Origin of the sequence: Sediminimonas qiaohouensis DSM 21189, from assembly GCF_000423645.1 — a bacterium.
Taxonomy (GTDB): Bacteria; Pseudomonadota; Alphaproteobacteria; order Rhodobacterales; family Rhodobacteraceae; genus Sediminimonas; species Sediminimonas qiaohouensis.
In genome coordinates this window covers 1-52,818 of sequence record NZ_AUIJ01000017.1, presented here as the reverse complement: position 1 = coordinate 52,818, position 52,818 = coordinate 1, and the positions used below count along the sequence as shown (strand labels likewise).

Genomic DNA, 52,818 nt, shown 5'->3' with positions numbered 1-52,818 from the left:
GATCCCGGTCATGACCTCGCGCTCCGGCAGATAGCCATGGCGCACGAGGCGGGACCGGCCATCTTCGGTCTTGTCATCGGCATGGGAGGCAAGCAGAGCGGCCAGTTCCGCTTCCACCGCCTGCTCGATCAGGCGACGCGCGCCGGAGCGCAGGATATCCGTCAGCGGATCGGGCGAAAATCCCGATGGATCAGGCAATGGCGTGATGGTAGACTTCGTCATGTGGCATATCCCTTTCTCTTCGGAGAATTGACGGCGCGTGAACACCGCCATGATATGCCGCCCCTCAGGGGCCATCACCAACTTTCAGCTATATCTCTTGGTATCATGATCACGGGTGCTGAGTCCGATATGCATAGGACGCGTGGCCACCACTAGCGCCGTGACTGCGCAAGAGGTGGCGAACACAGCAAAGAAAACCTCTAACTCGTAGGGCACGGCCTACCTCAATCAAATCACACGTTGCACGGAAGGAACACGCGCAAGAAATCAATAGCGCCAGGGCGATAACCCCAATGCGGCGAAAATTTTCAACCGATAATAGATGTGAAAAGTATTAACAAATGGTAAAGATGTAAAGCCTTGGTTGTGTTGTCGAAATCTTCAATGCGGCTGAACAAAAGGGCCCCGGAAGACCTTGGGAGCCAATCTGACTGAGGTCATGCCGACATATGGGTAGTTAATGCCAGGACAAGGTCACGGGACGTTGGAAAGCTGCGCGCCAGTGGTTCCAGTGATCGAAGCCCTCTGGACAATCAAATCTGATAATAGTCCCGATACCACTCCACGAACCGCCGCACGCCTTCGCGGAACGGGGTTTGCGGGCGGTAGCCGGTCAAGGATTGCAACAATTGCGCATCGGCCCAGGTGGCGGGCACGTCGCCGGTCTGCATTGGCATGTAGTTGCGGATCGCCTTTTGGCCCAGCTCATCCTCGATCGCCTCGACGAAATCCAGCAGGCGCACCTTGTCGGAGTTGCCGATATTGACCACGCGGAACGGGGCGACGGGGCTGAGGCTGTCGCCCGGTGCGATATCTTCGACGCTGTCGGGGCGCACGGGCACAGCATCGAACAGTAGCCGGATGCCGCGTACCAGGTCATCGACATAGGTGAAGTCGCGCCACATCTCGCCGTTGTTGTAGATGTCGATTGGGGTGCGCTCGATAATGCCCTTGGTGAACTTGAACAGCGCCATGTCGGGCCGCCCCCAGGGGCCATAGACGGTGAAGAAACGGAACATCGTGGTGGGCAGATCATAGAGATGGGCATAGGAATGGCCCATGGCCTCGGTCGCCTTTTTCGTGGCGGCATAGATGGTCAGTGGCGTGTCAGCCTTTTCTACCTCGGTGAAGGGCATGTCCGTGTTCGCGCCATAGACCGACGAGGTCGAGGCCATCAGCAGGTGCCGCACCGCGTGGGCGCGCGCGCATTCCATGACGTTGAACGTGCCCACGACATTGGCATCGATATAGGCGCGGGGGTTCTCCAGGCTGTAGCGCACGCCCGCTTGCGCCGCGAGGTGGACGATCACGTCGGGCGCGAAGGCGTCGGTGGCGGCGCGGAGGGTGTCCATGTCCTCGAGCATCGCCTCGGTCGCCGTGAACCGCTGGTTCTGGCGCAACATCGCATGACGGCGCTGTTTCAGGCGCACGTCGTAGTAATCAGTCATCCCATCATATCCATGGACGGTGAACCCCTCGGCCAGCAGAAGCCGCGCAAGGTGAAACCCGATGAACCCGGCCGTGCCGGTGATGAGGACGCGTGTCGTTTTGGGATCAATCACCTTCGAGGCCTCATCGGTTTTGTCTGGATCATTCACATACAATGGGCCGAAGCCATAAGAGGTTGCTACATCTGGCACAAGTCATGGGCAGGCCCGTCCGGAGTTACAACGACAGGGCCGGCGGCCATTCGGTCTGGGTATCGGAAATCCACGCCAGTGTGGGACAGCGTCGACGTCAAGTCAGGGGTCACCCCTAAAGTCTTCTTGTTCCATAGGGACACCATATGTCGCCCAGTCTCAAAGCAGGGAAAAATCGCCAGATCCTGTCCAATCGAAGGGGAGTAGCTCATCTGCCCCCCTGTCCCGCACTTTGCCTGCGCCCGCTGACACGCCTTGAGGATGCACCGATGGCGTGTCATCGTGAGCCAACCTGCCTTACGCATCGCGCCATTAGCACTTCATGTCGCAGGCAGGGTCGCGCCGCGCGTGGCGAAACCCACCAACCAGGAGAATTCGCTTTATGAAAACTCCCATCATTCACACCGCCGCAACCCTCGCAGTATTCCTTTCTCTCTTCGTGGTGTTCGGAGGCACCCAAGCCGCGGCGCATCCGGCTGGCGCCTGCCAGCCGGTCCTTAAGGTCCCAAACGAAGGACAGGCCGTCACCCCCGAGTTCGATATCAAGGTGTTTGGAAACCTCGTGCCCGACAATTGCCAGATCGACCGCATGACGCTTCATGTTTTCGACAAGGACCGGGGCACGAACGTGTTTTCGCGCGACATCGACTGCTGCGACGTCATCACCAACTACAAACCGCTGATCGACATGACGGTGCCGGCCGGAGAGCTCCAGCCTGATACCAATTACCAAGTCGTGGTGCGATTCTACGACAAGCATATCGGGTTCTCGCCGGGCTCCGATCCCGCCATTGTCAACGTAAAGACCACCGTCCCGCAATACCGCACCAAGCGCCAAGCCCAACAGTTCGATCCGATGGCCTTCGCGCTCGACAAGAAGGGTCGCTTTGGCCATGGCCGCGGCAAGACCGAGAAGAAGGCCCGTGATGTCGCTCTGGGGTTCTGTGACGCACCGGGGTGCACGATCGTGTCAGAGCCGGTGCGCGCCCGTTGTCACGCGCTTGCGCAACGCACTCAAGGCGGCTTTTGGTGGGGGGTCGGCGCCGCAGACACCCAAGCCAAGGCACAACAGCGGGCCGAACGGTTCTGTGAGCAAAACCAGTCCGGTCAGTGCCGGATCGACTATACCTACTGCCAGTAAACTGACACGCCTAGGTGATGCGCCTTCCGGCGACGCCGGCGGGGGGCAGAAGGACATCACCCGACAATATGGCGTCGGCATCCGGCGGCAGAGAAGCGCCGCACCCTGTCGGACGGGGTGCGTCGCGCGGCCGGCATGGCCGAACCATGCCGCCGCAAAGAGCCGCGCCGCGCTCATACTATAGCCGACCGAAGGCCTTCCTCGTGGCGGGCCACTCGGGGAAGCCCGCTCCGAGAGCCATCTCGGTCACGAATCAAACAGATATGCTATGGTGCCTTTATCAGCATGGGAGGATCAAAATGGCCCTGAGCGAGAGACAAATTGCGGAACACTATGCGGCCGAAAACATACTCGAAAAAATCGACTCGGCTCTTCGGGAGCTGGGCCATGACCCGGAAAACATTTCGGCGGAAACCCTGAAGCCTGTGGATGAATTCCATAGTGCCGGGGTTGAAGCAACGAAGGCACTTCTGGGGCAACTCGAAGTGACACCCGAAATGCAGGTTCTGGATATCGGCTGCGGCATCGGCGGTCCGGCTCGTAGCATCGCTTCACGCCACAACTGCCGGGTGCAAGGGATTGATCTGACACCAGAGTATGTGCAGACGGCCCGACATTTGAGTGCACGAGTGGGGCTTGATGACCTCACCGATTTTGAGGAAGGAAGTGCGACAGAGATACCGCTAGAGGCGGACACGGCCGACATGGCCTGGATGTTGCATGTGGGTATGAACATCCCGGACAAGCAGGCCCTCTTCGCCGAGGCTGCCAGGGTCTTGCGCCCGGGCGGACATTTCGTTGTCTTTGACGTGATGGAGGGCCCTGTAGCGAAGCCGCCAGAGTTCCCGGTTCCTTGGGCCAGCTCCCCTGAAATGTCGCACGTGATGCATGCTGACGGGTATCGAAATGCAGCCTCGGAAGCAGGCTTCACACAGCTATCCGAAAAAGACCTGAGCGCCTTCACTCTGGACGATTTCGAGGACAAGCTTGCGGCGATGGAGACCGAAGGAAGGCCACCTTTGGGGCTGCACATCCTGATGGGCGAAAGAGCGCCGGACAAGATGGGCAACTACGTCGCCGCCCTACGCGAGCAACGCATTGCCCCCGTCGAGATGATCTTCAGGGCTGCCGCCTGACGCATATCCCAGGGCTTCTGCCTCCCTTGGACAAAAAAGGCCGGCAAAATGCGAAAAGTGAAGCCGCTAAACCAGGATAACTGGGGGCGACGCGCTCAAGGGGCGCGGCTCTTTCAACCGTAGCAATCCCCGGTGTGTTCGTGGTGACGGCGATGCCGGTTGCCCTGTGGTTCATCGGGATGATGGACGCGAGTGTCGACGCAGTCACCGACGCGAAAAGCCTCGGGGCGACCCCTGTGCACTCAGCATGCCAGTGTCTCGACAATGATCCGCTATTCAATGAGCCGACGTGAGGGTGCGAACCAGATTGCCCAACTGTACCACAAGAAGTAGTTGGATTAAGTCGGGAACATCGTCGTTCCAACACGTTCCAACCACGTTCCAACATGTCAGGCACGAAGGTGCCAAGTCCTTGAAACAGTGGTGAGCCGTGCAGGATTCGAACCTGCGACCCACTGATTAAAAGTCAGTTGCTCTACCAACTGAGCTAACGGCCCACTGGAAGCGGTGTCTAGAAAGCCCGGCGAGTATGGTCAACCCCAAAATCCATGTTTGTTTCGCTTAGGCTGGATTCATGTGATGACGAGGTTTATATCGCCGCCATGAGCGACGCGATACGCATAGGGCTGCCATTCATGAAGATGCATGGGCTGGGCAACGATTTCGTTGTCGTGGATGCGCGTGCGCGGTCGGTGGAGTTGCCTGTGACGCTGGTCCGGGCGATTGCGGATCGGCGCAGGGGCGTCGGCTTTGATCAGTTGGCGGTGATCACAGTCGGGCAGGCTGATGCTCATCTTGTATTTTACAATTCTGACGGATCGGAGTCCGCGGCCTGCGGGAACGCGACGCGTTGTATTGCGCGGTACCTGATGGACGAGACAGGCAAGACGGACCTGACGCTTACCACCAGGCGCGGCACCCTGCGCGCGCGCGACGCGGGCGCAGGGCTTACATCGGTCAACATGGGGCAGCCTCAGCTTGATTGGTGCGATATCCCCCTCGCGCATGAGGTTGATACTCTGGCACTGCCGATCGATGGCGCGCCGGTGGCTACCGGCATGGGTAATCCGCATTGCACGTTTTTTGTCGAGGATGCCGATGAAATCGACCTGGCCGGGCGCGGAGCGGCGATCGAGACGCACGCGCTGTTTCCCGAGCGCACCAATGTTCAGTTTGCATCCCTTATGGGGCCGGATCACGTGCGCCTGCGCGTGTGGGAGCGGGGCGCGGGCATAACGCTGGCGTCCGGGTCATCATCTTGCGCCGTGGCCGTTGCCGCAGTACGGCGGGGCTTGACGGGCCGCGAGGTTCGGATCGATCTGGACGGCGGCACCCTGGATGTTGCATGGCGTGATGATGGGGTGTGGATGACCGGCCCGACAATGCATGTGGCCGATGGTCAACTTACCCCCGAGTTCATGAAGGCTGTGACATGACGCTTGCGCCGCCGAAATTCTCCACCTTGGGGTGTCGCTTGAATGCCTACGAGACGCAGGCGATGCAGGATCTTGCCGCGAAGGCCGGGGTCGGCGATGCGGTCGTGATCAATACATGCGCCGTCACCGCGCAAGCCGTGCGCAAGGCCCGGCAGGAAATTCGCCGTCTGCGCCGCGAGAACCCCGATGCGCGCCTCATCGTCACCGGCTGTGCTGCTCAAACAGAGCCCGAGACATTTGCCGCGATGGACGAGGTCGATCATGTCATCGGCAACGCGGAAAAGATGCAAGCCGATACGTGGGCGCGCCTGGCGCCGGATTTCACCGGCGAAACAGAGCGCGTTCAGGTCGATGATATCATGAGCGTGCGCGAGACTGCGGGCCACTTGATCGACGGGTTCGGCACGCGTAGCCGCGCCTACGTGCAGGTGCAGAACGGGTGCGATCATCGCTGCACATTTTGCATCATCCCCTATGGCAGGGGAAATTCACGCAGCGTGCCCGCCGGGGTCGTGGTCGATCAGATCAAGCGCCTTACAGGGCGCGGATACAACGAGGTCGTTCTGACCGGCGTTGACCTGACCAGCTGGGGCGCCGACCTGCCGGGTCAGCCGCGGTTGGGTGATTTGGTGATGCGGATTCTGAAATTGGTGCCTGACCTACCGCGCCTGCGCATCAGCAGTATCGATTCCATCGAGGCGGACGAGAGCCTCATGCAGGCCATCGCAAGCGAACAGCGCCTGATGCCGCATCTGCACCTGTCGTTGCAGCACGGCGATGACCTGATCCTCAAGCGGATGAAGCGCCGCCACCTGCGCGACGATGCCATTCGTTTTTGCGAAGAGGCACGTCGCTTGCGGCCAGACATGACGTTCGGGGCTGATATCATCGCCGGTTTTCCCACTGAGACAGAAGCGATGTTCGACAACTCGCTAAGGCTGGTCGAGGAGTGCGGCTTGACCTGGCTGCACGTTTTTCCGTTCTCGCCCCGGCAGGGGACGCCGGCGGCGCGCATGCCCCAGGTGGATGGCGCGAGGGTCAAGGACCGCGCCGCGAGGTTGCGCGCGGAAGGCGCGCGGCAGGTGGCGCAGCATCTGACCGCGCAGGTGGGGCGGCGGCATCGGGTCCTGATGGAAAACCCGCATATGGGGCGGACCGAGCAATTTACAGAGGTTGACGTTGCCGCGGCGCAGGACGAAGGCGCTATTGTCGAGGTGATGATCGGCGGGCGGACCCAGGACCGCCTGACGGCCTGACCCAGATACCGGAGCGGATACATGCACCCGAACCCGAAATTTCGCAAAACATCGCGCGCGCAAAACATCGATTTCGTAGCGAGTATGGGCTTTGGAACCCTGGCCTTGGCCGATGGGCAGGGTGCCCCGCTACTGAGCCATATCCCCTTCGTACTGGATGGCGACGAGGTGCTTTTCCACTTGGTGCGTTCAAATCCGATGGTGCGGCTTCTGTCCGAGCCCCGCGTTGCGCGGCTGGCCGTCAATGGGCCACACGGGTACATTTCGCCCGATTGGTACGGCATTTCCGAACAGGTGCCGACGTGGAACTACATCGCCGTCCACCTGACCGGCGCCTGCGAATTGCTACCGCAAGAGCGGCTGCGCGAGATCCTCGAGGCCACCTCTGATCGGTTCGAAGCGCCGCTGGCGCCCAAGCCTGTCTGGAAGATGGACAAGATGCCCGATGATGTGGCGACGCGAATGATGCGGCAGATCGTTCCGTGCCAACTGAGGATCGAGGCGGTCGATGGCACTTGGAAGCTGAGCCAGAACAAGCCAAACGAGGTGCGGCTGGCCGCCGCCGGAGGGGTGGCGGGGTCCGCTGATGGCTCTGAGCTGACCGCGCTGGCGCGTTGGATGCGGTCGCCGCCGGAAGAGACCTGACAAAGCCCACTTGCACGCGGCGATCTGGGCAGTAGTCTGGCGGCGACTGCAGAAAGGACCGCGCATGAAACTCGTATACTCTCCCGCCTCGCCTTATGTCCGCAAGGTACTGGTCTGCCTGCATGAGACGGGGCAGATCGACGATATCGAGATGGCGCAGGTCAAGACCTCGCCGGTGGCGACGGCAGACGATGTGGCTGCGGCCAACCCGCTGGGAAAGATCCCCGCGCTGGTCCGGCCAAACGGGCCCGCGATCTATGACAGCCGGGTCATTACCCGGTTTCTGGATGCCCGCGCCGAGGCGGGCCTGTACCCCGAGGCGCACATCTGGGAGACGCTGACGCTGGAGGCGACGGCGGATGGCATCATGGATGCGGCCGTGGGCATGATCTACGAGGTGCGCCTGCGCCCCGAGGACAAGGTTTTCGATGGCTGGCTGGATGCGCAGTGGGCGAAGGTGAGCCGTGCGCTGGATGCGCTGGAAGGCCGCTGGATGAGTCACCTGTCGGGGCGGCTTGATATGGGGCAGATCGCGGTCGCCTGTGCCCTGGGGTACCTGGATTTCCGGCACGGTGCCCGAGATTGGCGGAAGGGGCGCGATGCGCTGGCTGATTGGTATGACGAATTTTCTGAACGCCCGGCGATGGTGGCGACGCAGCCGCGGGATTGATGGGGCCACCTGATGCGAGGGCCGCGCGGAGAGGTAACGAGGAGCCGCGCAGCACCCGCCGGTCACGCCGGAGGCGTGCCGAGGATAAGCGGCGCACCTCTGGTGCGACGGGGGCGGTCTGACGCTGCGCGGCGGGCTTCGCCCTTGATGCCGCGCATTGGAGCCAAGTCTTAACGGCGGAAACAGGCGCGTTCAGAACTTGTAGGACAGGCCGAAGTTCAGCGCGTTGGTGATCAGCGTGGTCTTCATCGAGCCGCCACCGTTCAGATCGACATCGTTGTCGGAATAGGTGAACTGGTACTCGCCGAACACCGCCCATTTGTCGTTCAGGTCGTACTTCGCCCCCGCCGTCAGCCGCGCGGCCGGGCCGGTCAGTTGATAGCCATAGGTGCGCGATCCGCCGGTTGTCGTGGCATCCACATGGGGTACGGCAACCCCGAGGCCCGCGCCGGCATAGGGGGTGAAGCCGCCCCACCGATCGGGCCAGCGTTTCATGACGTTGACCGTGATCAGGTTGTGACCGTCGGTAAATTCCAGGCTGGAGAACCCAAGCGCATTCATGTCCGCGTCCGAGGCATAGGCCTTGGCGTGGGTGAACTCGACCCCCCAGCCGATGTTGCTGGGCCGCCACCACATCGCGCGCGCGCCGTAATAGGGCGGCGCGGCAAAAGATTTGCCGTTCCATTTGACGTGGCGGGAAAACGAGCCGCCAGCGGGATAGGTGCCGGACAAGTTGCTGTGCGGCAATGTCTGCACGCCTGAATAGAGGCTGAGCTCCATCTCGGCGGCGGCTGGTCCGGCGAGCGCGGCGGTCAGGGTGGCCGCGGCGATCCGGAACTTGAACGATTTCATGGCATATTCCCGACATGTCCCAAGGTTTCGCCGTCACCTTAGCCGTGCTGATATCGCGACTCAAGCGCGACAGATGGGCATCTTCGGCGGATGATACCCGTCTGCGTGGCATTGACCGCTGGACCTGAGCGGAATCCCCCGCTAAATAGCAGCCAGATAGGTCGTGTTCGCACGGACATCAAATGCACGGGCCATCACCGGCCGAAGAATGGAGAAACCCTCGTGTCCCACGCAGAAGATCACGAAGGCACCCGCAGAGATTTCCTCTACTACGCCACGGCTGGCGCAGGTGCCGTAACCGCAGGTGCCGCTGTCTGGCCACTTGTGAATCAGATGAACCCATCCGCAGACGTTCAGGCGCTGTCGTCCATCCGTGTCGATGTGGGCGGCGTTGAGCCCGGCACGCAATTGACCGTGAAATGGCTGGGCAAGCCTGTGTTCATTCGGCGCCGTACCGATGCCGAGATCGAAGCGGCGCGCGAGGTCGAGATGTCGGAACTGGTCGACACGAACGCGCAGAACCGTAACGACATGTCGCTGAAGGCCACCGATCAGAACCGTACGCTTGACGAGGCGGGCGAATGGTTGGTGATGATCGGGGTGTGCACGCATCTGGGCTGCGTTCCGATCGGGAACGGCTCGGGCGATTTCGGCGGCTGGTTCTGCCCCTGCCACGGCTCGCACTACGACACTGCTGGGCGTATCCGCAAAGGCCCCGCGCCAGAGAACCTCTGGATTCCCGTGGCTGAATTCGTCGACGAGTCGACGATCAAACTGGGCTGAGGAGACGCATCATGGCTGGAATTCCACACGATCACTATGAGCCGAAGACCCGGGGCGAGAAATGGCTGCATAGCCGTCTGCCCATTGTCGGACTTCTTTACGACACGATCATGATCCCCACGCCCAAGAACCTGAACTGGATGTGGATCTGGGGTATTGTCCTGACGTTCTGTCTTGTGCTGCAGATCGTGACCGGCATCGTTTTGGCGATGCATTACACGCCGCATGTCGACATGGCCTTCGCCAGCATCGAGCATATCATGCGCAACGTGAATGGCGGGCACATGCTGCGGTATTTGCACATGAATGGCGCGTCGCTGTTCTTCCTTGCGGTGTATCTGCATATTTTCCGCGGTCTTTACTACGGGTCGTACAAGGCCCCGCGTGAGATCACGTGGATCATCGGCATGCTGATTTACCTGCTGATGATGGGCACGGCCTTCATGGGGTACGTGCTGCCTTGGGGGCAGATGTCGTTCTGGGGCGCCACGGTGATTACGGGGCTGTTCGGCGCGATCCCGTTCATCGGCGAGCCGATCCAGACGTGGCTTTTGGGCGGGCCGGCGGTTGGCAATGCCACGCTGAACCGCTTCTTCAGCCTGCACTACCTGCTGCCCTTCGTAATCGCGGCGCTGGTGGCGATCCACATCTGGGCCTTCCACACCACGGGCAACAACAACCCCACGGGCGTTGATGTGCGTCGCGGCTCCAAGGCGGAGGCGGAAAAGGACACGGTTCCGTTCTGGCCCTACTTCGTCATCAAGGACCTGTTCGCGCTGGCCGTGATCCTTGTGGTATTCTTTGCGATCGTCGGGTTCATGCCGAACTACCTGGGCCACCCCGACAATTACATCGAGGCGAACCCGCTGGTCACGCCGTCGCACATCGTGCCCGAATGGTATTTCCTGCCCTTCTACGCGATCCTGCGGGCGTTCACCTCGGACGTGTGGGTGGTGATGTTCGCAAGCTGGATCACCGGCGGCATCGTTGACGCCAAGTTCTTTGGCGTGCTGGCCATGTTCGGTGCGATCGCGGTTATGTTCGTGGCGCCGTGGCTGGATACTTCCAGCGTTCGTTCGGGGCGTTACCGGCCGATGTTCAAGTGGTGGTTCGCGCTTCTGTGCCTCGATTTCGTGGTGCTGATGTGGGCCGGGGCGATGCCGGCCGAGCCGCCCTACTCGACGATCTCGCTGATTGGGTCGGCGTATTGGTTCGCCTACTTCCTTGTCATTCTGCCGCTTCTGGGTGTCATCGAGAAGCCAAGCGCAGAGCCGGCGACGATCGAGGAAGATTTCGACTCCCATTACGGCAAAGCTTCTGGCACGCCTGCCGAATAAGAAAGGAAACGGGACAATGCTCAAGAAACTAAGCCTTGCCGCAGTTGCCGCCCTGACCCTTTCGGGTGGGGCAGCCGTGGCCGCAGGGGGCGAGGGCCATATCGAGGATGTGGCGTTTTCCTTCGAAGGGCCGTTCGGCACGTTCGATCAGAACCAGCTTCAGCGCGGCCTGAAGGTCTATACCCAGGTCTGCGCTTCGTGCCACGGCATGAAATACGTGCCCATTCGCACTATTGGCGACGAGGGCGGGCCGCACCTGCCGGAAGATCAGGTGCGCGCCTATGCCGAGAACTTCGAGGTGTTCGATCCGGAGCTGGACGATTACCGCGCGGCCAAGCCGACGGATCACTTCCCCGAAGTGACCGCTGCCGGGGCGCCGGACCTGTCGTTGATGGCGAAGAAGCGGGCCGGGTTCCACGGGCCGTACGGCACCGGGCTGAGCCAGCTATTCAACGGTATGGGCGGGCCGGAATACATCACCGCGATCCTGACCAGCTATACCGGCGAGGACAAGATGGAGGCGGGCACGATGTTCTATGAGAACACAGCCTTCCCCGGTGGTTGGATTTCCATGGCGCCGCCGCTCTATGGCGAGGATGTGGAGTTTGATGACGGGGCGCCCAACGACATCCACAGCGAAGCCGAGGATGTCGCCGCGTTCCTGATGTGGGCGGCCGAGCCCAAGATGATGGCGCGCCAGCATGCCGGGTTCGTCGGGGTGCTGTTCCTAACGGTTCTTTCGGTGCTACTGTACCTGACGAACAAACGGTTGTGGGCGCCGATCAAGGGCAAGAAAACGGCCTGATCGGGCGCGCACCGCGCCGCAATTGTAGCCCCGTCCGTTCATTCGGGCGGGGTTTCTCATGGTCGGCGATCAGGTGCCCAGGTAGCGGCGCAAGGCCTCGGGAGGGGTGGCGAGCAGGGTTTTGGTGTCGCACGGGGCGCTGGCGCGGCCATCCGCGACAAGGATCGTCTCAGGGGCGATCCGCTGCGCGTCCAGGGGATCGTGGCTGACCATCAGCAGGGTTGCGCCGGTCTCGGTCATGAGGGCCTGAACCAGATCCAGCATCTCGGCCTTGAGGGCGGGGCCGAGGGCGGCGAAAGGCTCGTCCAGAAGGACCAGCGGCTTGCGCTGCACGAGGACACGGGCCAGGGCGACGCGGACCTGTTGGCCGCCCGAAAGCTGCGCCGGCTTGCGGCCCCCAAGGCCGGTGAGGCCGACGCGATCAAGGGCGCGGGCGACCTCTTGATGATCCTCGGCCGAGAGGCGCAGATCGGGGCGAATGCCCAGTCCGACGTTGCGCTTCGCTGTGAAATGCGGGAACAAGTTGTTGTCTTGGAACAATATTCCGCACTTGCGCTGCGCAGGCGGCAGGTTCGTGATGTCCTGCCCATCCCATAGAACGCGGCCCGAAACCGGCGGGAAAAATCCCGCGATGACATTCAACAGCGTGGACTTGCCCGCGCCGCTGGGCCCGATCAGGGCCACGCGTGCGCCGTCCGCGACCGACAAATCGGCGCTAAGGTGAAAATCGCCTTGCCGGATCTCGATGGCTTCAAGCGTCAGAATCGGCGCGCCCCCCTTGATCGAGCAGCCAGAATACAGACAGCGACAGCACCAGCAAGAGCAGCCCCGCGCCGGCGGCGTCGGCCATCCGGTAGGCGCCCATCAGGCGCAGGATCTGAAGGGGGAGCGTCGCGATTTCGGGGTCGGCGAATAGGGCGATCACCCCCAGGTCGCCTATCGACAGGGCGGCGGCCAGACCGGCGGCAAAGCCAAGCTGCCGGCGCAGGCGCGGCAGGACGACAAGGCGCAGCCGGTCGCGCGGCGACATCCCGAGGCTATCGCAGAGGTTCCCGAACTCGGAATTAATATCAATAAGTTGCGGCGTCATTACTCGCAGGGCAAAGGGCAGGGCCATGACCGCGTTGACCAGCGCCGTGACCGGCAGGGCAAGCAGCATCGGGTTGGTCCACGGGTTGATCAGCACGAATAGCCCGACGCCGATAACCAGCGGAGAGGCGGCGATGCCAAGAAGGCCGACCGCCTCGATCATGGGGCGCTTCAGGGCGGCCAGCGCCATCGGCAGTGCGAGCGCCAGCGTCAGCGCCATGGACGCGCCCGCCACAGCCAGCGATATGCCCGCCGCGCGCCAGACGGCGCCGGGCAAATCCAGCAGCGCAGCGCCGCCGCGCATCACGATGGCGGCCATCGGCGTCAGCAGGAACAGCGCCACCAGTAGTAGCACGCCCGCATCCAAAAGGCGCAGCGCGGGGGTTTCGGCATCGAACCGGCGCAAGCTACGGTCCAGCCCGGCGCCAAAGCCGCCGGATTGCGCCACCCGCAGCGCGAGGATCGCCGCGACGGTGACGATTGAGAGCTGTATGCAGGCCAGCACGGCGGCGCGGCCCAGGTCAAAGTCAAAGCGGAACGCCTGGTAAATGGCCAGCTCGACCGTGGTAGCACTTGGCCCGCCACCTAGCGTCAGCGCCACGGCAAAGCTGCTGAGGCAAATGGCGAAGATCACCATCAGCGCGCCGGGGATCACCGCGCGCAGCATCGGCCATTCAAGGTGGCGCATGACCTGGCCCGCGTTCATGCCAAGGCTGGCGGTCAGGCGGAACCGCTCGGCCGGGATGGATTGCCAGCCTTGCAAGATGATGCGCGTGGCCAGAGGCAGGTTGAAGAACACATGCGCCAGCACGACGCCGTGCAACCCGTAGATCTGCATGGTTGGTAGGCCGGCGGCGTACAGCACGGTATTGAGCGCACCAGAGCGCCCGAACACCGCCAGCAGGCCCAGCACCGCAACGATCACCGGCAGGATAAAGGGCGCGCCAAGCGCCGTGATCAGAATGCGCCGCCCAGCAAAGCGCCGCCGCGCCAGCGCGCGGGCGGCGGGGATCGCCAGTGCGACGCTGATCAGGGCCGAAAGGGTGGCCTGCGTCAGGGTAAAGCGCAGCGCTGCCCAATCGGCGGGGCCGGGCCAACCGCCCCCGCCCGCGCGCCACAGCACGGCGGCGACCGGACCAAGGATCACCGCGGCGACGAACGCCGCCGCGATCAGGCCAGGGCCGCCGCCGCCCGCGCGGTTTATCGCGACAGCGCGCGCAGCCACTCTTCAAGCGCGCGGTCGCGCACCTCATCGGCCTCGTCCGCAGGGACTAGCAGGGATTTCTCGGGCTTGATCAGGGTGCCAAACGCATCGGGCAAGCCGCCCTGCGGCATCACGGCGGGATACATCCAGTTGGTCGTGGGCACGATCGACTGGAACTCCTCGCCGGTTACGAACGAGAGGAACTTGTCCGCCAATTCGGGCTGATCCGTACCGGCGAGTTTGCCGGCAACCTCGATCTGCATGTAGTGGCCTTCGTCGAAGGGCACGGCGGCCTTGCTGTCGTCGTCTTCGGCGATGATGTGATAGGCGGGCGAGGTGGTGTAGGACAGGGCCATGTCGGCCTCGCCCTCAAGGAACAGGCCATACGCCTCGGACCAGCCCTTGGTGACGGTTACGATGTTGTCCGAGAGGCCAGCCCAGATGTCTTTGGCCTCGTCGCCATAGGCGGTTTTCACCCACATCAGCAGGCCAAGCCCCGGCGTGGACGAGCGGGGATCCTGGATCACGATGGTGGTGTCGCTGGCGGCCAGATCGCGAAAGTTGGTGGGCGCATCAAAGCCGGCCTCCGCGACAAAAGCGAAATAGCCCCAGTCGAACGGTACGAAAAGCGGATCATCCCATGCAATCGGCAGGTCATACTCGGCGCTGACGGAATGGGGCGCGAACAGCCCGGTCTCAGAGGCGGCCGCCGTCAGCCCGGTATCGAGGCCCAGCACGATATCGGCGTCGGTGTTCGCTCCTTCGAGGCGCAGCCGCGCCAGAAGCGACGCGCCATCGCCGGTGCCGACGAATTTCAGATCGCATTCGCAGGTTTTCTCGAATGCCTCTTCGACGGCGGGGCCTGGGCCCCAATCGCTTACGAAGCTGTCATAGGTGTAGATGGTCAGCGTGGGTGTTTCGGCCACCGCGGTGGTGGCGGCAAACAATCCCGTGGCAAGTGCAAGATACTTCATGGCATCCTCCTGTCTGCGACGGGCGGAGCAAGTCAGGAGGCGTATCCAAACCTTCCCTCCGCCGGTCTTAACCGGTTCAGGTTCAACGGGTTCGCAGCGGTCGCATCTCAGCCCTGCGCATGGCGGGGCACCCCGAGGTGACCCAGAACCTAAGCCGCCCAAGGGGGCGCATCAAGGCAAAACCGCTTGAGCGGGCCCCGCGCGGCGGCTAATGGGGTGGGCAAAGGAGAGCGCCCATGAGCATCAACACGTTCGGCCATCTTTTCCGCGTGACCACCTGGGGCGAAAGCCACGGGCCGGCCCTGGGGGCGACGGTGGATGGCTGCCCGCCCGGTGTGCCGATCACCGAGGACGCGATACAGCACTGGCTGGACCGGCGCAAACCGGGGCAAAGCAAATACACCACGCAGCGGCGCGAGGCGGACGCGGTGCGCATTCTGTCGGGGGTGTTCGAGGGGCAGACAACCGGCACGCCGGTTCAATTGATGATCGAGAACACCGATCAGCGATCCAAGGATTACGGCGACATCGCCGAGAAATTCCGCCCCGGCCACGCCGATATCACCTATTGGCAGAAATACGGCATCCGCGACTATCGCGGCGGCGGCCGGTCCAGCGCGCGAGAGACCGCCGCGCGGGTGGCGGCCGGTGGCCTGGCGCGGGCGGCGGTTGCGGCGCTGGCGCCCGATGTCGAGATCAAGGGCTACATGACGCGCATAGGCGCGCACGAGATCGACCGCGAGCGGTTCGATTGGGCCCAGATCGACGAGAACCCGTTCTGGACCCCGGATGCGCACGCCGCGCAAACATGGGCGGGGTACCTCGACGGGCTGCGCAAATCCGGCAACTCGGTGGGCGCGGTCGTCGAAGTGGTGGCGCGGGGCCTGCCTGCGGGGCTGGGCGCGCCTGTCTACGGCAAGCTGGACACAGACCTGGCCGCCGCGATGATGAGCATAAACGCGGTTAAGGGCGTGGAGATCGGCGAAGGCATGGCGGCGGCCACCCTTACGGGCGAGGACAACGCCGACGAGATTTTCATGGGCAATGACGGGCAGCCGGTCTATTCCAGCAACCACTCGGGCGGCATCCTCGGCGGGATCTCGACCGGGCAGGACGTGGTGGTGCGCTTTGCCGTGAAGCCGACCAGCTCGATCCTGAAGACGCGGCAGACGATCACCAAGGCGGGCAAGGCGACCGACATCGTCACCAAGGGCCGCCACGACCCCTGTGTCGGTATCCGCGCGGTGCCGGTGGGCGAGGCGATGATGGCCTGCGTGATCCTGGACCACCTGCTACTGCATCGCGGGCAGGTGGGCGAAAACCGCGGCGCCATCGGCTGAGCGTGCGCGGGGATCTGGGGGCGCTGCCCCCGTCGCCGCACGCGGCGACTCCCCCGGAGTACTTTGGGCAAGATGAAGAGCCCGGCGTTTGGGATGGGGGCGTGTGGGGTTTTCTTCTGGCCCTAAAATATCCCAGCCGGAGGCTCCTGCCCTATCAGGCTGCGCGGCGTTGGAAGGTTATCATCACGAGGGCCAGCAGGCTGGAGCCCAGCATCAGCAAGAGCGACACGGCGTTGAGCAGGGGGGTGGAGCCCTCTTTCAGCCTGTCGAACATGGCAATGGTCAGCGGCGCGTCGGAGCCGACCAGCATCAGCGTGGTGTTGAAGTTCTCGAAGCTCATCAAAAAAGCCACGACGAAGGCCCCCACCAGCGCGGGGGCGAGGAACGGGATGGTGATGGTGCGCACAGCCGTGAGGCGGCCGGCGCCGAGGTTCATGGCGGCTTCTTCGAGGGTGCGGTCGAACTTCTGGAGCCGGGCGGAGATGACCAGCGTGGCAATCGTGGCGATGAACGAGAATTGGCCGAGCACCACCAGCGTCAGGCCGGGCCGCAGCGCCGTGATATCCCATTTCATGCCGTCCCACGCCGCGTTGGCCAGGGTCGAGGAGAACACCAGGATCGAGATGCCCAGCACGATGCCGGGGATCACCAGCGGCATCAGCATCAGCACGTAGAGAAGGCCGCGGCCGCGGAACTGGTACCGGTTGAACAGGAACGCGTTGGAGGTGCCCACGGCCACCGACAGGGCCGAAACGCAGATGCCGACGAAGGCCGATGTGCCGATCGCGCGCAGAATGGCGCGGTCGTGAAAGACGCCGATCATGGGGTCCTTGTCGCCGAAGAACCAGTTCCATGTGAAGCCCTCCCACGGGAGGGAGGGGAACTGGCTATCGTTGAAGGCGAACACGGCAACCACGGTGAGCGGCAGCGCGAGGTAGATGAAGAACAGCACGATATAGGCGGTATAAGCGGCCCGGATCGCGCGGGGCTGTGGAATGGTGGGGATCATCGCGCGGTCCTTTCCTAGCCCATTGTCTTTTCAAGGGTTTGACCCGTCAGGCGCAGCATGGCCCAGACGATCACCGACGACAGGATCAGCAGCATGAACCCAAACGCGGCGCCCAGTTCCCAGTTGAAGCGCACGATGAACTGCGAGTAGATCAGCTCGGTGAACCAGAGGCTATCCTTGCCGCCCAGCATGGTCGGAGTCAGGTAGTTGCCCAGCGATAGCATGAACACGACGATGCTGCCCGACACGATGCCGGGGGTGGCGTGGGGGATGATGATCTCGCGCAGGATTGAGGGGCCGGAGCCGCCGAGGTCGTAGCCTGCCTCGATCACGGAATCATCGAGGCTTTCGAGGGTGGTGACCAGGGGCACCACCATGAACAGCATCGAGGTGTAGACGAGCCCGACCATGATCGCGGCGTCGTTATAGAGCATCTCTACCGGGCCGGAGGCAAGGCCGGACCATTGCAGCAGGTTGGAAAACAGGCCCGTCTCGCGCAGCAGGATCATCCAGCCGAAGGTGCGCACCAGTTCGGACACCCAAAACGGCACAAGGCACATCAGGAACAGCGCCGATTGCAGGCGGCCCTTGATCATCTTGGCGATGTAGTAGCTGACCGGGAAGGCGATCAGCAGGGTGATGAAGGTGGCCGTGACGGCCATGATCGCGGTGCGTGCGAAGGTGACCAGGTAGAGCGGCTCTCCCAGGAACGTGCGGTAGTTGGCGGTGCTGGTAGCATATTCGCCGACGCCGACGCGTTCGCGCAGGGAGATCAGGAACATGTCGATATGCGGGATCACGATCAGCGCCGTTAGCCACAGAAGGATCGGCATCAGCAGCAGGATGAAGCCCAATCTCGCCTGTGCGCGCATCGCTCAGGCCCCCGCCGCCGCGGTGGTCGCGGCAAAGCAGTTGCCATGTGCGCCCGACCAGCCGATATGCACGCGGGCGCCCTTTTCCAGCATGGCAAACTCGCCCGATTGCGGCAGGGTTACCTCGATCTCCTCATGCCCGGCGTCGTCGCGGAACAGGATACGACTGGCAGCGCCGTTGAACAGGATCGAGGTGACCTGCCCCGAGAGTCGGTTGTCGAACTGGGACAGCTCATCGGCGGTGTGGGCGACGCGGATCGCCTCGGGGCGGACATAGACATCGGCGCGGTCGCCGCGCGACAGGGCCCGCCCGTGCGAGGCGCCGTGCAGGGTCAGGCCGCTATCGGTACGCAGCTGCAGCGCGCCACCCTCGACCCGGTCCACTTTGGCGGGCCAGCGGTTGGTATCGCCGACGAACCCCGCCACGAAGGCGGTTTCGGGCCGGTAATAGAGATCACGCGCTGCGCCAAGCTGTTCAAACCGGCCGTTGTTCATGACGGCGATCTGGTCGGACATGACCAGCGCCTCGGATTGGTCGTGGGTGATGTAGACGAAGGTGGTGTCGAACGCGGCCTGAAGCGCCTTCAGTTCGATCTTCATATGCTCGCGCAGCTTCAGGTCGAGCGCGCCGAGCGGCTCGTCCAGCAGCAGCACGTCAGGCTCAAGCACCATGCAGCGGGCGATGGCGATGCGCTGTTTCTGGCCGCCCGACAGCTCGGACACCTTGCGTTTGCCCACGCCGGGCAGGCCGATACGTTCGAGTACCTCGCCGACCTTGCGGGTGATCTCGGGTTTTGGCAGGCCGGCGCGGCGCAGGCCGTAGCCGATGTTGTCCTCGATGTTCATCATGGGAAACAGCGCGAGGTGCTGGAACACCATGTTCACCGGGCGCTTGTTGGGCGGCACGTTCAGCATCGAACGGCCCTTGATACAGATGTCGCCGCTGGTGGGGGGCAGGAAGCCCGCGATCATGCGCATGATCGTGGTCTTGCCGCAGCCCGATGGGCCGAGGATGGAAAAGAAAGACCCCTGGGGGACGGCAAAGCTCACATTGTCCACTGCGGCCTCGTCGTTGAACCGCTTGGTCAGGGCGGTGCATTCCAGATCGGGGGTCATCGGGTATCCTGCGTCAGGTGAAACGGAATGCGGCACCCACGCGCGAGGGCGGGTGCCGCGTATGGTCATGTGCGCGCGTGCGCGCCGCGGATCAGTTGGCCGCTTTGACCCGGTCCAGGACGCCGCCTTCGATCGCTTCGAGGCCGGCGGGGACGGGCGGATACCACTTGATGTTATCCACGTCCTCGGGCGGGAAGCTGTTTTGGTACTTGGCCTTAAGTTCGTCCGAGGCGTAGGCATCGGCGCCCTTTGAGGCAGTGAAGTTCCCGGCCGAGGCGGTGATCATGGCCGATACCTCGGGCTGCATCACGAAGTTGATCCAGTCATAGGCGGCCTGATCGGCGCGGCCCTTGGCAGGCAGAACAAAGGTGTCGATCCAGCCAAGCGCGCCAGAATCGGGCGCGACGAAGGTGATGTCGGCGTTGTCATCGTTCAGCTTCCAGCCGCCGGTATCCCATGCCATGGCCGCGATCACCTCGCCCGAGCGGACAAGGTTCATCAGTTCATCGCCGCCGCCCCAGTAGGTTTTGACGTTGGGCTTGCAGTCTTTCAGCTTGGCCTCGACCTTTTGCATGATCTCGGTATAGGCGTCCTCGTCGCCATAGGCGGCGAAGGGATCAAGCCCCATGGAGAACGCGAACCCGATCAGCGTCGGGCGCTTGAGCCGGTAGGATACCTGCCCGGCGACATCGTCGTTGCACAGGTCGGTGTAGTCGGTGACGGTGGATGCCTTGGATGTGTCCAGAACCAGGCCACTGGTGCCCCAGACATGCGGCACGCCGTACACGTCGCCGCCGACGGTGGTGTTTTTCTTGGTCGCTTCCAGCATCGAAGGGATGAACAGGCTGCTGTCGATCTGGGACAGGTCGATGGGCTTGTAAATGCCGAACTCGGCCTGCGGACCGGCGATGCGGTCCTGGCTGGGCTGGGCAAGGTCGAAGCCGCCGCCGCCGGTGGCGCGCAGCTTGGCGATCATTTCCTCGTTGTTGGACTTGGTCACCTCGACGGTGTGGCCGGTTTCGGCCTCGAATTTCTCGATGACGTCCTGGGGTGCGTAGCCGCCCCACGTCAGCAGGCGCAGCGTTTCGGCGCTGGTGCCCTGGGCCATGGCGATCAGGCCGATCACCCCGGCCGAGCGGGCGAGGTTGATCGTGAAGGAATTACGTTTCATTTCAGTCCCCTGTTTTCAGGTATGGTAAGCACTCGCTGACCTGCCAGTTTTATGAAACAGATTTGCGACATTGTCGGTCATTCCGTTTTCGTTTTTTATCGGATAGTAAAATAAAGACAGGCAGATTTCGTGAAAGTCAACATCGACGATCATAATTCGCGCGTGATCGCGCCGCGCCACGCAAATGTTGGCTCTGACGATGCGCGGGCAAAAGGGGCGCAACTGGCAATATGCCACCCGGCTGCTGCGCGCCCGGACCGGGAATGCAAGGAGCAATGACATGAGAGACCTCAGCGACCTGATAGACCAGGGGCGCGGCATCGCGCCCGCCGATACGGTGCTGCGCGGTGGGCGGGTGTTTGACCTGACCACCGGCGAGATGATCGCGGGCGACGTGGCGATTTGCGGCGAGACCATCGTCGGCGTCGGCGAGGCCTACGAGGGGCACAAGGTGATCGACGTGAGCGGCCAGATCCTTGTGCCGGGGTTCATCGACACGCATCTGCATATTGAAAGCTCGCTGGTGACGCCGTTCGAGTTTGACCGCTGCGTCGGGCCGCGCGGGGTGACGACGGCGATCTGCGATCCGCACGAGATAGCCAATGTGATCGGGGTCGATGGCATCCGCTATTTCCAGCGCGCGTCGGAACATACCCTGATGGATATCCGGGTGCAGCTAAGCTCTTGCGTGCCATCCACCGAGATGGAGACATCGGGCGCGCGGATCGAGGCGGACGCGCTGGCAGAATTACGCGGGCATGCGTCGGGGATCGGGCTGGCGGAGTTCATGAACTACCCCGGCGTTCTGGCCAAGGACGCGGGCGCGCTGGCCAAGCTGGAGCTGTTTCGCGGCGGGCATATCGACGGGCACGCGCCGATGCTGTCGGGGCGGGACCTGTGTGCCTATGTCGCCGCCGGTATCCGCACCGAGCACGAGGCGACCACAGCCGATGAGGCGCGCGAGAAGCTGCGCAAGGGGATGCGGGTGCTTATCCGCGAGGGATCGGTTTCCAAGGACATGCACGCGCTGGCGCCGGTTCTGAGCGATGTGACCGCGCCCTACATGGCACTATGCACCGATGACCGCAATCCGCTGGACATCGCCGAGCATGGGCACCTGGATTACATGATCCGTAGCCTGATCGCGCTAGGCTGTTCGCCGCTGGCGGTGTACCGCGCCGCCAGCCTGTCGGCGGCCGAGGCGTTCGGCCTGCGCGACCGGGGCCTGATCGCGCCGGGGCGGCGGGCCGATATCGTGGTGCTGGACAGCCTGGAAGAGTGCCGCGCGGCGCGGGTGCTGTGCGCCGGGCAGGAGATGACCGAGGCGGCATTCGCCGCGCGCGGGGACGTGGCGCCGGTGGGGCGCGGATCGGTCGATGCGCCGGTTGTCACGGCGACCAGCTTTCGCACTGGGGGCAACCGCGAAGAAACGGATGTGATCGGGATACTGGACGGCAAGATCATCACCGAGCACCTGCACGAGGTGATCACGATCGAGGAGGGCGACAAGCGCCCCGATGTTGCGCGCGATCTGGTCAAGATCGCGGTGGTGGAACGGCACGGGCGCAACGGCAACATCGCCACCGGGTTCGTGCGTGGCTTTGGCCTCAAGGCGGGGGCGATCGCATCGACGGTGTGCCACGACCATCACAACATCGTGGTGGTCGGCGCGGATTACGACGACATGGCCCGCGCCGTGACCCGCCTTGGCGAGACCGAGGGCGGGTTCGTCGTGGTGCGCGGCGGCGAGGTTCTGGCCGAGCTGGCATTGCCGGTGGCCGGACTGATGAGTCTTGAGCCGTTCGAGAAGGTGCGCGACCGGCTGTCGGATCTGCGCGCGGCGGCGACATCGCTGGGTGTCACGTTGGAGGAGCCGTTTCTGCAGCTGGCGTTCCTGGCGCTGCCGGTGATTCCGGCGCTCAAGATCACCGATCGGGGGCTGGTCGATGTGACCCGGTTCGAGATCATCGGCTAGCATGCATTCTGCACTGCGAAACGAATTTCCATTTATTGACGAGGTTCCCCGAAGGCTCTACCGTGCGGCGTCGAACGGGTGAGGGAACGGGCGCGTGCGCCGTGCCCGATAGGTGCCCGACGATCTAATATAGAAAGGCCGCACATGTCCGATATCCATCAGGTGAATGATCTGATCTCGATCGAAGTGGATGGCGATATCGCCCTGATCTGCATTGATAATCCGCCGGTGAACGCCACCGGGCAGGCGGTTCGGCAGGGTCTGAATGATGCCGTTGCCCGGCTGGCCTCCGAGGGCGGCGTCAAGGCGATTGCCATCTACGGCGCCGGGCGCACATTTGTGGCGGGGGCGGACATCAAGGAGTTTGGCAAACCGCCGCAGCCGCCGGCCCTGCCCGACGTGTATAACCGGATCGAGGCGAGCGAGATCCCGGTCGTGGCCATCATGCACGGCACCGCCCTGGGCGGTGGGTTCGAGCTGGGCCTGGCGGCGCATGCGCGTGTCGGGATCGAGGGGCTGCGCGTGGGCCTGCCCGAGGTGGCACTTGGCCTGTTGCCCGGCGCGGGCGGCACGCAGCGCCTACCGCGTCTGAGCGGTATCCCCTTTGCGCTGGATATGTGCCTGTCGGGGCGGCATGTGCCCGCGCAGGAGGCGCTTGAGGCAGGGGCGATTGACCGGCTGGAGGCTGGCGAGCCGCGCGACGTGGCGATCCGGGCGGCGCAGGACGCGGCTGCCGGCACGTTGAAGACGCGGCGCACCTGCGATCTGCAGGTCGCGCCGGATGACGACGCGCTTGAGCGAACGGCCGAGAAGCTGCGCAAGACCCAGGCGCTGCTATTCGCGCCGCACAAGATCGTGGAGTGTATCCATACCGCGACCAAAACCCCGCTGAGCGAGGGCCTGCAGTTTGAGCGCGAGGCGTTCATGGAGTGCATGGACACGCCGCAGCGGGCCGGGCTGATCCACGCCTTTTTCGGCGAACGCGCGGTCAGCAACATCCCCGAGGCCAAGGGCGAGGCGCGCCCCATCGGCAAGGTCGGCATCATCGGTGGCGGCACGATGGGATCGGGTATCGCCACGTCCTGCCTGCTGGCCGGGTTGCCGGTGCGCCTGATCGAGGTGGCGCAGGAAGGGCTGGATCGCGGGGTGGCGACGATCACCGGCAATATCGACGGCGCCGTCAAGCGTGGCAAACTTCCCGCAGACAAGCGCGACGCGACGCTGGCGATGCTTGAGCCGTCGCTGGCGATGGAGGATTTGGCCGATGTCGACCTGGTGGTCGAGGCGGTGTTCGAGGACATGGGCGTAAAGACCGAAATCTTCGGCAAGCTCGACACCATTTGCAAGCCGGGGGCGATCATGGCGTCGAACACCTCGTACCTGGATGTGAACGAGATCGCCGCCGCCACCAGCCGCCCCGCCGATGTTCTGGGGCTGCATTTCTTTAGCCCCGCGCACGTGATGCGCTTGCTGGAAATCGTGGTGGCGGACAAGACCGCGCCGGACGTGGTGGCGACCGGCTTTGCGCTGGCCAAGCGGCTGAAGAAGGTGGGCGTGCGCGCTGGGGTGTGCGACGGGTTCATCGGCAATCGTATCCTGTCGCATTACGGCAAGGAGGCGGCGTATCTGGTGCTGGACGGCGCCACGCCGCAACAGGTGGATGCGGCGCTTGAAGGGTTCGGATTTGCCATGGGCCCGCACAAGGTGGGCGATCTGGCGGGTCTGGATATCGGCTGGGCCACGCGCAAGCGCAAGGCAGGCACGCGCGATCCGAATGAGCGGTACTCCGGCGCGGTGGCCGACCGCATCTGCGAAGAGGGCTGGTTCGGGCGCAAGACCGGCAAGGGGTATTACATCTACGAGGGCAAGGACATCCGCCCCAACCCCGATGTCGCCCGCATCATCGAAGAGGAACGCGAAAAGGCCGGGATCACGCCGCGCGAGTTCACCGATCAGGATATCGTGGATCGCTACATGACGGCGATGATTTCCGAGGCCGCCCGCGTTGTCGAGGATGGCATCGCCAAGCGGCCGCTGGACGTGGATATGGTGCTGTTGTTCGGCTACGGGTTTCCGCGGTTCCGGGGTGGGCCGCTGCATTATGCCGACACGATTGGCGCCGCGGAACTGGTGCGCCGGATCGAGACCTACGCAAAAGAGGATGCGCATTACTGGCAGGTGCCCGATATCCTGCGGCGCATGGCCGAGGACGGCACGACATTTGCCGACATGAACAAGGGGACTTGATATGGACCTAAGTTATTCACCCGAGGAACGCGCGTTCCAGGAAGAGGTGCGCGGCTGGCTGGCCGATAACCTGCCCGCCCATATCGCCGACGCAGTGCGTGCGGGCGGGGAACTGAGCAAGGAGATGATGGAGGAGTGGCACGCGCTGCTCAATTCCAAGGGATGGCTGGCGACGACATGGCCGGTCGAGTTCGGCGGGCCCGGCTGGACCCCGGTGCAAAAGCACATCTTCGAGGAGGAATGCTGCCGCGCATACGCGCCGCGGATCGTGCCGTTCGGGTTGAATATGCTGGGTCCGGTCCTGATCAAGTTCGGGACCGAGGCGCAGCAGCAAGAGGTCCTGCCGCGTATCCTTGATGGGTCCGACTGGTGGTGCCAGGGCTATTCCGAGCCGGGGGCGGGCAGCGACCTTGCCAGCCTGAAAACCCACGCAGTTCGCGACGGCGACGAGTATGTCATCAACGGGCAAAAGACGTGGACGACCCTAGGCCAGCACGCCAACAAGATCTTCTGCCTGGTGCGCACGGACCCGGATGCCAAGCCGCAAGAGGGCATTTCCTTTGTGCTGGTCGATCTGGATACGCCGGGAATCGAGATGCGCCCGATCCGCCTGATCGAGGGGGGGCACGAGGTGAACGAGGTATTTTTCACCGACGTGCGCGTGCCGGTTGCCAACCTCGTGGGAGAGGAAAACAAGGGCTGGACCATCGCGAAATACCTGCTGAGCCATGAGCGCACCGGCATTGCCGGCGTGGGCTTTTCGATGCAGGCGCTGGAAGAGGTCAAGGCGCTGGCGCGCAAGGTGCGGCGCGGTGCGGCGCGGTTGATCGATGATCCGCTGTTCGCGGCGCGCATCGCGCAGGCCGAGATCGACCTGGAGGCGATGAAGATCACCAACCTGCGGATGCTGTTCAAGGCGCAGGAACAGGGGGCGCCCGGGCCCGAGACATCTATCCTCAAGATCAAGGGAACGGTCATCCACCAAGAGTTGAAAGACCTGGCGCGCCGGGCGCTTGGCCCGGCGGCGGCACCGTTTCCCGGCCATGTCAGCGATGGCAACATCCTGTTTGGTCCCGAGGACGCGGCAAACAACGCGGCGCGCTATTTCAACAACCGCAAGACATCGATCTTCGGTGGGTCGAACGAGATCCAGCGCAACATCCTGACCAAGACAATGCTGGAGCTGTAAGCGATGGATTTCAACCTGACTGATGATCGGCGCATGCTGGCTGATACACTGGCGCGCTACCTGGGTGACAAGTACACGATCGAGCATCGCAATGCGGTGGCGTATGAGCTGCCGTGCCATGACCCGGCGAAATGGGACGAGATGGCCGAGCTAGGTGCGCTCTATGCGCTGGCGTCCGAGGACGCAGGCGGGTTTGGCGGCACTGGCTTCGACATCTCGGTGGTGTTCGAGGCTTTAGGCCGGGCGCTGTGCCCCGAGCCGGTATTGGCGGCGCTGCTGTCGTCGCGCCTGCTGACGGCGGCGGGGGCGGACCAGGAGGGGCTGCTGACGGGCGCGATGAGATATGCCGCCGCGCTGTCGGAGTTGGATGCGCCCTATGACATCGCCGATGTGGCCTGCGCCGCCGAAGTGCGCGGGGATGGGCACGTGCTGTCGGGGCGCAAAAGCGCCGTTTATGGCGGGCAGGTGGCCGATGTGCTGCTGGTTGCGGCGCGGCTGGAGGGCAAAGTCGCGCTGTTCGAGGTGCAGGCGCGCGACGCACAGGTGATCGGCTATGCCATGATCGACGGTGGCGGCGCGGCCGAGGTGTTGTTGGACGACACGGCGGCGCGTCTGTTGATCGCAGATGCCAGCGACGCCATTGAGGCGGCGCAGAACGCCGGGATCGTGGCCCTGTGCGCCGAGGCCGTGGGCGCGATGCAGCTAGCCCATGACACGACCGTGGACTACATGCGCCAGCGCAAGCAATTCGGCGTGCCGATCGGCAAGTTCCAGGTGCTACAGCACCGCGCGGTGGACATGCTGACCGAGATAGAGCAGGCGCGATCGATCACCATCAAGGCGGCGGCGGAGCTGGATGGGGATCAGGCCAGCCGCTATGCGTCGATGGCCAAGAACATGATCGGACGCGCGGCGCGGCTTGTGGCCGAGGAGGCGATCCAGATGCATGGCGGTATCGCGATGACGTGGGAATACCCGGTGTCGCATTACGCCAAGCGGCTGGTGATGCTGGATCATCAGCTTGGCGATACCGACTACCATCTGTCGCGGGTCATGTCCGGCAACATGAGCGCATGATCCGGGCGGGGGTGGGGGCGCTGCCCCCGTCGCCTTTGGCGACTCCCCCCGGAGTATTGTTGGCAAGATGAAGCTCGGAGAGGCGCAAGGCGCCTGGTTTATTCGGCGTCGTTGGCGGCGCTGGCGTTGAGAAGGCCGTAGCGTTCGGCGCCGAGGGTGTCATAGAGATCGAGCTGCGTTTCGAGGAAGTCGATATGCCCTTCCTCGTCGGCGATCAGTTCCTCGAACAGGTTCTTGGAGACGTAATCGCCCACGGATTCGCAGTGGTCGCGCGCCTTGATATAGAGCGTGCGCGCGTCCTGTTCGGCGGCGAGATCCGCCTCTAGAGTTTCCTTGAGGTTCTCTCCGATCCTGAGGCTGTCGAGCTTTTGCAGGTTGGGGTGCCCTTCGAGGAAAATGATCCGCTCGATCAGTTTGTCGGCGTGGTGCATCTCTTCGATGCTTTCCTCGCGCGATTTGGCGGCGTTCTTGCCGTATCCCCAATCTTCTTGCAGACGGTAATGCAGCCAATACTGGCTGACGGCGGTCAGTTCACTGCGCAGCGCCTGATTCAGGTAGTCGATGACTGTCTTGTCGCCTTTCATGTGCGTCTCCTGTGTTTGCGGCGCGGCGCGCACGGGCGCCGCGCGATAGGATGGGCACCTCAAGACTATCGCATGATTGCATCGTGTCGAGGAAAAGTGGCAGGCAGCCGCCGCAATCGGCCTTTTTCCCCAGGGCGTGATAGATTTTGCCGGGGGTGATCAGGGCATGCGAATCAGATTTGCGCATCCAGTCCACCGCGGCGCGGATGTCGTGATCGGTGATCGACATGCAATGACAGACTATCATTGACGAACTCCTGCAAGGGTTGGCCGTAGGGGCGGCTGATGCGTCTCATATAATTGACAAAAAACATCAGATAAAGGGGAAATGCCGTGTGGCGGGGGGGGCTGCGGCGAAAAATCGCTCCAGTGGGGGTGCGCTACGCGCCTTGAACCCGCGCGGACCTCTCAAGGCCATAGATTGCAAACGCCCGGCAGCGGGGCCGGGCATTTGGGAAGTTTTGGTTGCTTGGTGGGGGTCAGGTGATCTTTACGATCTGCTTGCCGAAGTTGCGGCCCTTGAGCATTCCCATGAACGCCTCGGGCGCGTTTTCCAGGCCCTCGGCGATGTCTTCCTGAATGCCGATTTCGCCCGCGGCGACCTTGGGGCCGATTTCCGACAGGAACCTGGGGTAGTGGTCGAACTGATCGGAGATGATGAAGCCGTGCACGTGCAGGCGGTTCACGAGGATGGTGCGCCACAGCTTGGGCAGGTTGTCCTTGTCGCCGCTGGCATTGGCGCCCAGGCCGCCGGCGTTGTACCAGCTTATCATGCCACAGACGGGAATGCGCCCGCCAACGTTCATCAGCGGCAGCACGCCCTCAAGAACCTTGCCGCCGACATTTTCGAAATAGATGTCGATGCCATCGGGGCAGGCCTTGGCCAGCGCGTCGCGCATTTTCTTGCCGTCCGCGTAGGCGCGGTGATCGAGGCAGGCGTCGAAGCCGAACTTGTCGGTCGCCAGCGCGCATTTCTCGGGGCCGCCCGCGATGCCGACCACGCGGCAGCCGCGCGCCTTGGCCACTTGTCCGACCATCGAGCCGACCGGGCCGGTGGCTGCCGCTACGACGACGGTTTCGCCCTTTTTCGGCTTGCCGTATTCGGTCAGGCCGAACCAGCCGGTAAAGCCCGGCATGCCCAGCACGCCAAGGGCGGCGGTAAGGGGGCCGTGCGCGGGATCCAGCTTGCGCAACTCGCGCGCGGGCAGGCAGCCGTGGCTGGCCCAGCCGAACATGCCGAACGCGTAGTCGCCCGGGGCGAAGGCATCGGATTTCGACGCGATCACCTCGCCCACGGCGCCGCCTTCCATGGTGCCGCCCACGGGCACCGGGGTGGCGTAGGATTTGGCGTCGTCCATACGCCCCCGCATGTAAGGGTCTAGTGACATGTAGTGCACCTTGACCAGGACTTCGCCATCGGCGGGATCGGGCACTGGGATGTCCTCGAGGCGGAAATCCTCGGGCACCGGCTCTCCGTCGGGGCGGCGGGCCAGGGCGATCCGTTGCATCGTGTCGGTCATGTCGTTTCCTTTCCTGTTTCGGTCTCGTTGTCACGCCCGGTAGCGGAAGACGCCCGTGCCGGTTGCGATGACGGTTCCGTGCTCATCGGTGATCTTGCCATCGGCGAAGAAGGTCTTGCGCCCGCCGCCGGTGCGGTGCCCTTCTGCGAGTAGGGTGCCGCCGCGCGCCTGCCCAAGGTAGTTGACGTTGAGCGACAGCGTCATCGCAAGGCGCGGCGCATCCTTGTCGCCGGTGTAGCAGCCGGCGAACCCCATGGCGGAATCCAGCATCGCGGCGTGCACGCCGCCGTGGGGGATACCGTAGCGGTTCATCAATGCGGGGGTGAGGGGCAACTCAAGTCGGCAGTAATCCGTGCTCCAGGCCGCGAAGGAAAAGCCGAGGTGACTTTGGAACGGGTAAGGCGCCTCGACGATATCGGGATCAAGCTCGGGCGTGGTCATGGGTGCCTCTTCATACCGTCTTGGCCGCTTTCAGGCCGGCCTCTGCAAAGCGGGGCACGAAACTGCCGAGTTTGCGGGCGCGGTCCGGGTTCGAGGCGTTGCCATCAAGCGCGCGTTTCAGGACGCCTTGCAGGATGCCGCCCATGCGGAAGAACGCAAAGGCGAGGTAGAAGCCGAAGCCGTCGATGCCGGGGATCCCGCGCCGGGCGCAGTAGGCTTCGATAAATTCCTGGTCGGTCATCAGGCCCTCGGCGGCGCGATCGACACCGGCAAGGCCGCGCCCCTCGGCGCCGGGCGGCATCGCCCACTGCATGAGGACGGCGGCCAGGTCGGCATAGGGGTGACCGGTGGTCGAAAGTTCCCAATCCAGCACGGCGGCGCAGTGGGGGCCGTCGTGGGAAAATAGCATGTTGTCGATGCGGTAATCGCCATGGACCAGCGTGCGCTGTCCGTCATCGGCGGGCACGTTGGCGTCAAGCCAGGTGATCAGCTCTTCCATCGCCTCGATATGCTGTGTCTCGCTGGCGCGATATTGCTTGGTCCAGCGGTCGATCTGGCGGCGGTAGTAGTTGCCGCCCGGCCCGTAATCATCAAGCCCCGTGGTGACCAGATCGACATCGTGAATGGCGCACAGCACGCGGTTCATCTCGTCCATGATGGGGCGGCGATCGGGCAGGGGCAGATCGGGTAGGCGCGGATCGTCGAAATGACGGCCCGGCACCTCGTCCATGACGTAGAAGGCCGAGCCGATCACGCTGTCATCCTCGCACAGGATGTGCATGCGCGGCACCGGAACGCCGGTGTCATAGAGGGCCTTTTGCACGCGGAATTCGCGGTCGACCGCGTGCGCGGATTTCAAAAGCACCCCCGGCGGTTTGCGCCGCAGCACGTAGCGGCCCGAGGGGGTTATCATCCGGTAGGTGGGGTTGGATTGGCCGACCTCGAACTTCTCGGCCTCGATGGGGCCGGAAAAGCCGGGCATGTTCCGCTGCAGCCAGTCGGCCACCGCGTTGGTATCAAGCTGGGCAGAGGTGCTATTGGTCATGGCGTGCCCTTCAACTGTATGTGAGCAACGCGTCGGTGTTCGACGCGTCGATATGCGGGGTTTCATTGAAGCCGTGCAGGTAGAAGCTGCGCGGGGAGTGGACGAACCGGTTCACCGCGCAGTTTTTCATTTGCAGTTGCAGGCGGATCTGCTGTTCGGGCGGCGCACCGAGCGCGGCGGCAAGCATCTGGCCGATGGCGCCACCCGAACTGATGGCGAGCACATCGCCGCCATCACAGGCCATGGCGCGGCGGGCATCCTCGACCCGGGCGGTGAACTCTGCCCATGTCTCGGGCGGGTTTGGTACCTCGTCTCGTTGCCAGGCAAGGACGGTGTCGCGCAGGGTGCGGAAATGCGTCTTGCGGTCGCCGTGCAGGTTGTCGGGCGGCGTGCCGCCGCGGAAACGCGCATCGAGCAGCGCCTTGAAGTCGAACTCATTAAGGCCCGGGTGCACCTGCGCGGCGCGCGGGGGGGCGCCCATGCCATCGAGGATACCCTCAAGGGTTTCGCGGTGGCGCCGCTGTGCGCCGGTGAACAGCGCCTCGGGCCGCACCCCTTGCCGCGCCAGCGCCCGGCCAAGCGCGCGGGATTGTTCGTGCCCGGTGTCCGACAGAACGTCGTAATCGGCCGCCCCGAAAGAGGCCTGCGCGTGGCGGATGAGAAACAGCGTGCCCATGCTCACCCCCGTCCGATCAGCTTGGCCGTCTCGTCCTTGGCGGCGTCGTATTCGCGCGCGAGGCGCTCAACGAGATCGGCGGCGGGGGTTATTTCGTGCACGGCGCCGACGCCCTGACCGGCGCCCCAGATTTCCTTCCACGATTTGGGTTTTTGCCGGCTTTCGCCGAAGTTCATCGCCGATGGATCGGAGTCGGGCAGGTTGTCGGGATCAAGGCCGGCGCGGCTGATCGAGGGTTTGAGGTAGTTGCCGTGCACCCCGGTAAACAGCGAGGAATAAACGATATCCTCGGCCCCGGCATCGACGATCATCTGCTTGTATTCGGGTTGGGCGTTGGCTTCATCGGTGGCGATGAAGGGCGATCCGACATAGCCCAGGTCGGCGCCCATGACCTGCGCCGCCAGAAGGGCGCGGCCGGTGGCGATGGACCCGGACAACAGGAGCGGACCATCGAACCATTCGCGGATTTCCTGCACCAGTGCGAAGGGCGATTGCGATCCGGCATGCCCGCCAGCCCCGGCAGCCACCGCGATCAAACCATCGGCGCCCTTCTCGATCGCCTTGCGGGCGAAGCGGTTGTTGATGATGTCGTGCAGGGCGATGCCGCCGCACTCGTGGGCGGCGGCATTGACCTCGGTGCGCGCGCCAAGCGAGGTGATCCAGATCGGCACGCGCCACTTGTGGCAAATCTCAAGGTCGCGATCCAGCCGCGCGTTGGAGCGGTGCACGATCTGGTTGACCGCGAAGGGCGCGGCGGGGCTGTCGGGGTTGGCCTGATTGTGCCGGTCGAGCTCTTCAGTAATGCGCGTGAGCCATGCCTCGAGCATGATCGGCTCACCCTCGGCCTCGCGGGCATTGAGCGCGGGGAATGACCCGACGATCCCGGCCTTGCATTGGGCGATTACCAGATCGGGGTTCGAGATGATGAACAGTGGCGAGCCCACGGCGGGAATGCGCAGGTTCTGCAATTGTCTGGGTAGGGTCATCGGGTCTTCCGTTCGGGTTGGACGTGGCGAGCCGCGCCCGCCGCCGCGCAAGGCGAGGGCGGGCGCGGAGAATTGGCAGGGATCACAGCACTTCGAACAGGCCTGCCGCGCCCATGCCGCCGCCCACGCACATGGTGCAGACCACGTAGCGCGCGCCGCGGCGCTTGCCCTCAATGAGGGCGTGACCGACCATGCGGGCACCCGACATGCCATAGGGGTGGCCGACCGAGATCGCGCCGCCATCGACGTTCAGTAGCTCGTTCGGGATGCCCAGCTTGTCGCGGCAATAGAGAACCTGCACGGCGAAGGCCTCGTTGAGTTCCCACAGGCCGATATCGTCCATGCCCAGCCCGTGCTTTTCCAGCAGCTTGGGCACCGCGAACACCGGGCCGATGCCCATTTCATCGGGCTCGCACCCCGACGCCATCATGCCCACGTAGCGCCCCAGCGGTTGCAGGCCGCGGCGCTCGGCCTCCTGGGCCTCCATAACGACGGAGGCGGAGGCGCCATCGGACAATTGCGAGGCGTTGCCGGCGGTGATGAAGCCGCCTTCGGCAATCTCTAGTCCGCCCTTGTGCACCGGCTGCAACGATTGCAGGCCCTCCAGCGTGGTCGAGGGGCGGTTGCCCTCGTCGTGCTCGAGTGTCACTTCGCGGCGGCTGATTTCCTTCGTCTCGCGGTCCTGCACCAGCATGGTGGTGGGCAGCGGCACGATCTCGGTGTCAAAGCGCCCGGCCTCTTGCGCGGCGGCGGTGCGCTGTTGCGATTGCAGGGCGTATTCGTCCTGGGCATCGCGGCCGACGCCATAGCGCTGCGCCACCATTTCGGCGGTTTCCAACATCGACATATACAGCGCCGGCTTGTGCTCCTTGATCCATGGGTCGGCAAGGCGGTCGGTGCGCATCTTGTCGTTCTGCACGAGGCTGATGGATTCCACGCCGCCGCCAATGGCAACATCCATGCCGTCATGGATGACCTGCTTGGCAGCGGTGGCGATGGCCATCATGCCCGAGGCGCATTGCCGGTCCAGCGACATGCCCGCCACCGATACGGGCAGGCCGGCGCGGATGACGCCCTGCCGGGCGATGTTGCTCCCGGTCGAGCCCTGCTGCAGTGCCGCGCCGACGATGCAATCTTCGACGTCGTGGCCCTCAAGCCCGGCGCGGTCCACGGCGTGGCGGATGGCGTGGCCGATCAGCTCTTGCGCCGGGGTGTCGTTGAAGGCACCGCGATAGGCCTTGCCGATCGGGGTGCGGGCGGTTGATACGATGACGGCGTCACGCATTGGTCTGATCCTTCCTGAGTTCAATCTTGCCACGGCTGCGGCAGGCCACGGGCCTCGGCCGCCATTCGGGCATATTTTCGGGTCTGGGCAAAGGCGTTTTCCACCTGCGCCTGCCCTGACGGGTCGCGGATGCGGTCCATGGCCGCCAGCACGCCTTCGGGACTGAGCTCGCTGCCCTGCAAGGCGACGCCGGCGGTCTCGTAGACCTTGGTCTCGGCAAAGCAACCCGCGCCCGCCCCCAGTATCATTTGGGTCGGGGCGGCGTCACTGACCAGGGCCAAGAGGCCCGGCGTGATCGTATCGGGCGCGAGCAGATCCAGCGCCTCGGGCGGGAGCAGGTTTTCGGTCATCCGGGTGGCGGCGGTAGGGGCCAGCGTGTTGACGCGGATGTCGTGCCTTGCGCCCTCTTGTGCCAGCACGTTCATCAAGCCCAGCATCGCCGCCTTGGCCGCGCCGTAGTTGGATTGCCCAAAATTGCCGTAAAGGCCGCTGGCGGAGGTGGTGAACGCGATGCGGCCATAGCCGCGCTCGATCATGTGGGGCCAGAGCGCGTGGGTGCAGTTGACGGTGCCCATCAGGTGCACGTCGAGCACGGTGAGGAAATCGGCCAGCGACATCTTGGCAAATGTCTTGTCGCGCAAGATGCCGGCGTTGTTCACCAGGATATCAACGTGGCCAAACTCGGCGATGGCGTCATTGACCATCTGCTGCACTTGGCCGGTGTCGGTGACGTTGGCGCCGTTCGCGATTGCGCGGCCGCCTTGCGCGCGGATATGCTCTGCCACGGTGCGCGCGGCGTCCGAGCTACCGCCGGTGCCATCGGTGTCGGCGCCTAGGTCGTTGACGACCACATGTGCGCCGCGTCTAGCAAGGCCAAGCGCGTGGCTACGGCCCAGCCCAACACCGGCGCCGGTCACGATGGCGACGCGGCCCTTGAAATCGACGGTCATTTTTCGCCTCCGAAATATCTGCGGCCCAGCCAGCGCGCGACGAGCGCGGGTTTGTCGGTGCCCTCAATCTCGACCTCAACGTCGAGGGTTGTCTGCACCTCGTCCGGGCCCGGCTCGTCGAACGCGGCGAGGGTGAAGTGCCCGCGCACGCGCGCGTTCACCATGACCGGACTGACGAAGCGAACCCGGTCAAAGCCGTAGTTCACGCCCATGGTGACTCCCTCCATCGTGGGCACTGCATCGTAGACCATCGCCGACAGCAGCGACAGCGTTAGAAACCCATGCGCGATGGTGCCGCCAAACGGCGTTTGTGCGGCTGCGGCGGGATCGACATGGATGAACTGGTGGTCGTGGGTGATGTCGGCAAAGCCGTCGATCATAGACTGGTCCACGGTGAACCAGCGCGACGAGCCAAGCGATTGCCCCACGCGGGCGGCCATGTCGGCGCGGGTGATGGTTTCGGGCATGGCCTACAGATCCTCGTTGAAGAGGTTGCCGGGCGCGTTCGACTGCATGCCCCCCGACAGCGGCAGGATCGCGCCCGACACGTAGGCACCGCCGCGCCCGCACAGGTAGAGAAGCGCCCCGGCGATATCCTCGGGCTGGCCGACGCGGCCAAGGGGCACGCCCTTGGCGGCCTTGTCCTGGCCTTCCTCGGTGCCGATGGCGAAGGCCGTCATGTTCGACACGAAAGGCCCCGGCGCGATGGCGTTGACGGTGATCCCCTCGGGCGCCAGATCGTTCGACAGGACGCGCGTCAGGTGGTGCACCGCGCCCTTGGAGGTGGCGTAGGAATAGGTCATCGTGCCCTTGGGAATGTCCCCCATGACGCTGCCGACGTTGACGACGCGCGCCGGATCGCCCGGGGCGCTGGCGGCGCGTAAGAGCGGCAGCAGCGTCTGCGTGAGGTGGAACATGCCGGTGACGTTGACCGACAGCAGCTTTTCCCACGCCTTGTAGGGGTGCTGCCCCAGCGGATCGCCCCATGTGCGGCCGGCGTTGTTCATCAGGATATGAAGCTTGTCGGTGCGCGCCGCGACCTCGGCGGCGAGGGCCTCCACCCCCTCTTCGGTGCCGACGTCGCCGCCGAACCCTTCGGCCTTGCCCTTGAGGCCCAGTGCGTTCAGCTCTTGCGCGACGGCCTCGCAGGCGTCGGCCTTGCGGCTGGCGATCAGGACGCGGGCGCCAGCGCCCATCAGCCCCTCGGCGGCCATGCGGCCAATGCCGGTGGCCCCGCCCGTTACCAGTGCGACCTTGCCGGTCAGATCAAACAGCGTTTCCGGTGTCATTTTCATCTTGGTGTATCCTCCCTCAGAATCCGCGTGCGGCGGCGACGCGCGCGGCGTGGTAGCCGTAATCGCCCAGCCATTCCGCCCCGACGCGGGCGCGTTTCATGTAAAACCCGGCATCGTGATCGTCGGTCATGCCGATACCGCCATGCATCTGTACGCCCTCTCGCACCGCCAGATTGGCGGTATGTGTGGCACGCGCCTTGGCCAAAGACACCGCCAACGTTGCGTCATCCGGTGTTTCATCCAGCACCCGGCCCGCGTTGGCGATCGCCGAGGCGGTGACCTCGATCTCGGCCCACAGGTGCGCGGCGCGGTGTTGCAGGGCCTGGAAGCTGCCGATGGTGCGGTCGAACTGGCGGCGTTCCTTGAGATAGCCCAGTGTCATGTCCGTGACCCCGGTGGCCAGCCCGGTCAATTCCGCCGCCAGCGCGGCCTGACCGGCATCAAGCGCGGGGCGCAGCAGGTGCATGGCATTGTCGGTCTCGCCCAGCAGGTCATCGCCGGTGGCCTCGACCCCGTTGAACTCAAGGCGCGCATGATCGCGCGCGTCCACGGTATCAAGGCGGGCGCGGGTCAGGCCGGCGCGATCAGTGTCGATGTCGAACAGGCTAAGGCCCGCCGCCTCGCCGGGGATGCCGCCCGTGCGTGCCAGCACAAGCACCCTTGTGGCGCTGGCGCCATCCGCGACAAATGTCTTGGACCCCGACAGGCGGTATCCGTTGCCCGCGGGTTCGGCGCGAAGTGCGCATTGTTCGGGGGCGTGTTTGGCTGCTTCGTCGATCGCCAGGGCGTATGTCTCATCGCCCGCGGCGATGTGCGACAGGGCGTCATTGGCGCGGTCCGATGCGGCGCTGCGCAGGGCCGTGGCCGCGATCACGGCCGAGGACAGGAACGGCGAGGCGGTCAGGGTAACGCCCATTTCCTGTGCCAGGATACCGGCGGCGCGGTGGCCCATGTCGGCGCCGCCCAAGGGTTCGGGGATCAGGACGCCGGCCCAGCCCATCTGCGCCATTTCCCGCCATAGGCCGGGGTCGTGGGGTCGACCGGCATCGCGGTTGGTGCGCAGGGCCGAAACCGGCGCGGCGCTGTCCAGAAATCCACGCGCGGCGTCGCGCAGCATGACCTCTTCTTCAGTGTCCAGAAGGCTTGTCATTGTTGTCCTCATGCGCTTGGCAATTCAAGTACCCGCTTGGCGATGATGTCGAGCATCACCTCGGATGTGCCGCCTTCGATCGAATTGGCCTTGGTGCGCAGCCATTCCGGCGCCAGCGCCCCGTGCGCCCCGTCCCATTCCAGCGCACCGCTGCCGGCGGCGGACATCAGCAGCTCGTAGCGGCGCTTGTTCAATTCGGTGCCGTAGTATTTCAACATCGCGCTGGCATTGCCGACGCCGCCGCCCGCCTCGGCGTGGTCCTTGTAGCGCTCCATCGTCATGGCGAAGGCGAGGGTGTCCACCTCGGCCGCCATCGCCTCGGCGCGAATCACGGGATCGCTCAGGACGTTGTCGTCGAGACCATCGAGGAACGCGCCCAGGGACCGGCCGCCAAGTAGCCCGCGCGCCCCGCCGCCGATCATTTCGCGCTCGTGCGTGAGTAGGTATTTCGCGATGTCCCAGCCGCGATTCACCTCGCCCACGAGGTTTTCCTTGGGCACCTTGACGTTGTCGAAGAACGTCTCGCAGAAGGGCGATTTGCCCGAAATCAGGCGGATCGGACGGGTGGTGATGCCGGGGGTTTCCATGTCCATCAGCAGGAATGAAATGCCCTTATGCTTGGGCGCGTCGCGGTCAGTGCGCACCAGCGCAAAGATCCAATCGGCGCGATCGGCGTAGGAGGTCCAGACCTTTTGCCCGTTGACGAGGTAATGATCGCCCATGTCCTCGGCCCGGGTTTGCACATTGGCCAGGTCGCTGCCGGCTCCGGGCTCGGAATAGCCCTGGCACCAGCGGATTTCGCCGCGCGTGATGGGCGGCAGGTGCTGCGCCTTCTGCGTCTCGTTGCCAAAGGCCATAAGCGCGGGGCCCAGCATCCACAAGCCAAAGCTCTCCAATGGTGGAGGCGCGCCGAGGCGGGACATTTCCTCGCGCAGGATCTTTTCCTGCTCGCGCGTCATGCCGCCGCCGCCATACTCGGTTGGCCAACGCGGTGCGGTCAGGCCCTTTGCAATGGCGCGGTCCAGCCAGATGCGTTGATCATCGTCGCGAAACGTCCACCGCCGGCCGCCCCAGACGATGCTGTCTTCGCTCATGGGTTGATCGCGCAGGCCTTCGGGGCAATTGGCGATGATCCATTCGCAAATTTCGCGTCGGAACTGCGCGGGATCTATGGCTGCGTCAGGCATGGCGTCTCCGGTATTTCGCTTTGCGGAATAGTATTTCACAACTCTTGACATGCAAGCAATATCATCTTTTCATCCGGGTCAAGGAGGGCGTGCCGGCTTGGCCGCTTTTCGATACGGGAGGAAAAAATGAAACTAGTGAAATCCGCTGCACTCGCGGCAGCAATGGGATTCGCCGCAATGGGCGCATCCGCAGAAACCGTCAAAATCGCGTTTATCGATCCGCTTTCGGGGCCTTTCGGGCCGTCGGGCGATGCGGGGTTCAAGCAATGGTCGCATGCCGTGTCCGAGGTGAACGAGGCCGGCGGCATGAACGGTGCCGACTTGGAAATGGTGCCGTTCGACAACAAGGTCAGCCCCAAGGAATCGCTCGTGCAGCTTCAAAAGGCGATCGACCGCGGCATTCGGTTCATCGCGCAGGGCAACGGCTCTTCGGTGGCGTCGGCGATCATCGACGCGGTCAACAAGCATAACAAGCGTAACCCCGGCGACGAGATCCTGTTCCTGAACTATGCCGCGGTGGACCCGGCGTTCACGAACGAGAAATGCTCGTTCTGGCATTTCCGTTTCGACAGCCACGTGGACATGAAGATGTCCGCCGCGACCGACTGGATCGCCGAGCGCGACGAAATCGAGAAGGTCTATGTCATCGGGCAGGACTACTCGTTCGGCAAGGCCGTGGCATCCGCCGCCGTCGGGCAGCTGGAGGAGAAGCGCCCCGATATCGAGATCGTGGGCAACGAATTGCACCCGTTGGGCCGGGTCAAGGACTTCACCCCGTACATCCAGAAGATCATCAGCTCGGATGCCGATGCCGTCATCACCGGGAACTGGGGCGCGGACATGGTCCTGCTGGTCAAGGCCGCGATCGATTCCGGCCTCGAGGCGCCGATCTTGACGTATTATGGCGGCTCGCTCGGGGCGGCGACGGCTATGGGCGAGGCTGCAGTCGGGCAGGTGATGCAAATCTCGGAATTCGTGGAAAACTATCCCACGACCGACGAGCAGATCGCGCGTATCGAGGATTTCGAGGAAACCTACTCAGAGAACGACTACTACTATCATCGGGCCTATAACGCGGTGCATTTCCTCGATATGGCGGCCGAAAAGGCCGGGAGCAACGATCCGGTGGATATCGCCTTTGCCATGGAGGGGATGACCTATGAAGGCCCCTACGGCACGGTGACGATGCGCGCCGAGGATCACCAGGTGTTACAGGACCTGTTCGTTTCGACCTTCTCGGCGGATGTCGAGCGCGATGTCGAGGATACCGGCCTTGGCTGGACGGCAAGCGACGAGGCCCGCATCCCGGCCAGCGCAACCGCTCCGCCGACGAGCTGCGAGATGGAGCGGCCGTCGCGCTGATCTGTCGGCACGTCTGAGCGGGCGGCTTCGGCCGCCCGTTTCCTCCCGCGCAGTTTTGGGTGCAGAGGTGCGGAACCCCTTCTGAAAAGAGGTCCTGATGGAAACGATCGTATTCTCGCTCCTGAACGGGGTGATTTACGGGCTGCTGCTGTTCATGTTGTCCAGCGGCCTGACGCTTATCTTCAGCATGATGGGCGTGCTGAACTTCGCGCATGCCAGTTTTTACATGCTGGGGGCGTACTTCGCATATTCGATTGCGGGGGTCACGAACTTCTGGATCGCGTTGATCCTGGCGCCCGTTCTGGTGGGGCTGGTTGGCGCCGCGGTCGAGAAATGGGGCCTGCGAAGCGTGCATGCCAATGGCCACGTGGCGGAGCTGTTGTTCACCTTCGGGCTGGCCTACCTGATCGACGAGGTGGTCAAGATCATCTGGGGCCGCAACGCGGTGGATTACCGCGTGCCCGAGTTGCTGGATTTCCCGATGTTCGAGCTGTTCGGGGCGCAGTACCCGGCTTACCGCGTGTTCATCCTGCTTGTGTCAGTCGGCATGCTGGCGGCACTCTGGTTTATCCTCAACCGGACACGTGCGGGGCTTATCATCCAGGCGGCGCTGACGCATCCGCACATGGTGGGGCACCTGGGGCATAACGTGCCGCGCATCTTCATGTCGGTGTTTGGCGCGGGTTGTGCACTGGCTGGTCTGGCCGGCGTCATTGGCGGCAATTACCTGGTGACGGACCCGGCAATGGCCGTTCAGATGGGTCCGATCGTTTTCGTCGTGGTCGTCGTCGGCGGCCTTGGGAGCCTGACCGGCGCCTTTCTTGCCGCGATGCTGCTGGGGCTGATGCAGACCTTTGCCGTTGGCATCGACGCCTCATTTGCCGATATCTTCGGCTGGCTTGGCCTGAGTGCAACCTCGGAGTTGGGAGGTATCACGATCGCGTCGCTGGCGCCGATGATCCCGTTCCTGATGCTGGTGCTGATCTTGATGGTGCGCCCGCGAGGCCTGATGGGGGATCGTGAGCTGTGAGTGATAATTCAATGCAAAGCAATTCGGTGCAAAGCTATGAGCACCTGGCCCCCTCGCGGGCGGTGAAAATCCGTCAGCGGTTCGTGCCATTCGTTGTCATGGCTGTCGTGCTGCTGCTGATCCCGTTCTTCGATCCGTCGCGCACGATGTATTCGCTGACGGCGGCGATGGGGATCAACATCGTCTTCGCGCTGTCTTACAACATGCTGCTGGGGCGCGGCGGGCTGCTGTCCTTTGGCCATGCGGTGTATTTCGGCCTCGGAGGGTATGCGGCCCTGCATGCCATGAATGCCATCGACGCGGGCAACTCAGCGTTCTGGAGCAACTACCCCGTTTTCATGCTGCCGGTCGTCGGCTTTGCCATCGGGGCGCTGGCGGGGGCGGTTATCGGCTGGCCGTCTTGCAAGCGCTCGGGCGTGCCGTTCGCGATGATCTCGCTCGGCGTGGCCGAGTTGGTGGCGGCGGCGGGCTATATGTTCGGGTCGATCTTTGGCGGCGAAATGGGCGTGACGGGCGACCGGATGGTTGGGCCGCAGGCGTTTGGCCTGTCGATGGGGCCGGTCGAGGATGTCTATTGGTTCATCGCGTTCTGGACGTTCGTCGGCACCCTTGGCATCTACGCCTTCACCCGCACGCCGCTTGGCAAGATGTCAGAGGCGACGCGCGACAACCCCGAGCGGGTGCAATTTGTCGGTTATGACCCGAACCGCGTGCGGTACCTGGTGTTCATCTTCGCGGGGGCGTTTGCAGGGCTCGCGGGTGGCATGTCGGCGGTGAACTACGAGATATTCACCCCTGAATCCCTGTCGCTGGTGCCGTCGGGACTGGTGCTGCTGATGGCGTATATCGGGGGGATTCGGTATTTCACCGGGCCGATCATGGGGGCGATCCTGCTGACTTACATGCAATCGATGCTGTCGGATTATTCCGAGGCATGGTTGCTGTATCTGGGTCTGCTGTTCATCGCCATCGTGATGTATGCCCCCGGCGGTGTTGCCGGGATGGTGTTTGGCCTGTTGGAGATTTTCCGCCACGGCGGCGCCCGCGAGATGCTGATCCGGCGGGTGCAGCAGGCTGTTGGCGTCGCGCTGGCGTTTACCGGGCTTGTCATCCTGATCGAGGTCGCCGTGCGCTGGTCCAATGGTTATGGCGAAGTGTTCGAGCCGTTCGGTTTGCATCTGGGAATCGATACGCCGCTGAGCTGGATCCTGATCCTTGGGTTCTTCGGGGCCGGGTTTGTCACGCTGCGGCTGGCCCGCAACAATGAGGAGGGCCACGCATGAGCACGCCCGCGCTTTCAATCAAGGGCCTCAAGAAGAACTTTGGCCCCGCCGAGATCATCTGTGGCGTCGATCTGGACCTGGAGCCGGGTGAGCGGCACGCCATCATCGGCCCGAACGGTGCGGGCAAGTCCACGTTGTTCAACCTGATATCGGGGCTGTATCACCCGACAGAGGGCAGCGTGAAACTCAAGGGCGAAGAGATCACCGGCCTGCCGCCGCATGTGATCAACCGTATGGGCCTGTCGCGCAGTTTCCAGGTGTCCAACATTTTCGCCAACATGACCGTGCGCGAGAACGTGCGCTGCGGCGTGCTCTATTCGCTTGGGCATGGCTACAGCTTTTGGCGCAACGTGGGGAACCTGCGCGAGGTGCAGCAGAAGACCGGCGAGGTGCTGGAGCGGGTCGGCCTTCTGGACAAGGCGCATTTGCCCGCGGCCCTGCTGCCTTATGCCGATCAGCGCACGCTCGAGATCGCCATTACGATCGCGGGGGGCGCCGATGTTGTCTTGCTGGACGAGCCGACGGCGGGGATGAGCCATTCGGAAACCGACAGGGCCGTGGCCCTGATCGAGCAGGCGACAGCGGGCAAGACCCTGATCATCGTCGAGCATGACATGGGCGTCGTTTTCAACCTTGCCGACCGTATTTCGGTTCTGGTGTATGGCCAGATCATTGCTACCGGCACGCCCGAGGAAATCCGCGGCGATCCCCGTGTGCGCGAGGCGTATCTGGGCGACGAGGACGAACAGCAGGTACTGGCGGGAGGTGCGCAATGACCGAACCGATGCTGACGGTGAAGGACCTGCATGCCTTTTACGGCAAGAGCCACGTCCTGCGCGGTGTACACATGGAAATCATGCCGGGCGAGGTTATCGCGCTCTTGGGGCGCAACGGCGTGGGGCGGTCGACCACCGCCAAGGCGATCATGGGCGAGGTGCCGCCCAAGGGCGAGATCACCTTCAAGGGGCAGCGTATCGATGGGCTGGAGAGCTACCGCATCGCGCATCTGGGTTTGGGCTATGTGCCTGAAAGCCGGGATATCTTTCCCATGATGACGGTGCGCGAGAACCTGATCCTAGGGATCAAAGACATGAAAAAGCCCGGCCGCTGGACCATCGAGGAGATGCTCGAGATGTTCCCCAACCTCAAGGAGCGGGCGGATAACCTTGCCGGTGTACTGTCGGGCGGGGAAAAGCAGATGCTGACCATGTGCCGCACCTTGATGGGGAACCCGGACCTGATCATCATCGACGAGCCGACCGAGGGGTTGGCGCCCAAGATCGTGCAGCAGGTCGGCGACATGATCGCTGATATCGCGCGCGCGGGGGTGGCGATCCTGCTGGTCGAGCAGAAGCTGTCGATCGCCCTGCGCATCGCCGCGCGGGTGTATGTCATGGGCCACGGCGAGATCGTCTACGAGGGCACCCCCGAGGACTTCAAGACCCGCGCCGATATCCGCAAGGAGTGGTTGGAGGTCTGAACGCCCGCCGGCCCCGTGATAGCAAAACGCGCGTCCCGGTCGGTGCGCGCGTTCTCATTCGGTCGGCTGTGGTTCGTTGTCAAATGGTGCGTTCGATCAGGTTCTCGCGTTGCCCAATGAAAATACTGCCTGCTACGCAGGGTGGGGCGAAACAAGATGGCCTTGAGCGGACATTGCACAACCGGCTTGGAAGCCGCGCATCGCCGTGCCGGGGGAGCGGCCCGGCGATGCGCGGCGGCGCTACGCGCCTCTATTCCGCGCATTGGTGCCATGCCCCAACGGCAGCAACCAGGCCATCATGCCCCCGCATTCGTGACGGGCAAACTCATTAAGATTGCAACTTGTACCGCGTAGGAAACACTCGAGCGTGCCGCGATCAATCTGGGATCAGCACGATCTTGCCAACCGCCCCGCGGTTGAGGATACGCTCAAGCACCTGCGCGGCCTCGGCAAGCGGATAGCGCCCCTCGATCAGCGGGCGCACCTTGCCCGCCTGGTACCATTGCAGCAGCTCCGCCATGTTGTCCGCGTAGGCTTGCGGCTCAAACCGGGTGAAATTCCCCCAGAACACGCCGATCACCGCGTATTCCTTCACCAGCGCAAGGTTCACGGGGAACCTCGGGATATCGCCGCTTGCGAACCCGACGACCAACAACCGTCCGCCGCGCGCCATGGCCCGCGCGCAAGCGTCAAAGGCCGCGCCGCCCACGGTATCGAACACCACGTCGGCGCCTCGGCCATCGGTCAGCCCCTTGATCTCGGTCTTCAGGTCGTCATAGCCGATCGCCTCGTCGGCGCCGTTGTCGCGTGCCAATTGGCGCTTTTCATCGCTTGATGCCACGGCGATCACGCGCGCGCCCATGAGCTTGCCGATTTGGATCGCCGCGATCCCGGTTGCCCCCGCCGCGCCCAGCACGACAAGCGTCTCACCCGGTGCAAGCTGCGCCCGCTGCTTGAGCGCGTGATGCGATGTGCCAAACGCCACCAGAAGCGCACAGGCATCTGCCGCATCCATATCCCCAATCGGGAAAACCCGGCCCTCCTCGCTCAGCACCTTCTCGGCGTAGCCACCGAGCGAACAGATCGTCGCCACCCTGTCGCCGGGGCGCACGGTGCCTACCTCGGGGCCCACGCTTTCGACAACGCCCGCAGCCTCCATTCCGGGCACAAACGGGTGCTCGGGGCGCATCTGGTACAACCCCTGCACCAACAGCCCGTCAGGGTAGTTCACGCCGGATGCCTCGACCCGGATCACGACCTGCCGCCCACTTGGCGCGGGGTCGTCCATGTCCCCGTATACCAGTTGATCCAACGACGCGAATTCATTGCAGATAATTGCCTTCATGGGGGTCTCCGTTTTGCTGCCATCAGCCTAGGTGCACGGCCCGCCTGGGGCAACAGAAACAGGGGATTCCGTGACGTCTGGGCACCCCCTCGCCCGCATCGCGGAACATTGCGGGCCACGCACGCGGCAGGCGTGATTCTGACGCGGCGGAAAACCGGCATAAGGGGTGAATTTGACTTGGGAAATCGTCCCTCAGCGGCTAAGTTCGCGCCAAGCGAAGACACGATAATGGGAGGGGATCATGCAAGGCATGATGATGCATCGACCGCTGCGGATCAGCGATATTCTAAGCTACGCGGCAGAGGTTCATCCCACGGGGGAAATCGTCTCGGCCCGGACCGAAGGCGACATTCACCGCCAGACATACCCCCAAACGCTTTCGCGGGTATCGCAACTGGCCCACGCCCTGCGCGCGCGGGGGATCGGAATGGGGGACCGTGTCGCCACGCTGGCATGGAACGGCTATCGCCACTTCGAGCTGTATTACGCCGTCTCAGGTATCGGCGCGGTTTGCCACACTATCAACCCGCGCCTGTCGGCCGAGCAACTGATCTACATCGTGAACCACGCGGAAGACCGGATGATCTTTGTCGACACCACCTTCGTGCCGATCCTCGAGGCGGTGAAGGATCACCTGCCGTCCGACATGACCTACGTGGTCATGACCGACCGCGCGCATATGCCCGAAAACAGCCTTGATGCGCTCTGCTACGAAGAATTGCTCGATGGTCAGCCGACCGAGATGGACTGGCCAGAATTCCCCGAGGATACCGCCGCCGGCCTGTGCTATACCTCGGGCACCACCGGCAACCCGAAAGGCGCGCTTTATACGCACCGCTCGACCGTGCTGCACGCGCTGATGATCGCGCTGGTCCAAGGGTCGGTCTTTGAGGAAGGCGTCAAGGTGCTGCCGGTCGTGCCGCTGTTTCACGTAAACGCTTGGGGCCTTCCCTATTCCGCACCGCTGATCGGGCTGACGCTGGTCATGCCGGGGCCGGCGCTGGACGGGCCCAGCTTGTTCAAGCTGATGGATCAGGAAGGGGTTTATTCGGCCTGGGGCGTGCCAACCGTCTGGCTGGGCCTGCTGGCCGAAATCAAGGAGCAGGGCCGCCTGCCCAACGGCTTTGGCGACGTGGTCGTCGGCGGCTCGGCCGCTCCGCGCAGCATGATCGAGACATTTGAAAAGCACGGGGTCAATGTCGGCCACGCCTGGGGCATGACGGAAATGAGCCCCATAGGCACCCACGGCAACATGCCGCCGGACGTGCAGGCGCTTCCGTTCGATCAGATGATCGACATGAAGTCCAAGCAGGGCCGCCGCGCCTTTGGCGTGGACCTCAAGATCGTGGACGATGATGGCAATCGCCTGCCCCATGACGGGCAGGCCGTGGGCGAGCTGTATGTGCGCGGCAATACCATCGTTTCGGGCTACTATCACAACGACGACGCCACCGAAAAGGCGATGGACGCCGAGGGCTGGTTCGGCACCGGCGACATCGCCTCGATCACACCCAATGGCATTCTGTCGATCCAGGACCGCTCGAAGGACCTGATCAAGTCGGGCGGCGAATGGATCAGCTCGATCGACCTTGAAAACGCGGCCATGTCGCACCCGGCTATCGCCAGCTGCGCTGCCATCGCGATGCCCCACCCCAAGTGGGACGAACGACCGGTTCTGGTCGCCGTTGCGGCGGGCGAGGAACGCCCCGGCCTCGAAGAGATGCATGCCCACATGGCCGAGCATTTCGCCAAGTGGCAGCTTCCCGATGATCTGGTCTGGGTTGACGACCTACCGCTCACCGCGACGGGCAAGGTGTCCAAGCTGACCCTGCGCCAGCAGTTCGCCGATTATACCCTGCCCGATCTGCGTTAGAGGTGGCATGCGCGACCCTGGGTGCGCAGCATCGATTTTCGGAGTGACGGCAGGGCCCCGCGCCGCATACGGTTGTGGCCTGGAGAGGACCTTCGGGCGAGCAGATGAGGAGCCGCGCATTGTTGGGCCGCGGTGCAGCGATCCTACGCTGGTGCGCTGGCGCTTTATTCCCGCCAAATCCGAAGAACCTTAGTGCGTTGCGCCCAGCCCAGCCAAATCGCCGTGCCGTCACGCCAGAGGCGTGCCGATTATAGGCGGCGCCCCTTTGGGACGACGGGCGGCACGGCGATGCGCGGCGCCCTGCGGGCGCTATTCCGCGCGGGGCGCTATATCGAACGGCAGCAACAGGCCAAAACCGGAAGGGACGCGGAACCCTTTGGCCGGGTGGCGAACACTGGAGTGTGTTGCATCGGACCGGATTAGCCCGCCCGCCGCGCCCACCCGTGCGGGTGTGTGCCCGGCCTTGAAGCGTTTCCAATTGAACGCGGTGCGCTTTAGGCCCCGGTGCGTTTGACCGCCGCGACCATTTCCAGAAGGCGGGGGCCAAGTTCTTCTTCCAGCCGCTCGCGCGGCAGGATGTAGGCCGGACCGCCCAAGTTGAACGCAAGCATCGGTGCGTCCCCTTGGGGGGACCGGTAGGGCACCGATACCGCGTTCACGTCCGATTGCCATTTACCGATACTTGCGTAGAAACCGCGCGTGCGGATCTGCTCGGCGGCGTCCGCGATCTCGTCTCTGATGCGGGGCCAATCCTCGGGCGGGGTGGCCTCTTCTAGCCGCTCCATGATCTGGGCGCGTTCGGTTTCGGGGGCACCGGCGATATAGGCACGCCCCATGGCCGAGCGCTTGAGCGATATGCGCGAGCCGACGCTGAGTTGTAACGAGATCATGCTGCGCGCCGCGCGGGCGCAGGCGATGTAGGTCATCGCCAGGTCGTCGCGCCCGCCAAGCGCGACAAGCACGCCATCGCCGCTATTGTCGGCAAGCTGTTGCATCAGCGGTTGCGCGGTTTCGCGCACCTTGAGCCCGCCAAGGCATGCGTACCCAAGGCCCAGAACGGGCACGCCCATCCGGTAGCGCCCGGTATCGTCGTCATAGACCAGGTAGCCCAGCTTCATCAGGGTGTAGGTGAGCCGTGAAACCGTCGAGTTGGGCAAGCCCGTTCGCCCGGCCAGTTCGCGGTTGCCCAACCCCGCCTTGTCCGATGGCCGGTAGGCGCGCAACAGCTCAAGACCGCGGTGCAATGCGGTGACGAACTGCCGGTCGCCACTGTCCTTGGCGGTGTCCTCGGCGGTAATTTGTGTGTTTCTTTTTCTCATTGTTCCGATCCTGATACAGGAAAGCGACGTTGCGTCAATTCCCGTGTGCGGCGGCGCGTTCGGCGTCCGCCAGTTGACGCCAGAGTACTTTGCCGGCGCCCGATTTCGGCAGGCTGTCCACGAAGGCCACGGCGCGGGGGCATTTGTAGGCGGCCATTTCGGCGTGGCACCATTCGATGATGTCCTTCTCTGAAACGGTGCCTTGTGCGGCGGGGGAGGGCACGACATAGGCCTTGACGGTTTCGCCGCGGCGTGGGTCTTGCGCCCCGATCACGCAGACCTCGGCGATGTCGGGATTGTGGTGCATCAATGCTTCGACTTCGGCTGGCCACACCTTGAAGCCGGAGGCGTTGATCATCCGCTTGACCCGGTCGACCATGTAGAAATAGCCGTCCTCGTCGTAGTAGCCCAGATCGCCGGTGCGAAAGAAGGCTTTGCCATCAAGCTCGAGAAACGCTTTTTCTGTTTCCTCGGGCCGGTTCCAGTAGCCCAGGAATACCTGCGGTGCGTGGGTGATAATCTCGCCGACCTCACCGGGGCCCAGCTCGTGCCCGTTGTCGGTTGATATGACCCGGCTGTCTACGTCGAAAACGGGAATCCCTAGGCATTGCTGCCGGGGCGCGGTGACAGGGTTGATATGCGTGGCCGCCATGGTTTCGGACAGGCCATAGCCCTCAATATAATCCAGGCCGGTCATGCCGCGCAGGCGTTTGGCGATGGCCTCGGGCATGGCGGCGCCGCCACCGCCGATCGCTTCGAGGCTGGACAGGTCGTAGCTGTCGAAATCGGGGTCGTTCACCAGATCGATCGCCATCGTCGAAATCGACCGCCAGCGCGTTACCCTGTGCCGCGCGATCAGCGCCGCCGCCGTGGCGCGATCCCAGCGGGTCATCACGACGATCGTGCCGCCCACCATGATGGGGCCATTCATGCAGGCCTGCATTCCGGTGACGTGGAAAAGCGGCAGCGTCGCGAGGTTCACGCTGTTTTCGTCTATGGGGTTCCACACCACGCTACCAAGCGCGGTTACCATCACGGTGCGGTGGCTGTGCATGCAGCCCTTCGGTTGTCCCGTGGTGCCGGAGCTGTATGGAATCACGGCCAGGTCATCCGGCCCCGCGCAATGCGGCGCGGGCGCGTGCCCCCCGCTCAGGGCATCCGTCCACCGGATCACGCCGGGCCCGCGCGTGTGCATGTCCGACATGGAATCCAGAGGATCGGGCAAGGGGATATCACGCGCCACATCTGCCATGTCGGCATAGGCGGCGGCGATGACATGGTCCAGTCCGCCCGCCTTGATCAACGGCGTGATGTGGTCCAGCAATTCGCTGCCGGCAAGGGCCACGCGGGCGCCAGTGTCGCGGGCAAGATGCTCCAGCTCGGCATGCCGGTTCATCGGGTTGACCGGGATCACAACCGCATCGGCGCGCAGGATCGCGTAGTAGCCGATGATGAACTGCGGGCTGTTCTGCATATAGAGCAGCACCCTGTCCCCGCGCCTAACGCCCAGGTTTTGCAGGGTGCCTGCCAGTGCCTCGACGCGCGCCAGAAGGTCCGAGTAATTCAATGTCGCGCCATGAAAGATCAACGCCGGGCGTTGCGGATGGCATGCTGCCGTGCGCGCAAGGTTCTCATGGATGCTATGATCCGGAAGGCTCAGGTGATGCGGCACCCCGTCGGGCCAGTGCCGCAAGTGACGGGCTAGCGCAGGCATCAGTATTTCATCCCCGGCAGGTTGAGCGATGCGGTATTGCCCCCATCCACCGGCAGGGCCTGTCCGGTTACAAAGCTGGCGTCGTCGCTGGCGAGAAAGGCGATGGCCGCGGCAATTTCCTCGGGCCGGCCATAGCGGCGCAGCTCGCACCGCGCGCCAAGGCGGTCCTCCTTGCCCGAGGCGCGGGCATAGTCGAATACCTGCTTGGTCATCCCCGTCTCGATCAGGCCGGGACACACTGCGTTGACGCGGATGCCATAGCTGCCCAAATCGCAGGCGGTGGTCATGGTCAGGTTGATCACCCCCGCCTTGGATGCTGAGTAGATGTTGCCCCCGGCGCCCGACCGGATGCCGGCGACGGACGCCGTGTTGACGATGGCCCCGCCATCCCCCTGCTCGATCATCACCGGCGCCACGTGTTTTATGAAATGGGCCACGCCGAACAGGTTCACCCCCATCACGCGCTGCCATTCGCTGCTGTCGATTTCCGTTATGGGCGCGGGCGTGCAGATGATGCCGGCGTTGTTGCACAGCAGGTCGATACGCCCGAACCGTTCCTTCACGGCCGAGACGCAGTCGCGCACCGCGTTTTCATCAGAAACGTCGCAGGCATAAGTCATGTGCGCGCCGCCACCTGCAGGGACCGCCGCGGTCAGCGCATCGGTGTTGATATCCACCAGCGCGACGCGGGCGCCTTCGGCCGCAAGGCGGGCGGCCGTGGCACGGCCGATGCCGCTGGATGCTCCGGTAACGATGGCGACCCTGCCGTCAAATCGCATGTCTCAATACCCTCCCGTTTTGCGGGACGGTTGCACAATCCCGCCCCGGGATCAATATTTCGAAATATTTTTCCGCACGGCGGGATGAGGATGCCTATGCATGCCGATCAAGGCGACTGACATCGCGAGTTTGCACAAAGGCATTCTCTTTACCTGCCGAATCTGAGATAGCAGGCATACCAGATTTCGCGCGCCAGCCTTGAAAGGATGACCATGACATTGCAACGCCCCGTGATCGACAATCCTCGGGTTCCCGCATCGCTGTCCGGGATCATCAACGCGCTCTGCACGGCGGCGATCGAGGTGAACGCGATCATCGGGCGCGGCCCGATGGGGCAGACACTGGGCGCGCAGGTGGGCGAGAATACCGACGGCGACACGCAAAAGGCGCTCGATGTGCAAGCGGACGAGATGTTTGCCGATGCCTTGGCGCAAACCGATGTGCGGTGGTACGCGTCGGAGGAGCAGGATGCTGCGCTCGAGCTCAACAAAGACGGGGCGCACGCGGTGGCGATCGATCCGTTGGATGGCTCTTCGAACATCGATGTAAACGTCTCTATCGGGACGATCTTTTCGATTTTCGACGCCAAAGACGACGCCGAGGCATCGTTCCTGCGCCCCGCATCCGATCAGTTGGCCGGCGGCTACGTGATTTACGGCCCGCATTGCGCCCTGGTGGTGACGTTTGGCGATGGAGCTTTGATGTTCGTGCTGGACCGGGATACCGGCACGTTCGAACTGGCCGATCCGGCGCTCAGCATTCCCGAGCGCACCAGCGAGTTCGCGATCAACGCCTCGAACCAGCGTCACTGGCAGGCGCCGGTGCGCGGTTATATCGATGCCTGCCTCGCCGGGGCCGATGGGCCGCGCGGGCGCGATTTCAACATGCGGTGGGTCGGCTCGCTGGTGGCGGAAACGCACCGCATCCTTAGCCGCGGCGGGGTCTTTCTGTATCCCGGCGATGCGCGCAAGGGATATGCGCAAGGCCGGTTGCGCATGGTTTACGAGTGCGCGCCGATCGCGTTCGTGGCCGAGCAGGCAGGCGGGATGGCCACAGACGGGAAAACCCCGATCATGGCGCAGCGGGCACCGGGCCTGCATGCGCGGATTCCGCTGGTTTTCGGCAGCGCGGAAGAGGTGCGCGAGGTTGCCCAAGCCCATGCCGCCATCGCCGAGCCGTCCGAGGCGTAACGGACACTGGAACTGCGCTGCGCGCCGCGTTATGAAGGGCGCGACAACCCAATGCCGACCTATCGATGCGCGCTGAAAGGATAGCGAGAGATGTCACTAATCACCCTTCGTCAATTGCTGGATGACGCGGCGGAGCACGGGTACGGTGTGCCTGCGTTCAACATCAACGACATGGAGCAGGGTCTTGCGATCTTGCGGGCGGCGGCGGCGGTGGATGCGCCGGTGATCGTGCAGGCCAGCCGCGGGGCGCGCTCCTATGCGGGCGACGTGATGCTGCGGCACATGGTTCAGGCACTGGCCGAGATGCACCCCTCGGTGCCGATCTGCCTGCACCAGGACCACGGCAACAACGAGGCGACGTGTCTTTCGGCCATTCGCCACGGCTTCACCAGCGTGATGATGGATGGCAGCCTCGAGGCGGACATGAAGACGCCAGCGAGCTTTGAGTACAACGTCGACATCACCGCGCGGGTGGCGCAGACGGCGCATTGGGTCGGCGCCAGCGTCGAGGGCGAGCTGGGCGTTCTGGGCAGCCTCGAGACCGGCGAGGCGGCCAAGGAGGACGGCTCGGGCGCCGAGGGCAAGCTTGGCCGCGAGGACCTGCTGACCAACCCCGACCAGGCCGCCGATTTCGTGGCGCGCACGGGGGTGGACGCGCTGGCGATCGCCTGCGGCACCAGCCACGGCGCCTACAAGTTCTCGCGCCGGCCCGACGGCGAGATCCTGGCGATGGACCGCATCGCCGAGATCCACGCCCGCATTCCCGGCGTGCACCTGGTGATGCACGGATCCAGTAGCGTGCCGCAATACCTGCAGGACCTGATCAACGCGCATGGCGGCGAGATGCCCCAGACCTACGGCGTGCCGGTCGAAGAGATCGAGCGCGGCATCGCCTCGGGCGTGCGCAAGGTCAATATCGACACCGATTGCCGCATGGCGATGACCGGGCAGTTCCGCAAAGTGGCCGCCGAAGCCCCGCGCGAGTTCGACCCGCGCAAGTTCATGATCCCCGCGATGGCGGAGCTGGAGGCGCTGTGCCGCGACCGGTTCGAACGCTTCGGCGCCGCCGGCCAGGCCAGCCGCATCAAACCCATCCCCCTCGACGACATGGCCGAGCGATACGCAAAGGGCACGTTG

At 63.8% G+C, this 52,818-nt stretch carries 49 protein-coding genes, 1 tRNA gene, 1 pseudogene and 1 riboswitch; of the genes and pseudogenes, 22 read left to right on the top strand and 29 right to left on the bottom strand.

Going from position 1 to position 52,818, the window contains the following annotated elements; genetic code table 11:
- Together G568_RS0113440 and G568_RS0113435 are read right to left on the bottom strand one after the other, a co-directional pair.
- Window positions 1–222, bottom strand: a pseudogene (locus G568_RS0113440) (IS256 family transposase); the annotation flags it as partial.
- Window positions 223–755: 533 nt separating this feature from the next.
- Complete coding sequence (locus tag G568_RS0113435; protein WP_211222258.1) at window positions 756–1,784, bottom strand: NAD-dependent epimerase/dehydratase family protein; 1,029 nt, start codon at window positions 1,782–1,784, stop codon at window positions 756–758.
- 460 nt (window positions 1,785–2,244) lie between these two features.
- Between G568_RS0113435 and G568_RS0113425 the strand changes: the two genes are divergently transcribed.
- Window positions 2,245–3,003: a DUF4189 domain-containing protein gene (locus G568_RS0113425; RefSeq protein WP_026758527.1), complete on the top strand. Its 759-nt coding sequence runs from the start codon at window positions 2,245–2,247 to the stop codon at window positions 3,001–3,003.
- A 299-nt stretch (window positions 3,004–3,302) separates the two neighbouring features.
- The gene (locus tag G568_RS0113420; RefSeq protein WP_026758526.1) at window positions 3,303–4,139 is read left to right on the top strand and encodes a class I SAM-dependent methyltransferase; all 837 of its coding nucleotides are present in this window, start codon (window positions 3,303–3,305) and stop codon (window positions 4,137–4,139) included.
- A 421-nt stretch (window positions 4,140–4,560) separates the two neighbouring features.
- Here the strand turns inward: G568_RS0113420 and G568_RS0113410 are convergent.
- Window positions 4,561–4,636, bottom strand: a tRNA-Lys gene (locus G568_RS0113410).
- 105 nt (window positions 4,637–4,741) lie between these two features.
- On the opposite strand from G568_RS0113410, the gene dapF reads away from it, so the two are divergent.
- The 4 genes from dapF (at window position 4,742) to G568_RS0113390 (ending at window position 8,146) form a co-directional block, all read left to right on the top strand.
- Window positions 4,742–5,575, top strand: a complete 834-nt coding sequence (dapF, locus tag G568_RS0113405) for a diaminopimelate epimerase (RefSeq protein WP_026758525.1) — start codon at window positions 4,742–4,744, stop codon at window positions 5,573–5,575.
- Window positions 5,572–6,831, top strand: coding sequence for a tRNA (N(6)-L-threonylcarbamoyladenosine(37)-C(2))-methylthiotransferase MtaB (gene mtaB / locus G568_RS0113400; RefSeq protein ID WP_026758524.1), 1,260 nt, complete (start codon window positions 5,572–5,574; stop codon window positions 6,829–6,831). The genes dapF and mtaB overlap by 4 nt, the downstream gene beginning before the upstream one ends.
- Window positions 6,832–6,852: 21 nt before the next feature.
- Window positions 6,853–7,476: an FMN-binding negative transcriptional regulator gene (locus G568_RS0113395; RefSeq protein ID WP_026758523.1), complete on the top strand. Its 624-nt coding sequence runs from the start codon at window positions 6,853–6,855 to the stop codon at window positions 7,474–7,476.
- Window positions 7,477–7,540: 64 nt separating this feature from the next.
- Window positions 7,541–8,146, top strand: coding sequence for a glutathione S-transferase (locus G568_RS0113390; protein WP_026758522.1), 606 nt, complete (start codon window positions 7,541–7,543; stop codon window positions 8,144–8,146).
- Between the two features lie 192 nt (window positions 8,147–8,338).
- On the opposite strand, the gene G568_RS0113385 is transcribed toward G568_RS0113390, so the two are convergent.
- Window positions 8,339–8,998: an outer membrane protein gene (locus tag G568_RS0113385; RefSeq protein ID WP_026758521.1), complete on the bottom strand. Its 660-nt coding sequence runs from the start codon at window positions 8,996–8,998 to the stop codon at window positions 8,339–8,341.
- 222 nt (window positions 8,999–9,220) lie between these two features.
- On the opposite strand from G568_RS0113385, the gene petA reads away from it, so the two are divergent.
- From petA to G568_RS0113370, 3 genes are read left to right on the top strand one after another with little or no spacing between them, the layout of a single operon-like run.
- Window positions 9,221–9,781, top strand: a complete 561-nt coding sequence (gene petA / locus G568_RS0113380) for a ubiquinol-cytochrome c reductase iron-sulfur subunit (protein ID WP_026758520.1) — start codon at window positions 9,221–9,223, stop codon at window positions 9,779–9,781.
- 11 nt (window positions 9,782–9,792) lie between these two features.
- On the top strand, window positions 9,793–11,118 hold the full coding sequence (gene petB / locus G568_RS0113375; RefSeq protein ID WP_026758519.1) for a cytochrome b: 1,326 nt from the start codon (window positions 9,793–9,795) through the stop codon (window positions 11,116–11,118).
- A 16-nt stretch (window positions 11,119–11,134) separates the two neighbouring features.
- The gene (locus tag G568_RS0113370; protein WP_026758518.1) at window positions 11,135–11,923 is read left to right on the top strand and encodes a cytochrome c1; all 789 of its coding nucleotides are present in this window, start codon (window positions 11,135–11,137) and stop codon (window positions 11,921–11,923) included.
- 69 nt (window positions 11,924–11,992) lie between these two features.
- Here G568_RS0113370 and G568_RS0113365 read toward each other — a convergent pair whose 3' ends face one another.
- Genes G568_RS0113365 through thiB form a run of 3 tightly spaced genes read right to left on the bottom strand, consistent with a single transcriptional unit; the run spans window position 11,993 to window position 15,190 of the window.
- Complete coding sequence (locus tag G568_RS0113365) at window positions 11,993–12,688, bottom strand: thiamine ABC transporter ATP-binding protein (protein ID WP_026758517.1); 696 nt, start codon at window positions 12,686–12,688, stop codon at window positions 11,993–11,995.
- A complete protein-coding gene (locus G568_RS0113360) occupies window positions 12,675–14,237 on the bottom strand; it encodes an ABC transporter permease family protein (RefSeq protein ID WP_026758516.1) in 1,563 nt (520 codons plus the stop codon). The genes G568_RS0113365 and G568_RS0113360 overlap by 14 nt, the downstream gene beginning before the upstream one ends.
- Entirely contained in the window at window positions 14,213–15,190 is a 978-nt protein-coding gene (gene thiB / locus G568_RS0113355; RefSeq protein ID WP_026758515.1) for a thiamine ABC transporter substrate binding subunit, read from the bottom strand. Before thiB ends, G568_RS0113360 begins: the two co-directional genes overlap by 25 nt.
- A 36-nt stretch (window positions 15,191–15,226) precedes the next feature.
- Window positions 15,227–15,335, bottom strand: a riboswitch (TPP riboswitch).
- 91 nt (window positions 15,336–15,426) lie between these two features.
- Between thiB and aroC the strand changes: the two genes are divergently transcribed.
- Window positions 15,427–16,530: a chorismate synthase gene (gene aroC / locus G568_RS0113350; protein ID WP_026758514.1), complete on the top strand. Its 1,104-nt coding sequence runs from the start codon at window positions 15,427–15,429 to the stop codon at window positions 16,528–16,530.
- A 154-nt stretch (window positions 16,531–16,684) separates the two neighbouring features.
- On the opposite strand, the gene G568_RS0113345 is transcribed toward aroC, so the two are convergent.
- The 5 genes from G568_RS0113345 to G568_RS20585 form a co-directional block, all read right to left on the bottom strand.
- The gene (locus tag G568_RS0113345; protein WP_026758513.1) at window positions 16,685–17,539 is read right to left on the bottom strand and encodes an ABC transporter permease; all 855 of its coding nucleotides are present in this window, start codon (window positions 17,537–17,539) and stop codon (window positions 16,685–16,687) included.
- Between the two features lie 14 nt (window positions 17,540–17,553).
- Window positions 17,554–18,411 (bottom strand): ABC transporter permease, encoded by an 858-nt coding sequence (locus G568_RS0113340; RefSeq protein WP_026758512.1) that lies wholly within the window; start codon window positions 18,409–18,411, stop codon window positions 17,554–17,556.
- A 3-nt stretch (window positions 18,412–18,414) separates the two neighbouring features.
- A complete protein-coding gene (locus G568_RS18835) occupies window positions 18,415–19,527 on the bottom strand; it encodes an ABC transporter ATP-binding protein (protein WP_037374158.1) in 1,113 nt (370 codons plus the stop codon).
- A gap of 91 nt (window positions 19,528–19,618) precedes the next feature.
- Window positions 19,619–20,635: an extracellular solute-binding protein gene (locus G568_RS0113330; RefSeq protein ID WP_157084417.1), complete on the bottom strand. Its 1,017-nt coding sequence runs from the start codon at window positions 20,633–20,635 to the stop codon at window positions 19,619–19,621.
- A gap of 78 nt (window positions 20,636–20,713) precedes the next feature.
- Window positions 20,714–20,980, bottom strand: a complete 267-nt coding sequence (locus tag G568_RS20585; RefSeq protein ID WP_211222257.1) for a hypothetical protein — start codon at window positions 20,978–20,980, stop codon at window positions 20,714–20,716.
- Here G568_RS20585 and ade point away from each other — a divergent pair.
- From ade to G568_RS0113310, 4 genes are all read left to right on the top strand, one after another.
- Window positions 20,979–22,673, top strand: coding sequence for an adenine deaminase (ade, locus tag G568_RS0113325; protein ID WP_026758510.1), 1,695 nt, complete (start codon window positions 20,979–20,981; stop codon window positions 22,671–22,673). The two genes, G568_RS20585 and ade, sit on opposite strands and share 2 nt — an antisense overlap.
- A gap of 144 nt (window positions 22,674–22,817) precedes the next feature.
- On the top strand, window positions 22,818–24,920 hold the full coding sequence (locus tag G568_RS0113320; protein WP_026758509.1) for a 3-hydroxyacyl-CoA dehydrogenase NAD-binding domain-containing protein: 2,103 nt from the start codon (window positions 22,818–22,820) through the stop codon (window positions 24,918–24,920).
- Between the two features lies 1 nt (window position 24,921).
- Window positions 24,922–26,109 (top strand): acyl-CoA dehydrogenase family protein, encoded by a 1,188-nt coding sequence (locus G568_RS0113315; protein ID WP_026758508.1) that lies wholly within the window; start codon window positions 24,922–24,924, stop codon window positions 26,107–26,109.
- 3 nt (window positions 26,110–26,112) lie between these two features.
- Window positions 26,113–27,186, top strand: a complete 1,074-nt coding sequence (locus G568_RS0113310; protein WP_026758507.1) for an acyl-CoA dehydrogenase family protein — start codon at window positions 26,113–26,115, stop codon at window positions 27,184–27,186.
- Window positions 27,187–27,284: 98 nt separating this feature from the next.
- Here G568_RS0113310 and bfr read toward each other — a convergent pair whose 3' ends face one another.
- The 13 genes from bfr to G568_RS0113245 form a co-directional block, all read right to left on the bottom strand.
- On the bottom strand, window positions 27,285–27,770 hold the full coding sequence (gene bfr, locus G568_RS0113305; RefSeq protein WP_026758506.1) for a bacterioferritin: 486 nt from the start codon (window positions 27,768–27,770) through the stop codon (window positions 27,285–27,287).
- A complete protein-coding gene (locus G568_RS19985; protein WP_084627403.1) occupies window positions 27,718–28,017 on the bottom strand; it encodes a (2Fe-2S)-binding protein in 300 nt (99 codons plus the stop codon). Before G568_RS19985 ends, bfr begins: the two co-directional genes overlap by 53 nt.
- Window positions 28,018–28,249: 232 nt before the next feature.
- Window positions 28,250–29,290, bottom strand: a complete 1,041-nt coding sequence (locus G568_RS0113295) for an NADP-dependent oxidoreductase (RefSeq protein WP_026758505.1) — start codon at window positions 29,288–29,290, stop codon at window positions 28,250–28,252.
- Window positions 29,291–29,320: 30 nt separating this feature from the next.
- The gene (locus tag G568_RS0113290; RefSeq protein WP_026758504.1) at window positions 29,321–29,731 is read right to left on the bottom strand and encodes a PaaI family thioesterase; all 411 of its coding nucleotides are present in this window, start codon (window positions 29,729–29,731) and stop codon (window positions 29,321–29,323) included.
- A 10-nt stretch (window positions 29,732–29,741) separates the two neighbouring features.
- Window positions 29,742–30,776 (bottom strand): phosphotransferase family protein, encoded by a 1,035-nt coding sequence (locus G568_RS0113285; protein WP_026758503.1) that lies wholly within the window; start codon window positions 30,774–30,776, stop codon window positions 29,742–29,744.
- A gap of 10 nt (window positions 30,777–30,786) precedes the next feature.
- Window positions 30,787–31,452: a histidine phosphatase family protein gene (locus tag G568_RS0113280; RefSeq protein ID WP_026758502.1), complete on the bottom strand. Its 666-nt coding sequence runs from the start codon at window positions 31,450–31,452 to the stop codon at window positions 30,787–30,789.
- Window positions 31,453–31,454: 2 nt separating this feature from the next.
- On the bottom strand, window positions 31,455–32,438 hold the full coding sequence (locus G568_RS0113275; RefSeq protein WP_026758501.1) for an NAD(P)H-dependent flavin oxidoreductase: 984 nt from the start codon (window positions 32,436–32,438) through the stop codon (window positions 31,455–31,457).
- Between the two features lie 82 nt (window positions 32,439–32,520).
- A complete protein-coding gene (locus G568_RS0113270; protein WP_026758500.1) occupies window positions 32,521–33,723 on the bottom strand; it encodes an acetyl-CoA C-acyltransferase in 1,203 nt (400 codons plus the stop codon).
- A 20-nt stretch (window positions 33,724–33,743) separates the two neighbouring features.
- Window positions 33,744–34,673: an SDR family NAD(P)-dependent oxidoreductase gene (locus tag G568_RS0113265; RefSeq protein ID WP_026758499.1), complete on the bottom strand. Its 930-nt coding sequence runs from the start codon at window positions 34,671–34,673 to the stop codon at window positions 33,744–33,746.
- Window positions 34,670–35,140, bottom strand: coding sequence for a MaoC family dehydratase (locus tag G568_RS0113260; RefSeq protein ID WP_026758498.1), 471 nt, complete (start codon window positions 35,138–35,140; stop codon window positions 34,670–34,672). Before G568_RS0113260 ends, G568_RS0113265 begins: the two co-directional genes overlap by 4 nt.
- A gap of 3 nt (window positions 35,141–35,143) precedes the next feature.
- Window positions 35,144–35,962 (bottom strand): SDR family NAD(P)-dependent oxidoreductase, encoded by an 819-nt coding sequence (locus tag G568_RS0113255; RefSeq protein ID WP_026758497.1) that lies wholly within the window; start codon window positions 35,960–35,962, stop codon window positions 35,144–35,146.
- Window positions 35,963–35,984: 22 nt separating this feature from the next.
- Window positions 35,985–37,118 (bottom strand): acyl-CoA dehydrogenase family protein, encoded by a 1,134-nt coding sequence (locus G568_RS0113250; protein WP_026758496.1) that lies wholly within the window; start codon window positions 37,116–37,118, stop codon window positions 35,985–35,987.
- An 8-nt stretch (window positions 37,119–37,126) separates the two neighbouring features.
- Window positions 37,127–38,305 (bottom strand): acyl-CoA dehydrogenase family protein, encoded by a 1,179-nt coding sequence (locus G568_RS0113245; protein WP_026758495.1) that lies wholly within the window; start codon window positions 38,303–38,305, stop codon window positions 37,127–37,129.
- 126 nt (window positions 38,306–38,431) lie between these two features.
- On the opposite strand from G568_RS0113245, the gene G568_RS0113240 reads away from it, so the two are divergent.
- The 5 genes from G568_RS0113240 to G568_RS0113220 all read left to right on the top strand — a co-directional run bounded on the left by G568_RS0113240 (window position 38,432) and on the right by G568_RS0113220 (window position 43,460).
- Window positions 38,432–39,667, top strand: coding sequence for a branched-chain amino acid ABC transporter substrate-binding protein (locus G568_RS0113240; RefSeq protein WP_026758494.1), 1,236 nt, complete (start codon window positions 38,432–38,434; stop codon window positions 39,665–39,667).
- A 97-nt stretch (window positions 39,668–39,764) separates the two neighbouring features.
- On the top strand, window positions 39,765–40,697 hold the full coding sequence (locus G568_RS0113235; protein ID WP_026758493.1) for a branched-chain amino acid ABC transporter permease: 933 nt from the start codon (window positions 39,765–39,767) through the stop codon (window positions 40,695–40,697).
- On the top strand, window positions 40,694–41,980 hold the full coding sequence (locus G568_RS0113230) for a branched-chain amino acid ABC transporter permease (RefSeq protein WP_245582948.1): 1,287 nt from the start codon (window positions 40,694–40,696) through the stop codon (window positions 41,978–41,980). Before G568_RS0113235 ends, G568_RS0113230 begins: the two co-directional genes overlap by 4 nt.
- On the top strand, window positions 41,977–42,756 hold the full coding sequence (locus G568_RS0113225) for an ABC transporter ATP-binding protein (RefSeq protein ID WP_026758491.1): 780 nt from the start codon (window positions 41,977–41,979) through the stop codon (window positions 42,754–42,756). Before G568_RS0113230 ends, G568_RS0113225 begins: the two co-directional genes overlap by 4 nt.
- Window positions 42,753–43,460 (top strand): ABC transporter ATP-binding protein, encoded by a 708-nt coding sequence (locus G568_RS0113220; protein WP_245582947.1) that lies wholly within the window; start codon window positions 42,753–42,755, stop codon window positions 43,458–43,460. The genes G568_RS0113225 and G568_RS0113220 overlap by 4 nt, the downstream gene beginning before the upstream one ends.
- 376 nt (window positions 43,461–43,836) lie before the next feature.
- Here the strand turns inward: G568_RS0113220 and G568_RS0113215 are convergent, their stop codons facing one another.
- On the bottom strand, window positions 43,837–44,805 hold the full coding sequence (locus G568_RS0113215) for an NADPH:quinone oxidoreductase family protein (protein WP_026758489.1): 969 nt from the start codon (window positions 44,803–44,805) through the stop codon (window positions 43,837–43,839).
- A gap of 241 nt (window positions 44,806–45,046) precedes the next feature.
- Here G568_RS0113215 and G568_RS0113210 point away from each other — a divergent pair, with 241 nt between their 5' ends.
- Window positions 45,047–46,678, top strand: a complete 1,632-nt coding sequence (locus G568_RS0113210; protein WP_026758488.1) for a long-chain fatty acid--CoA ligase — start codon at window positions 45,047–45,049, stop codon at window positions 46,676–46,678.
- Between the two features lie 494 nt (window positions 46,679–47,172).
- Here the strand turns inward: G568_RS0113210 and G568_RS0113205 are convergent, their stop codons facing one another.
- From G568_RS0113205 to G568_RS0113195, 3 genes are read right to left on the bottom strand one after another with little or no spacing between them, the layout of a single operon-like run.
- Window positions 47,173–47,997, bottom strand: coding sequence for an IclR family transcriptional regulator (locus G568_RS0113205; RefSeq protein WP_026758487.1), 825 nt, complete (start codon window positions 47,995–47,997; stop codon window positions 47,173–47,175).
- Between the two features lie 34 nt (window positions 47,998–48,031).
- On the bottom strand, window positions 48,032–49,711 hold the full coding sequence (locus tag G568_RS0113200) for a long-chain-fatty-acid--CoA ligase (RefSeq protein WP_026758486.1): 1,680 nt from the start codon (window positions 49,709–49,711) through the stop codon (window positions 48,032–48,034).
- On the bottom strand, window positions 49,711–50,490 hold the full coding sequence (locus G568_RS0113195) for an SDR family NAD(P)-dependent oxidoreductase (protein ID WP_026758485.1): 780 nt from the start codon (window positions 50,488–50,490) through the stop codon (window positions 49,711–49,713). The genes G568_RS0113200 and G568_RS0113195 overlap by 1 nt, the downstream gene beginning before the upstream one ends.
- Window positions 50,491–50,703: 213 nt before the next feature.
- Here G568_RS0113195 and G568_RS0113190 point away from each other — a divergent pair, with 213 nt between their 5' ends.
- Window positions 50,704–51,681 (top strand): class 1 fructose-bisphosphatase, encoded by a 978-nt coding sequence (locus G568_RS0113190; protein WP_026758484.1) that lies wholly within the window; start codon window positions 50,704–50,706, stop codon window positions 51,679–51,681.
- Between the two features lie 90 nt (window positions 51,682–51,771).
- Window positions 51,772–52,818: class II fructose-bisphosphate aldolase (gene fba, locus G568_RS0113185; protein WP_026758483.1), on the top strand; the 1,047-nt coding region annotated here is incomplete at its 3' end.

Excerpts from the sequence above, each read along its gene's own strand:
- G568_RS0113425 (WP_026758527.1), top strand. The coding sequence starts at position 2,245 with ATGAAAACTCCCATCATTCACACCGCCGCAACCCTCGCAGTATTCCTT.
- G568_RS0113420 (WP_026758526.1), top strand. The coding sequence starts at position 3,303 with ATGGCCCTGAGCGAGAGACAAATTGCGGAACACTATGCGGCCGAAAAC.
- dapF (WP_026758525.1), top strand. The coding sequence starts at position 4,742 with ATGAGCGACGCGATACGCATAGGGCTGCCATTCATGAAGATGCATGGG.
- mtaB (WP_026758524.1), top strand. The coding sequence starts at position 5,572 with ATGACGCTTGCGCCGCCGAAATTCTCCACCTTGGGGTGTCGCTTGAAT.
- G568_RS0113395 (WP_026758523.1), top strand. The coding sequence starts at position 6,853 with ATGCACCCGAACCCGAAATTTCGCAAAACATCGCGCGCGCAAAACATC.
- G568_RS0113390 (WP_026758522.1), top strand. The coding sequence starts at position 7,541 with ATGAAACTCGTATACTCTCCCGCCTCGCCTTATGTCCGCAAGGTACTG.
- G568_RS0113385 (WP_026758521.1), bottom strand. The coding sequence starts at position 8,998 with ATGAAATCGTTCAAGTTCCGGATCGCCGCGGCCACCCTGACCGCCGCG.
- petB (WP_026758519.1), top strand. The coding sequence starts at position 9,793 with ATGGCTGGAATTCCACACGATCACTATGAGCCGAAGACCCGGGGCGAG.
- G568_RS0113370 (WP_026758518.1), top strand. The coding sequence starts at position 11,135 with ATGCTCAAGAAACTAAGCCTTGCCGCAGTTGCCGCCCTGACCCTTTCG.
- thiB (WP_026758515.1), bottom strand. The coding sequence starts at position 15,190 with ATGAAGTATCTTGCACTTGCCACGGGATTGTTTGCCGCCACCACCGCG.
- aroC (WP_026758514.1), top strand. The coding sequence starts at position 15,427 with ATGAGCATCAACACGTTCGGCCATCTTTTCCGCGTGACCACCTGGGGC.
- G568_RS0113345 (WP_026758513.1), bottom strand. The coding sequence starts at position 17,539 with ATGATCCCCACCATTCCACAGCCCCGCGCGATCCGGGCCGCTTATACC.
- G568_RS0113340 (WP_026758512.1), bottom strand. The coding sequence starts at position 18,411 with ATGCGCGCACAGGCGAGATTGGGCTTCATCCTGCTGCTGATGCCGATC.
- G568_RS18835 (WP_037374158.1), bottom strand. The coding sequence starts at position 19,527 with ATGACCCCCGATCTGGAATGCACCGCCCTGACCAAGCGGTTCAACGAC.
- G568_RS0113330 (WP_157084417.1), bottom strand. The coding sequence starts at position 20,635 with ATGGCCCAGGGCACCAGCGCCGAAACGCTGCGCCTGCTGACGTGGGGC.
- ade (WP_026758510.1), top strand. The coding sequence starts at position 20,979 with ATGAGAGACCTCAGCGACCTGATAGACCAGGGGCGCGGCATCGCGCCC.
- G568_RS20585 (WP_211222257.1), bottom strand. The coding sequence starts at position 20,980 with ATGTCATTGCTCCTTGCATTCCCGGTCCGGGCGCGCAGCAGCCGGGTG.
- G568_RS0113320 (WP_026758509.1), top strand. The coding sequence starts at position 22,818 with ATGTCCGATATCCATCAGGTGAATGATCTGATCTCGATCGAAGTGGAT.
- G568_RS0113315 (WP_026758508.1), top strand. The coding sequence starts at position 24,922 with ATGGACCTAAGTTATTCACCCGAGGAACGCGCGTTCCAGGAAGAGGTG.
- G568_RS0113310 (WP_026758507.1), top strand. The coding sequence starts at position 26,113 with ATGGATTTCAACCTGACTGATGATCGGCGCATGCTGGCTGATACACTG.
- bfr (WP_026758506.1), bottom strand. The coding sequence starts at position 27,770 with ATGAAAGGCGACAAGACAGTCATCGACTACCTGAATCAGGCGCTGCGC.
- G568_RS19985 (WP_084627403.1), bottom strand. The coding sequence starts at position 28,017 with ATGATAGTCTGTCATTGCATGTCGATCACCGATCACGACATCCGCGCC.
- G568_RS0113295 (WP_026758505.1), bottom strand. The coding sequence starts at position 29,290 with ATGACCGACACGATGCAACGGATCGCCCTGGCCCGCCGCCCCGACGGA.
- G568_RS0113290 (WP_026758504.1), bottom strand. The coding sequence starts at position 29,731 with ATGACCACGCCCGAGCTTGATCCCGATATCGTCGAGGCGCCTTACCCG.
- G568_RS0113285 (WP_026758503.1), bottom strand. The coding sequence starts at position 30,776 with ATGACCAATAGCACCTCTGCCCAGCTTGATACCAACGCGGTGGCCGAC.
- G568_RS0113280 (WP_026758502.1), bottom strand. The coding sequence starts at position 31,452 with ATGGGCACGCTGTTTCTCATCCGCCACGCGCAGGCCTCTTTCGGGGCG.
- G568_RS0113275 (WP_026758501.1), bottom strand. The coding sequence starts at position 32,438 with ATGACCCTACCCAGACAATTGCAGAACCTGCGCATTCCCGCCGTGGGC.
- G568_RS0113270 (WP_026758500.1), bottom strand. The coding sequence starts at position 33,723 with ATGCGTGACGCCGTCATCGTATCAACCGCCCGCACCCCGATCGGCAAG.
- G568_RS0113265 (WP_026758499.1), bottom strand. The coding sequence starts at position 34,673 with ATGACCGTCGATTTCAAGGGCCGCGTCGCCATCGTGACCGGCGCCGGT.
- G568_RS0113260 (WP_026758498.1), bottom strand. The coding sequence starts at position 35,140 with ATGCCCGAAACCATCACCCGCGCCGACATGGCCGCCCGCGTGGGGCAA.
- G568_RS0113255 (WP_026758497.1), bottom strand. The coding sequence starts at position 35,962 with ATGACACCGGAAACGCTGTTTGATCTGACCGGCAAGGTCGCACTGGTA.
- G568_RS0113250 (WP_026758496.1), bottom strand. The coding sequence starts at position 37,118 with ATGACAAGCCTTCTGGACACTGAAGAAGAGGTCATGCTGCGCGACGCC.
- G568_RS0113245 (WP_026758495.1), bottom strand. The coding sequence starts at position 38,305 with ATGCCTGACGCAGCCATAGATCCCGCGCAGTTCCGACGCGAAATTTGC.
- G568_RS0113240 (WP_026758494.1), top strand. The coding sequence starts at position 38,432 with ATGAAACTAGTGAAATCCGCTGCACTCGCGGCAGCAATGGGATTCGCC.
- G568_RS0113235 (WP_026758493.1), top strand. The coding sequence starts at position 39,765 with ATGGAAACGATCGTATTCTCGCTCCTGAACGGGGTGATTTACGGGCTG.
- G568_RS0113225 (WP_026758491.1), top strand. The coding sequence starts at position 41,977 with ATGAGCACGCCCGCGCTTTCAATCAAGGGCCTCAAGAAGAACTTTGGC.
- G568_RS0113220 (WP_245582947.1), top strand. The coding sequence starts at position 42,753 with ATGACCGAACCGATGCTGACGGTGAAGGACCTGCATGCCTTTTACGGC.
- G568_RS0113215 (WP_026758489.1), bottom strand. The coding sequence starts at position 44,805 with ATGAAGGCAATTATCTGCAATGAATTCGCGTCGTTGGATCAACTGGTA.
- G568_RS0113210 (WP_026758488.1), top strand. The coding sequence starts at position 45,047 with ATGCAAGGCATGATGATGCATCGACCGCTGCGGATCAGCGATATTCTA.
- G568_RS0113205 (WP_026758487.1), bottom strand. The coding sequence starts at position 47,997 with ATGAGAAAAAGAAACACACAAATTACCGCCGAGGACACCGCCAAGGAC.
- G568_RS0113200 (WP_026758486.1), bottom strand. The coding sequence starts at position 49,711 with ATGCCTGCGCTAGCCCGTCACTTGCGGCACTGGCCCGACGGGGTGCCG.
- G568_RS0113195 (WP_026758485.1), bottom strand. The coding sequence starts at position 50,490 with ATGCGATTTGACGGCAGGGTCGCCATCGTTACCGGAGCATCCAGCGGC.
- G568_RS0113190 (WP_026758484.1), top strand. The coding sequence starts at position 50,704 with ATGACATTGCAACGCCCCGTGATCGACAATCCTCGGGTTCCCGCATCG.